57 protein-coding genes and 1 pseudogene (2 of these 58 only partly in view) are annotated in these 56412 nt (G+C 70.8%); 28 read left to right on the top strand and 30 right to left on the bottom strand.

The window, feature by feature from the left end:
• Positions 1-44, top strand: partial view of an AMP-binding protein gene (locus tag AC067Z_RS18410; protein ID WP_478790572.1) — the 3' portion only. The gene continues 1567 nt to the left of window position 1, outside the view; 44 of the gene's 1611 nt are visible here — the last part of the coding sequence; its start codon lies off the left edge, out of view; it ends in the stop codon at positions 42-44.
• A gap of 113 nt (positions 45-157) precedes the next feature.
• On the top strand, positions 158-514 hold the full coding sequence (locus AC067Z_RS18405) for a DUF805 domain-containing protein (RefSeq protein ID WP_478790571.1): 357 nt from the start codon (positions 158-160) through the stop codon (positions 512-514).
• Between the two features lie 121 nt (positions 515-635).
• Here the strand turns inward: AC067Z_RS18405 and AC067Z_RS18400 are convergent, their stop codons facing one another.
• Together AC067Z_RS18400 and AC067Z_RS18395 are read right to left on the bottom strand one after the other, a co-directional pair.
• Complete coding sequence (locus tag AC067Z_RS18400; RefSeq protein WP_478790570.1) at positions 636-1433, bottom strand: TIGR04222 domain-containing membrane protein; 798 nt, start codon at positions 1431-1433, stop codon at positions 636-638.
• 178 nt (positions 1434-1611) lie between these two features.
• Positions 1612-2352, bottom strand: a complete 741-nt coding sequence (locus AC067Z_RS18395; RefSeq protein WP_478790652.1) for a hypothetical protein — start codon at positions 2350-2352, stop codon at positions 1612-1614.
• A gap of 269 nt (positions 2353-2621) precedes the next feature.
• Between AC067Z_RS18395 and gcl the strand changes: the two genes are divergently transcribed.
• From gcl to AC067Z_RS18380, 3 genes are all read left to right on the top strand, one after another.
• Positions 2622-4409: a glyoxylate carboligase gene (gcl, locus tag AC067Z_RS18390; protein ID WP_478790569.1), complete on the top strand. Its 1788-nt coding sequence runs from the start codon at positions 2622-2624 to the stop codon at positions 4407-4409.
• Positions 4410-4611: 202 nt separating this feature from the next.
• The gene (locus AC067Z_RS18385) at positions 4612-5190 is read left to right on the top strand and encodes a YdeI/OmpD-associated family protein (RefSeq protein WP_478790568.1); all 579 of its coding nucleotides are present in this window, start codon (positions 4612-4614) and stop codon (positions 5188-5190) included.
• 101 nt (positions 5191-5291) lie between these two features.
• The gene (locus AC067Z_RS18380) at positions 5292-5498 is read left to right on the top strand and encodes a hypothetical protein (RefSeq protein ID WP_478790567.1); all 207 of its coding nucleotides are present in this window, start codon (positions 5292-5294) and stop codon (positions 5496-5498) included.
• A 406-nt stretch (positions 5499-5904) separates the two neighbouring features.
• Here the strand turns inward: AC067Z_RS18380 and AC067Z_RS18375 are convergent, their stop codons facing one another.
• From AC067Z_RS18375 to AC067Z_RS18300, 16 genes are all read right to left on the bottom strand, one after another.
• Positions 5905-7362, bottom strand: coding sequence for a catalase (locus AC067Z_RS18375; protein ID WP_478790566.1), 1458 nt, complete (start codon positions 7360-7362; stop codon positions 5905-5907).
• Between the two features lie 194 nt (positions 7363-7556).
• Positions 7557-8447 (bottom strand): 2-hydroxy-3-oxopropionate reductase, encoded by an 891-nt coding sequence (locus tag AC067Z_RS18370; RefSeq protein WP_478790565.1) that lies wholly within the window; start codon positions 8445-8447, stop codon positions 7557-7559.
• A 116-nt stretch (positions 8448-8563) separates the two neighbouring features.
• A complete protein-coding gene (locus tag AC067Z_RS18365) occupies positions 8564-9403 on the bottom strand; it encodes a TIM barrel protein (RefSeq protein ID WP_478790564.1) in 840 nt (279 codons plus the stop codon).
• Between the two features lie 275 nt (positions 9404-9678).
• On the bottom strand, positions 9679-10461 hold the full coding sequence (locus tag AC067Z_RS18360) for a hypothetical protein (RefSeq protein ID WP_478790563.1): 783 nt from the start codon (positions 10459-10461) through the stop codon (positions 9679-9681).
• 53 nt (positions 10462-10514) lie between these two features.
• Positions 10515-11147, bottom strand: coding sequence for a hypothetical protein (locus AC067Z_RS18355; protein ID WP_478790562.1), 633 nt, complete (start codon positions 11145-11147; stop codon positions 10515-10517).
• On the bottom strand, positions 11144-12418 hold the full coding sequence (locus AC067Z_RS18350; RefSeq protein WP_478790561.1) for an MCE family protein: 1275 nt from the start codon (positions 12416-12418) through the stop codon (positions 11144-11146). Before AC067Z_RS18350 ends, AC067Z_RS18355 begins: the two co-directional genes overlap by 4 nt.
• Positions 12415-13692, bottom strand: coding sequence for an MCE family protein (locus AC067Z_RS18345; RefSeq protein WP_478790560.1), 1278 nt, complete (start codon positions 13690-13692; stop codon positions 12415-12417). The genes AC067Z_RS18350 and AC067Z_RS18345 overlap by 4 nt, the downstream gene beginning before the upstream one ends.
• Positions 13689-14840 carry an MCE family protein gene (locus AC067Z_RS18340; protein ID WP_478790559.1) on the bottom strand — a complete coding sequence of 384 codons (1152 nt, stop codon included), beginning with the start codon at positions 14838-14840 and terminating at the stop codon, positions 13689-13691. Before AC067Z_RS18340 ends, AC067Z_RS18345 begins: the two co-directional genes overlap by 4 nt.
• Entirely contained in the window at positions 14837-15838 is a 1002-nt protein-coding gene (locus tag AC067Z_RS18335) for an MCE family protein (RefSeq protein ID WP_478790558.1), read from the bottom strand. The genes AC067Z_RS18340 and AC067Z_RS18335 overlap by 4 nt, the downstream gene beginning before the upstream one ends.
• Positions 15835-16887, bottom strand: coding sequence for an MCE family protein (locus AC067Z_RS18330; protein ID WP_478790557.1), 1053 nt, complete (start codon positions 16885-16887; stop codon positions 15835-15837). The genes AC067Z_RS18335 and AC067Z_RS18330 overlap by 4 nt, the downstream gene beginning before the upstream one ends.
• Entirely contained in the window at positions 16884-18149 is a 1266-nt protein-coding gene (locus AC067Z_RS18325; protein ID WP_478790556.1) for an MCE family protein, read from the bottom strand. The genes AC067Z_RS18330 and AC067Z_RS18325 overlap by 4 nt, the downstream gene beginning before the upstream one ends.
• Before the next feature lie 4 nt (positions 18150-18153).
• Complete coding sequence (locus tag AC067Z_RS18320; protein WP_478790555.1) at positions 18154-18972, bottom strand: MlaE family ABC transporter permease; 819 nt, start codon at positions 18970-18972, stop codon at positions 18154-18156.
• 3 nt (positions 18973-18975) lie between these two features.
• Complete coding sequence (locus AC067Z_RS18315) at positions 18976-19746, bottom strand: MlaE family ABC transporter permease (protein WP_478790554.1); 771 nt, start codon at positions 19744-19746, stop codon at positions 18976-18978.
• Positions 19743-20702 carry an ABC transporter ATP-binding protein gene (locus tag AC067Z_RS18310; protein WP_478790553.1) on the bottom strand — a complete coding sequence of 320 codons (960 nt, stop codon included), beginning with the start codon at positions 20700-20702 and terminating at the stop codon, positions 19743-19745. The genes AC067Z_RS18315 and AC067Z_RS18310 overlap by 4 nt, the downstream gene beginning before the upstream one ends.
• 782 nt (positions 20703-21484) lie before the next feature.
• Entirely contained in the window at positions 21485-22528 is a 1044-nt protein-coding gene (locus AC067Z_RS18305; RefSeq protein ID WP_478790552.1) for an RNA polymerase sigma factor, read from the bottom strand.
• Between the two features lie 127 nt (positions 22529-22655).
• A complete protein-coding gene (locus tag AC067Z_RS18300; protein WP_478790551.1) occupies positions 22656-23726 on the bottom strand; it encodes a lytic transglycosylase domain-containing protein in 1071 nt (356 codons plus the stop codon).
• 195 nt (positions 23727-23921) lie between these two features.
• Here AC067Z_RS18300 and AC067Z_RS18295 point away from each other — a divergent pair, with 195 nt between their 5' ends.
• The 8 genes and pseudogenes from AC067Z_RS18295 to AC067Z_RS18260 all read left to right on the top strand — a co-directional run bounded on the left by AC067Z_RS18295 (position 23922) and on the right by AC067Z_RS18260 (position 30201).
• Positions 23922-24170, top strand: coding sequence for a YkoF family thiamine-binding protein (locus AC067Z_RS18295; protein WP_478790651.1), 249 nt, complete (start codon positions 23922-23924; stop codon positions 24168-24170).
• Complete coding sequence (locus tag AC067Z_RS18290; RefSeq protein WP_478790550.1) at positions 24167-24547, top strand: helix-turn-helix domain-containing protein; 381 nt, start codon at positions 24167-24169, stop codon at positions 24545-24547. Before AC067Z_RS18295 ends, AC067Z_RS18290 begins: the two co-directional genes overlap by 4 nt.
• Positions 24548-24697: 150 nt before the next feature.
• Complete coding sequence (gene uraD / locus AC067Z_RS18285; RefSeq protein WP_478790549.1) at positions 24698-25219, top strand: 2-oxo-4-hydroxy-4-carboxy-5-ureidoimidazoline decarboxylase; 522 nt, start codon at positions 24698-24700, stop codon at positions 25217-25219.
• Positions 25216-25623: a hydroxyisourate hydrolase gene (gene uraH / locus AC067Z_RS18280; RefSeq protein WP_478790548.1), complete on the top strand. Its 408-nt coding sequence runs from the start codon at positions 25216-25218 to the stop codon at positions 25621-25623. The genes uraD and uraH overlap by 4 nt, the downstream gene beginning before the upstream one ends.
• Positions 25624-25630: 7 nt before the next feature.
• A complete protein-coding gene (gene pucL, locus AC067Z_RS18275; RefSeq protein WP_478790547.1) occupies positions 25631-26554 on the top strand; it encodes a factor-independent urate hydroxylase in 924 nt (307 codons plus the stop codon).
• Between the two features lie 335 nt (positions 26555-26889).
• A pseudogene (locus tag AC067Z_RS18270) lies at positions 26890-27067 on the top strand (purine permease); the annotation flags it as partial.
• Between the two features lie 71 nt (positions 27068-27138).
• The gene (locus AC067Z_RS18265; protein ID WP_478790546.1) at positions 27139-28539 is read left to right on the top strand and encodes an 8-oxoguanine deaminase; all 1401 of its coding nucleotides are present in this window, start codon (positions 27139-27141) and stop codon (positions 28537-28539) included.
• 261 nt (positions 28540-28800) lie between these two features.
• The gene (locus AC067Z_RS18260) at positions 28801-30201 is read left to right on the top strand and encodes a nucleobase:cation symporter-2 family protein (RefSeq protein WP_478790545.1); all 1401 of its coding nucleotides are present in this window, start codon (positions 28801-28803) and stop codon (positions 30199-30201) included.
• A 94-nt stretch (positions 30202-30295) separates the two neighbouring features.
• On the opposite strand, the gene AC067Z_RS18255 is transcribed toward AC067Z_RS18260, so the two are convergent.
• Both AC067Z_RS18255 and AC067Z_RS18250 read right to left on the bottom strand, forming a co-directional pair.
• The gene (locus AC067Z_RS18255; RefSeq protein ID WP_478790650.1) at positions 30296-31066 is read right to left on the bottom strand and encodes a chitosanase; all 771 of its coding nucleotides are present in this window, start codon (positions 31064-31066) and stop codon (positions 30296-30298) included.
• A gap of 246 nt (positions 31067-31312) precedes the next feature.
• Positions 31313-32794 carry an MFS transporter gene (locus tag AC067Z_RS18250; protein ID WP_478790544.1) on the bottom strand — a complete coding sequence of 494 codons (1482 nt, stop codon included), beginning with the start codon at positions 32792-32794 and terminating at the stop codon, positions 31313-31315.
• Positions 32795-32876: 82 nt separating this feature from the next.
• Here AC067Z_RS18250 and AC067Z_RS18245 point away from each other — a divergent pair, with 82 nt between their 5' ends.
• Positions 32877-33269 carry a winged helix-turn-helix transcriptional regulator gene (locus AC067Z_RS18245; protein ID WP_478790543.1) on the top strand — a complete coding sequence of 131 codons (393 nt, stop codon included), beginning with the start codon at positions 32877-32879 and terminating at the stop codon, positions 33267-33269.
• 13 nt (positions 33270-33282) lie between these two features.
• Here AC067Z_RS18245 and AC067Z_RS18240 read toward each other — a convergent pair whose 3' ends face one another.
• Positions 33283-33894: a 3'-5' exonuclease gene (locus AC067Z_RS18240; RefSeq protein ID WP_478790542.1), complete on the bottom strand. Its 612-nt coding sequence runs from the start codon at positions 33892-33894 to the stop codon at positions 33283-33285.
• 105 nt (positions 33895-33999) lie between these two features.
• A complete protein-coding gene (locus AC067Z_RS18235; protein WP_478790541.1) occupies positions 34000-34608 on the bottom strand; it encodes a TIGR03086 family metal-binding protein in 609 nt (202 codons plus the stop codon).
• A 149-nt stretch (positions 34609-34757) separates the two neighbouring features.
• Between AC067Z_RS18235 and AC067Z_RS18230 the strand changes: the two genes are divergently transcribed.
• From AC067Z_RS18230 to AC067Z_RS18205, 6 genes are all read left to right on the top strand, one after another.
• Entirely contained in the window at positions 34758-36944 is a 2187-nt protein-coding gene (locus AC067Z_RS18230) for a hypothetical protein (protein WP_478790540.1), read from the top strand.
• Between the two features lie 42 nt (positions 36945-36986).
• Complete coding sequence (locus AC067Z_RS18225; protein WP_478790539.1) at positions 36987-37520, top strand: hypothetical protein; 534 nt, start codon at positions 36987-36989, stop codon at positions 37518-37520.
• Between the two features lie 76 nt (positions 37521-37596).
• Positions 37597-37740 carry a hypothetical protein gene (locus tag AC067Z_RS18220; protein ID WP_478790538.1) on the top strand — a complete coding sequence of 48 codons (144 nt, stop codon included), beginning with the start codon at positions 37597-37599 and terminating at the stop codon, positions 37738-37740.
• A 15-nt stretch (positions 37741-37755) separates the two neighbouring features.
• Entirely contained in the window at positions 37756-38154 is a 399-nt protein-coding gene (locus AC067Z_RS18215; protein WP_478790537.1) for a hypothetical protein, read from the top strand.
• 53 nt (positions 38155-38207) lie between these two features.
• Complete coding sequence (locus AC067Z_RS18210; RefSeq protein ID WP_478790536.1) at positions 38208-38897, top strand: response regulator transcription factor; 690 nt, start codon at positions 38208-38210, stop codon at positions 38895-38897.
• Positions 38894-40198 carry a sensor histidine kinase gene (locus AC067Z_RS18205; protein ID WP_478790535.1) on the top strand — a complete coding sequence of 435 codons (1305 nt, stop codon included), beginning with the start codon at positions 38894-38896 and terminating at the stop codon, positions 40196-40198. The genes AC067Z_RS18210 and AC067Z_RS18205 overlap by 4 nt, the downstream gene beginning before the upstream one ends.
• Positions 40199-40237: 39 nt before the next feature.
• On the opposite strand, the gene AC067Z_RS18200 is transcribed toward AC067Z_RS18205, so the two are convergent.
• Positions 40238-41053 carry a CAP domain-containing protein gene (locus AC067Z_RS18200; RefSeq protein WP_478790534.1) on the bottom strand — a complete coding sequence of 272 codons (816 nt, stop codon included), beginning with the start codon at positions 41051-41053 and terminating at the stop codon, positions 40238-40240.
• A 287-nt stretch (positions 41054-41340) separates the two neighbouring features.
• Here AC067Z_RS18200 and AC067Z_RS18195 point away from each other — a divergent pair, with 287 nt between their 5' ends.
• From AC067Z_RS18195 to AC067Z_RS18180, 4 genes are all read left to right on the top strand, one after another.
• Entirely contained in the window at positions 41341-42297 is a 957-nt protein-coding gene (locus tag AC067Z_RS18195) for a fibronectin type III domain-containing protein (RefSeq protein WP_478790533.1), read from the top strand.
• Positions 42298-42352: 55 nt separating this feature from the next.
• Positions 42353-43219, top strand: coding sequence for a PhzF family phenazine biosynthesis protein (locus tag AC067Z_RS18190; protein WP_478790532.1), 867 nt, complete (start codon positions 42353-42355; stop codon positions 43217-43219).
• A gap of 291 nt (positions 43220-43510) precedes the next feature.
• Positions 43511-43972: a hypothetical protein gene (locus AC067Z_RS18185; RefSeq protein WP_478790531.1), complete on the top strand. Its 462-nt coding sequence runs from the start codon at positions 43511-43513 to the stop codon at positions 43970-43972.
• Positions 43973-44274: 302 nt separating this feature from the next.
• A complete protein-coding gene (locus AC067Z_RS18180; protein WP_478790530.1) occupies positions 44275-44853 on the top strand; it encodes a suppressor of fused domain protein in 579 nt (192 codons plus the stop codon).
• A 30-nt stretch (positions 44854-44883) separates the two neighbouring features.
• Here the strand turns inward: AC067Z_RS18180 and AC067Z_RS18175 are convergent, their stop codons facing one another.
• From AC067Z_RS18175 to AC067Z_RS18160, 4 genes are all read right to left on the bottom strand, one after another.
• Positions 44884-45336: a hypothetical protein gene (locus tag AC067Z_RS18175; RefSeq protein WP_478790529.1), complete on the bottom strand. Its 453-nt coding sequence runs from the start codon at positions 45334-45336 to the stop codon at positions 44884-44886.
• Positions 45333-46085: a class I SAM-dependent DNA methyltransferase gene (locus tag AC067Z_RS18170; protein ID WP_478790528.1), complete on the bottom strand. Its 753-nt coding sequence runs from the start codon at positions 46083-46085 to the stop codon at positions 45333-45335. The genes AC067Z_RS18175 and AC067Z_RS18170 overlap by 4 nt, the downstream gene beginning before the upstream one ends.
• Positions 46086-46208: 123 nt before the next feature.
• A complete protein-coding gene (locus AC067Z_RS18165; protein ID WP_478790527.1) occupies positions 46209-48560 on the bottom strand; it encodes a beta-N-acetylglucosaminidase domain-containing protein in 2352 nt (783 codons plus the stop codon).
• Positions 48561-49141: 581 nt separating this feature from the next.
• Positions 49142-49513 carry a winged helix-turn-helix transcriptional regulator gene (locus AC067Z_RS18160; protein WP_478790526.1) on the bottom strand — a complete coding sequence of 124 codons (372 nt, stop codon included), beginning with the start codon at positions 49511-49513 and terminating at the stop codon, positions 49142-49144.
• An 85-nt stretch (positions 49514-49598) separates the two neighbouring features.
• On the opposite strand from AC067Z_RS18160, the gene AC067Z_RS18155 reads away from it, so the two are divergent.
• The 3 genes from AC067Z_RS18155 (at position 49599) to AC067Z_RS18145 (ending at position 53618) form a co-directional block, all read left to right on the top strand.
• A complete protein-coding gene (locus AC067Z_RS18155; RefSeq protein WP_478790525.1) occupies positions 49599-50507 on the top strand; it encodes an NAD(P)-dependent oxidoreductase in 909 nt (302 codons plus the stop codon).
• A 606-nt stretch (positions 50508-51113) separates the two neighbouring features.
• On the top strand, positions 51114-52787 hold the full coding sequence (locus tag AC067Z_RS18150; protein WP_478790524.1) for a DUF262 domain-containing protein: 1674 nt from the start codon (positions 51114-51116) through the stop codon (positions 52785-52787).
• Between the two features lie 126 nt (positions 52788-52913).
• Complete coding sequence (locus AC067Z_RS18145) at positions 52914-53618, top strand: hypothetical protein (RefSeq protein ID WP_478790523.1); 705 nt, start codon at positions 52914-52916, stop codon at positions 53616-53618.
• Between the two features lie 27 nt (positions 53619-53645).
• Here the strand turns inward: AC067Z_RS18145 and AC067Z_RS18140 are convergent, their stop codons facing one another.
• The 3 genes from AC067Z_RS18140 to AC067Z_RS18130 all read right to left on the bottom strand — a co-directional run bounded on the left by AC067Z_RS18140 (position 53646) and on the right by AC067Z_RS18130 (position 55671).
• On the bottom strand, positions 53646-54137 hold the full coding sequence (locus AC067Z_RS18140) for an ATP-binding protein (RefSeq protein ID WP_478790522.1): 492 nt from the start codon (positions 54135-54137) through the stop codon (positions 53646-53648).
• Between the two features lie 156 nt (positions 54138-54293).
• Positions 54294-54911 (bottom strand): hypothetical protein, encoded by a 618-nt coding sequence (locus AC067Z_RS18135; RefSeq protein ID WP_478790521.1) that lies wholly within the window; start codon positions 54909-54911, stop codon positions 54294-54296.
• 412 nt (positions 54912-55323) lie between these two features.
• Positions 55324-55671 (bottom strand): hypothetical protein, encoded by a 348-nt coding sequence (locus AC067Z_RS18130; RefSeq protein WP_478790520.1) that lies wholly within the window; start codon positions 55669-55671, stop codon positions 55324-55326.
• A gap of 329 nt (positions 55672-56000) precedes the next feature.
• Between AC067Z_RS18130 and AC067Z_RS18125 the strand changes: the two genes are divergently transcribed.
• Positions 56001-56412, top strand: partial view of a hypothetical protein gene (locus AC067Z_RS18125; protein WP_478790519.1) — the 5' portion only. Its footprint extends 299 nt past the window's final position; only the first 412 of its 711 coding nucleotides appear in the window; it begins with the start codon at positions 56001-56003; its stop codon lies beyond the right edge, outside the window.

Here is a 56412-nt window from a genome sequence, read left to right as displayed (position 1 = left end):
TGAAAAAAGTGGAAATCCGGCGTCGTTTCGGTGGTGCAAGGTAACGGTTTGACCAGCGCACATCAATGGCTCTACTTTTTGCCACCGGTCGACACTTCCGGCCGGTGGCCCGCTCCACAAGGACGAGCCCCTGTCAGCGATCCTTTGGGGGGACGCAATGAACTGGTACCTGGATGTACTGAAGAAGTATGCGGTGTTCAGCGGGCGCGCGCGGCGCAAGGAATACTGGATGTTCTTCCTCATCAACCTTGTCATCGCCATCGCGCTGTCGATTGTCGACAGCGTCGCCGGCACCGCCCCGATCATCTACGCCGTGTACGTCGTCGCGACGTTCCTGCCGAACCTGGGTGTGACCATCCGCCGTCTGCACGACACGGACCGGTCCGGCTGGTGGATCCTCATCGGTGCCATCCCGCTGGTGGGCTTCATCATCCTGCTGGTCTTCCTCGCGAGCGAGGGCAAGCCGGGCGAGAACAAGTACGGCGTGAACCCGAAGTTCGTCCAGGCTGTCTGACGAACCGGTAGAGCGGGCTCGTAGCGCCGCGGCCGACAGGACCCCTGTCGGCCGCGGCGCTTTGCCGTGCGGCCCTGACGTACCGAGGCCCTGACGTGCCAGGCCCTACGTGCCAAGGCCCTCACATGCCGCAGGACGCGCCCTCCGTGCCCGAGGACGGCTCGGCGGTGGAGAAGCCCGCCTGCCTCCCACCGTGGCCCAGGAGACCTCCGTCCCGCGCGAAGTGCGGGACGTGCAGCGTCAGTGCCGGATCGCCGTACAGCGCCACCGACATCAGCACCTGCGGGACCGCGGCACTGCCCCGAAGCGCCCGGGCCGGCATCGGGTGGGCGGCGCGCAGTCGCTCCAGCAGGTGCCGTGCCGCGCGGGTCCGCCGCGGTACGCACCACAGGGCCGCCGCCGCGGCCACGGGCACGGCCGAGACCGCCACCTGGACGGGGGTGTTGGGTGCGGTCATCGGCGTGACCAGCAGGCCCGTCACCACGGTGACCGGCACGGCGCACAGCAGAAGTCGTGCCGCGCGCCACCGCGCGCCGGCCCGCAGCAGCCCCTGTGCCGCGCACCCTTCGCGCAGCGCGTCGAGCGCCCGCTGCACGCGCGGCACCGTCACGAGCACGCGTACGCCCTGCGGTCTGCGCAACGAGGTGTGCACGGCCAGCTGCAGGGGATCGCGGACCGCAGCGGCCCAGCCGTCGGTCCGGACCGTCCCCTGCCTGCCGTTGGTGACGACACCCCGCTGCTGCAGCGCGACGAGGGCCACGGTCACCGCCGCGCGGCGTCCGCCGCGGAGCAGTCCGACGGACTGCGGACCCGGAGTGTCCCCGGCGGCGCCGGCGGCCACGGACGCCCGCAGGAGCAGCGCCGCGCCCGCGAGCAGCGAGCACGCCGCTCCGATGAACCACCACATGTGAACGGGCATCACGCCCACCTCCCCCGAGAGGCCGTGTCTGCGGCTGTAGGGGATATCTGCCCGCACGGGGCCGGATCCGAAGCCCGAAACGGGCGATTCTGAGCTGTTCTTGAGCTTCGGTGGGATTCCTGACGCTTCCGGTGCATGCGTACTCATGCCGGTCGTACGAAGCGTCCCCGGCCGGTGGCTACTGCCCGGTGGTGATCAACTCGTCCGCGGGGGCGTTCACCGGCTGCGGACAGCCCGTCAGGTCCATGATGAACAGCGGGATCCCCAGCCGGTCGGCGCGCGCCCTGGCGTCGTCCGCGTAGCCCGCGAGGGAGAAGAAGACGCTCTGCGCCGAGACGCTGAGCCCGTTGAGCCACAGGCATTCGATGTCGCGCAGTGCGGCGGGGCGGGTGGACGGGTCGACCTGGGCGACGACTCCGGAGCCGCGCAGGTCTATGCCGGACACCGGTCTCACCTCCGGCTGGACGACGTCCGTGAAGCCCAGCCACTTCAGGTACATCGCGGCCGCCGTGACCGCGTCGCGTCCCGTTCGTATCGTGACCGGCCGGAACGAGGGGCGGGCGGTCATGGCCGTGCGCGGCAGCGGTATGTGCGCGGGGCGGCGATCGTCCCCGGCCAGGGGCTGAGGTCCGGCTGCGGGCGGCGAGGGGATCGCGGCGGCCACCGGCCGCACCGCGATCCGCAGCACCGTGCCGCAGGGGCAGCCGAGCTCCGGCTGCGGCCACTGGTCGCGGCGGGCGCAGGCCGGACAGCGGACGGTCACCCAGTCGTCGGTCCAGGTGCGGTGGGTGATCGGCTCCGGCGGGGCGCCGCGCAGCAGCGGCGGCGCGAGGGGGGCGCCGCAGGCGCACGGGTACACGGGCGGGGCGTACAGGTGGGCGCGTCGGCAGGCCGGGCAGCGCACCGGCACGCTTTCGATCATTGCTGCACCTTCCCCTCGTGGCTGCCGTCCATCGTCCATCAACGGCGGACAGTTGGCGAGGCGCTTCCGGAACTGCGCCGCATGCGCTCCGGCGCCGCCCCCTGCAGGCCCGCTCTCTTGACGCCGGACCGGGGACGTTTTAGATTGCTTCCGTATAGCAGAACTAAACTTCCGTAATACGGAAAAGATACGGACACCGACACGGAATCGGCGCTCCCAGGTGGCGCGACGGAGTCCGATCCCCAAGGCCGGAGCAGGAGCACCCCATGCCTCGTATGACCGCCGCCCGAGCGGCAGTTGAGATCCTCAAGCGTGAAGGCGTCACCCACGCGTTCGGAGTGCCGGGCGCCGCGATCAACCCCTTCTACAAGGCCCTTCAGGCCGGCGGCGGTATCGACCACACCCTCGCCCGCCATGTCGAGGGCGCGTCGCACATGGCCGAGGGCTACACCCGCACCCACCCGGGCAACATCGGTGTCTGCATCGGTACGTCGGGCCCGGCCGGCACCGACATGATCACCGGCCTGTACTCCGCGATCGGCGACTCCATCCCGATCCTGTGCATCACCGGCCAGGCACCGACCAGCGTGATCCACAAAGAGGACTTCCAGGCCGTCGACATCGCCTCGATCGCCAAGCCGGTGACCAAGGCCGCGACGACCGTCCTGGAGGCCGCGCAGGTCCCCGGCGTCTTCCAGCAGGCGTTCCACCTGATGCGCTCCGGCCGCCCCGGCCCGGTCCTCATCGACCTGCCCATCGACGTCCAGCTCACCGAGATCGACTTCGACCCGGAAACGTACGAGCCGCTGCCGGTCTACAAGCCGTCGGCGACCCGCGCCCAGATCAAGAAGGCGATCTCCTTCCTGCTGGAGTCCGAGCGGCCGCTGATCGTCGCAGGCGGCGGCATCATCAACGCCGACGCCTCCGACCTGCTCGTCGAGTTCGCCGAGCTGACCGGCACCCCGGTCATCCCCACGCTGATGGGCTGGGGCACCATCCCGGACGACCACGAGCTCAACGCCGGCATGGTCGGCCTGCAGACCTCGCACCGCTACGGCAACGCGAACTTCCTGGAGTCCGACTTCGTCCTCGGCATCGGCAACCGCTGGGCCAACCGCCACACCGGCTACAAGCTCGACGTCTACACCAAGGGCCGGAAGTTCGTCCACGTCGACATCGAGCCCACCCAGATCGGCAAGATCTTCGCGCCCGACTACGGCATCGCCTCCGACGCCAAGGCCGCGCTGGAGCTCTTCGTCGAGGTCGCGCGCGAGCTCAAGGCCGCGGGCCGGCTGCCCGACCGCTCCGCGTGGGTCGCCTCCACCAACGAGCGCAGGGCGACGCTGCAGCGCCGCACGCACTTCGACAACGTGCCGCTCAAGCCGCAGCGCGTCTACGAGGAGATGAACCGCGCCTTCGGCCCCGAGACGCGCTACGTCACCACCATCGGCCTGTCCCAGATCGCGGGCGCGCAGATGCTGCACGTCTACCGGCCCCGCCACTGGATCAACTGCGGCCAGGCCGGCCCGCTCGGCTGGACCATCCCGGCCGCCCTCGGCGTCGCCAAGGCGGACCCGGAGGCCCAGGTCGTCGCCCTGTCCGGCGACTACGACTTCCAGTTCATGCTGGAGGAACTGGCCGTCGGCGCCCAGCACCGCATCCCGTACGTCCATGTCCTCGTCAACAACTCCTATCTGGGGCTGATCCGTCAGGCCCAGATCGGCCTGGACATCAACTTCCAGGTCAACCTGGAGTTCGAGAACATCAACTCCCCGGAGCTCGGCGTCTACGGTGTCGACCACGTCAAGGTCGTCGAGGGCCTGGGCTGCAAGGCGATCCGCGTCACTGAGCCGGACCAGCTGCTGCCGGCCTTCGAGGAGGCGAAGAAGCTCGCCGCCGAGTACCGCGTCCCGGTCGTGGTCGAGGCGATCCTGGAGCGCGTCACCAACATCTCGATGAGCAAGACCGCGGACATCAGCGATGTCACGGAGTTCGAGGAGATCGCCACGGAGCCGGGCCACGCCCCGACGGCGATCACGCCGCTCAAGGTCTGACCACCGCCGCCCGACGGCCCAGGGCCCGGTCCGCACCCGCGGACCGGGCCCTTCGGCGTGTCTGCTCGCCGCCGTCCTGGAGGTCGGTGCGTACGTCAGGGACGGCCGCCTCGTCCGCTGCCGCGGGATCTTCGGCGCACCTTGAACGAGCGCCGGGCGTGCGGCGGCCGGGTGCTCTAGCGTGACACCGCAGGAGGTGCCGATGGACACGCTGGACGGACTGCCGCTGCTCGCCTTCGCCGATGTGCGAGAGCTCGAAACGTGGCTGGACGAGCATCAAGGGACCGTGGCCGGCGTCTGGCTCAAGCTGGCGAAGAAGGGCTCCGGCGTCCCCTCGCCGACCGCCGCCGAGGCCAACGACGCGGCACTCTGCTTCGGCTGGATCACCGGCCTGCGGCGCTCGTACGACGAGGTGCACTACCTCCAGAAGATCACGCGCCGCCGGCCGCGGAGCACCTGGTCGCAGGTGAACATCAAGAGGGTCGAGGTCCTGACGGCCGAAGGCCGGATGCGGGAGTCCGGTCTCGCGGAGGTGGCGGCCGCCGAGGCGGACGGCCGCTGGGAGGCCGCCTACGCGTCGCAGCGCGACGCCACCGTGCCGGCAGACCTGGCCGCCGCGCTCCAGGCGGACACGGCGGCGGGGAAGACGTTCGAGAGCCTCGGCAGGTCGGAGCAGTACCTCGTGATCCTGAACCTGCTGAAGGCGACGACCCCCAGGACGCGGGCGGCCCGCCTGGAACGGATGATCGCGACGCTGGCGGCCGGCGAGAAGGTGCGCTGAGCCGGACGCCGCGGCCGAACGGGCCGCGGCCGAGGCGGATTCCACCCGGTCCGCCCCGCGGATGTCCCACCAGCGGAGGGCATCGACGGGGGAGGACGTCCATGGCGGGATTCCGGCCGAAGTGGCGGCCGTTGGTGATCGCGGTGCCGCCGGCCGGCGCCGGGCTGTGGCTGTGGACGACGCGGGTGGAGGGCATGGGCGGCCGGGAGGCTGCCACGACCACCGCGGTGGTCATGGCGTGCCTGTGCGCGTTCTCCGTCGCGGAGGACGCGTGGGAGCACTGGCGGGCGCCCCGCCGGGACGGGTGACCTGACCCCGGACGCGGACCAGGACCCGGCCTCTGTGCGAAGGCCGGGCCCTGGTCGTCGAGCGCGGGGTGCGGGACCGTACCGACTCCGCGCTCCGTCTGTGGGGTGGTGACCGCCCGACGGTGCGAGGCTGGCGCGACAGGACGTTCGCGCCGCCGGGCGGGGTCTGGGTTGGGGTCGTCGCCTGGTGGGACGGGCTGGGACCGCGGCGGGGCGATTGGCCTCCCGGCGGCCGTTCTTCAGGTCAGAACGGTCTCCGGGATCCTTCACCACCGCACTGGCATCGCACGGCCACCGCGGTCTCAGCCCCTGCCGTCCGTACCGGCGGCCACCCCTCATCCGGGCCACCGGTACGGACCACGTACCGGGCGCGACGTGTCGTCAGGTCCGGTACGCAGACGGGGGATCAGTCCTCGCGCAGGGCGCGGACCGCCTCCTCCACGCGCTTGCCGTAGTCGGCGTCGGCGGCGTGGAAGTGGGCCAGGTTCTTCTCGATCACGTCGTCGCGGGAGACCTGGGACAGACCGCCGGCGATGTTCGCGACGAGACGGCCCTTCTCCTCTTCCGACATGAGGCGGTACAGCTCGCCCGCCTGGAAGAAGTCGTCGTCCTTCACGTGCGCGGGGGCCGTGTGGGTACCGATCCAGCCCTGGACCGCCAGCGGCGCGGACAGCGCCGCGTCGGTCTGGGCCGGGCCCGCGTACGAGTTGGGCTCGTAGTTCTTGTCGTGGCGTGAGCCGTTGCGCGTGGCCATCAGGCCGTCACGGCCGTAGTTGTCCGCGACGGCGGCCTTCGGCGCGTTCACCGGCAGCTGGGTGTGGTTCACACCCAGGCGGTAGCGGTGCGCGTCGGCGTAGGCGAACAGGCGGCCCTGGAGCATCTTGTCCGGCGAAGGGCCGATGCCCGGAACGAAGTTGTTCGGGGAGAAGGCGGCCTGCTCGACCTCGGCGAAGACGTTGTCCGGGTTGCGGTCGAGGACCAGGCGGCCCACCCGCTGCAGCGGGTAGTCGGCGTGCGGCCACACCTTGGTCAGGTCGAACGGGTTGAAGCGGTAGTCCGCCGCCTCCGCCGCGGGCATGATCTGGACGTACAGGGTCCACGACGGGTTCACACCGCGCTCGATGGCCTGCAGCAGGTCCGTCTGGTGCGAGTTGGCGTCCTTGCCGACCAGCTCGGCGGCCTGCTCGGCCGACAGGGAGCGCACACCCTGGTTGGTCTTGAAGTGGTACTTCACGAAGAAGGCCTCGCCCGCCTCGTTGGTCCACTGGTAGGTGTGCGAGCCGTAGCCGTTCATGTGGCGGTACGAGGCGGGGATGCCGCGGTCGCCCATCAGCCAGGTCACCTGGTGCGTCGCCTCGGGGGCGTGTGCCCAGAAGTCCCAGACGTTGTCCGGCTCCTGCTTGCCCGTGAACGGGTCGCGCTTCTGGGAGTGGATGAAGTCGGGGAACTTGATCGGGTCCTTGATGAAGAACACCGGGGTGTTGTTGCCGACGAGGTCGTAATTGCCCTCCTCGGTGTAGAACTTCAGCGCGAAACCGCGCGGGTCGCGGACCGCGTCCGCGCCGCCGAGCGAGTCCGCCACGGTCGAGAAGCGCAGGAACGTCTCGGTGCGCCTGCCCACCTCGGAGAGGAAGTCGGCCTTGGTGAAGCCGGTGACGTCGTCGGTGACCTCGAAGTACCCGTACGCGCCGGAGCCGCGGGCGTGCACCACCCGCTCCGGGATGCGCTCACGGTTGAAGCGCGCGAGCTTCTCCAGCAGGTGCTGGTCCTGCAGGAGGATGGGGCCACCGACGCCGGCGGTGGCGGAGTTCTGGTTGTCGGCGACGGGGGCGCCGGACTCGGTCGTAAGCACGCGCTTCGACATCGTGACCTTCCGTACGGGAGCTGCACTGGGTGACGGTCCGAGGAGCGTAGATATGCCTCGAGGAAAACGTCAACAGTTTGTTGAAAGTGGAGAGGGGTGTTCCGGCCGGCGCCGACGCCTGGGCGCGACAGGACAGGTGTCAGCGCCGACGCCGGCCGGAGTATGTGGGGTCGACCCGGGAGGGGTCGCAGGCGTCAGACCTGGGAACCCGACAGGCGCTCGACGGAGCGCAGCAGGGCCGAGTGGTCCAGGCCGCCGTCGCCCTGGGCGCGCAGGGAGGCGACCAGCTGGGCGACGACCGAGCCGACGGGGAGCGCGGCACCGACATTGCGGGCGGCGTCGGTGACGATGCCCATGTCCTTGTGGTGCAGGTCGATCCGGAAGCCGGGCTTGAAGTCCCGGTTCAGGAAGTTGTCCTTCTTGCGGGTCAGCACGGTCGAACCGGCCAGTCCGCCGTTGAGGACGTCCAGCGCGGCCTGCAGGTTCACACCCGACTTCTCCAGGAAGACGACGGCCTCGGCGCACGCCTGGATGTTGACCGCCACGATCAGCTGGTTGGCGGCCTTCACCGTCTGGCCGGAGCCGTGCGGGCCGCACAGCACGATGGTCTTGCCGAGTGCGTCGAGAATCGGCTTGGCGGTGTCGAAGTCCGCCTGCTCGCCACCGACCATGATCGAGAGCACGGCCTCGATCGCGCCGGCCTCGCCGCCCGAGACGGGCGCGTCCAGGACACGGATGCCCTTGGCCGCCGCGTTCTTCGCCAGGTCGACCGAGGTCTGCGGGGTGATCGAGGACATGTCGATCAGGAGGGCGCCTTGCTTCGCGTTCTCCAGGATGCCGTCGGCGCCGTAGGAGATGGCCTCGACCTGGGGGGACGCGGGCACCATCGTGATCACGACATCGGCGTCCTGCACCGCTTCTGCGATCGAGGAGGCCGCGGTGCCGCCGGCCGCGGTGAGGCGGTCCAGCTTGTCCTGCTCCAGGGTGAAGCCGGTGACCGAGTAGCCCGCCTTCAGCAGGTTCTCGGACATGGGGGAGCCCATGATGCCGAGACCGATCCAGGCGATCTTGGGGAGGGTGCTCATTGGGGTACCTCTCTGCGGGTTGTGCGTGGTGGGGGCGGATGCCGCGCCGGGTGCCGTGCCCTGAGGGGGCGGGCCTGCGGCCGGGGCCGCGGGGGCGAACTCCGGTGCGGCGCGCGTCAGCGCGCTCCGCGGGCCGAGGCCGGCAGCCAGCCGAACGACTCCGCGGACGGGCGCTCGCCGGCCTTGTACTCCAGGCCGACCCAGCCCTCGTATCCGGCCTTCGTCAGCTCGTCGAGGAGCTGCTCCAGCGGGAGCGAGCCGGTGCCCGGCGCGCCGCGGCCCGGGTTGTCCGCGATCTGGACGTGGCCGGTCCTGTCGGCGTACTGCGCGATGACCTGGCTGACGTCCTCGCCGTTCATCGACAGGTGGTAGATGTCGAGCAGGAACTTGGCATTGCCCAGTCCCGTCGCCGCGTTGACCTTGTCGATGACCTCGATCGCGGCCGGGGCGCTCACCAGCGGGTAGAGCGGTGACTCCGGCTTGTTCAGGGTCTCGACGAGGAGGATCGCGCCGACGCGGTCGGCGGCGCGGGCCGCGAGCACCAGGTTCTCCAGGGCGAGGGTGTCCTGGACCTGCGGGTCGACGCCGTCGACCCGGTTGCCGTAGAGGGCGTTGAGTGCCGTGCAGCCGACCGAGGCGGCGAAGTCGGCGGCCACCTCGATGTTGGCTCGGAAGCGGTCGGACTCCTCGCCGGGCACGGAGAGCGCGCCGCGATCGGGTCCGGGCAGCTGCCCGGCGTAGAAGTTCAGGCCCACCAGCCGGGTGCCGGCCTCGTCGAGCGCCTTCTTGAGGGCGTCGAGTTCCGCCTGGTCGGGCGTGGGGGTCTCGATCCAGGGCCACCACAGCTCGACCGCTCGGAAGCCCGCGGCAGCGGCGGCCGCCGGGCGCTCCAGGAGCGGGAGTTCCGTGAAGAGGATCGAGAGGTTCACATCGAAGCGCTGGTCGCTGTATCCCATGAGGAGTGCGCGCTCCTTCCGTATTGCGGAAGTTTCTTTCTGCTTAATGGAATTCTGTCGAGCGTGGGGGAGAGCTGTCAAGACGCGTCGGCAAAAAAGGCGCCCCCGAGCTGGGACGGCAGCGGCCGCTGAGGGCTTCTGCCGGCCCGGCCCGGGGGCGCGGGAGGGAAGGGGACGGGCCCGTCGGACACGGGCGGGGGAGGGAAGGGGACGGGCCCGTCGGACACGGGCGGGGAGGGGGAACTGTGCCCGTGTCCGACGGGGGTGCGGAGGGCCTAGAGCGCGTCGACGGCACTCACCTTCCAGCCGTCGTCCGTGCGCGACATCGTCATACGCACCCGGTTGAGATCCACCCGCGAACCCGTGACCTGGGTGCTGGTGGTGACCTGGTTGACGAACAGCAGGACCACGACCTCGTCCCGCGACGCCGACACCACCGACGCCGCCGGGGAGCCGCCGCCCGGCGGACGCACCACCGACGCCTCGACCCTGCCGCGGTACTTCTTCGCCGTCGGTGCCACCACGGCCTTCGTCGTCCTGCCGTACTCGTCGCGGAACGCGCCGGTCAGCCGCGCCCGCGCCGCCGCGAAGTCCTTGTCCAGCCTGCGGTGGTCGTACGACAGCACCACCGGGGCCGCGCTGCGTGCCGCCGCCAGTGCCGCGGTCCGGGCCTCCTGTGTGCTCCGGCCCTGTGCGTACTGCCACCCCAGCACGCCGGCCGCCACCAGCGCCGCCGCCACCAGCGCCGCGAGCACCGCGCAGAGCCGGGCGCGCAGCCGGCCCCCGGATCCGCGGCCCGCCGCCCGCTCCTCGGCGGCCAGCACCCGTCCGGCGTGCACCTCCTCGGGCCTGCGCGCCTGCGAGACGTCGTCCGGAGCCTCCACCGGCACCTTCACGAGCGGCACCGCGCGCGCCGCGACGCCCTTGAGGTCCGCGGCCGGAACGCTTCCTCCGGTCCCGACCCGTTCCGTGCGCTTGGCCGCCGCCCGTGCGGCAGCCGCCATCGAGCGGTGCCCCGCCGACGCGGTGCCGCGCCCGCGCGTGGTCGGATTCGCCATGGTCCTGCTCCTCACTGCTGGTGGTACGGGTGGAACCGTGCTGCTGCGGGTCTTCAGCCGACGAACTCGACATTCGAGGTCAGCCAGCGGCCGTCCTCGAGCACCAGGTCCAGCTGCAGCCGGTAGGTGCGTGCCTGGCCCTCGGGCGACGCCTTGTTCGTCACCTTGCTGTCGGCCACAACCAGGACGCGGGCCGAACGCTCGTCCGCCCGCGCGATGCCCGCATCGAGCACCTGGCCCTGCGACACCGACCTGTTCGCGGCGACCAGCTTCGTCAACTCGGTCGTCTGTGCGGCGAACTGCTCCTTGAACTCGCCGGTCGCTCCCTTCAGCACATTGGCGCTGTCGCGCCGATAGTGCCGGTGGTCGAGCGAGGTGAAGTTCAGCGCGGACTGGCGGGCCGCGGCCAGGATGCTCCGGTGCCGCTGCGCCTCGGCGCGCTGCTCGTACACCTGGACGCACAACCAGCCGCTGAGCGCCGTCGTCACGACCGTTGCCGCGACGAGTCCGGCAGGCATCAGGCGGCTGCGCACCGCCCTGCCCACGAACAAACGCACCGGCTCGGGCAGGGGCAGCCGTCCGCGGGCGTCCGCCGCGTCGTCGTCCGTCGCCGGAGCGGCGGGGCCGGCGACGGGTGCCGCATCGTCCGTCGCCGCAGAGATGTCCGCGGTGGCGTCCCCGCTCATGCCATCGGTCCCACGAGCAGCCATTGCCACGAGTCCTTTCCGAACATGGTGCGTTCTCCGCCCGTCGAGCCGATCTCGACGAGCGCTCCGTCCGGCCCCTGGGCCGTACCGGTCTCCGGGTCGTACGGGGAGACGAATCCGGCGTGCCGCGCACCGCCCGAACTCCCCGCCGGGCCGGGCGCGTTCTGCGCGCCCCGCACCGAGGTGTCACTGCCGCGCGGGGCGGTGCAGCGCGCCCCGGTGTTCGCCTGCCGCTCCGAGGTGTCCGAGGGGTCGCGGCGCCGGGTGTCGTAACCCTGACGGCACGGCGGCGGTTCGCCCGCGCCGACGACCAGCCCGAAGTGGGTCGTGCCGTCGCCGGGGATCACCGTGTGGCTGCCGGCCACGACCACCGGGAAGGTGACCAGAGCCTGCTCCACGCCCGGCAGCCGGGCCACGGTCACCTGACCGCCGCTGATCAGATTGCCGAGCAGCACCCGCAGGTGCGTGTCGTTCGCCTTCAGCAGCGCGTTCACCTCCTGCGCGGCCGGTGCGCCGGAGCCGACGAGGCGGCGCAGATCGCCGTCCCGGGCCTTCAGCTCGGCCGTCAGGGAGGCCAGATCGCGGGAGAACGACCTGATGGCCGACCCCTTGTCCGCCTGCGTGCGCAGCACCGTGCGCGAGTCCTCGATCAGCGACACCGTCTCCGGCAGCGACGCGGACGCCGTTTCGACCAGCTGGTTCCCGGAGTCCACCAGACGGCTCAGATGCGGGCCCGTGCCGGCGAACGCCCTGCCGAGCTCGTCGACCGTGATCCGCAGGTCGTCCTTGCCGACCGAGTTCACCAGCCGGTCCAGGCTGCGGATCAGTTCGGTGGTGTGCAGCGGCACCCGGGTGTCCGCGCGGGCGATCGTGCTTCCGTCACGCAGATACGGACCGCCGGTGTCCCGCGGCTGCAGGTCCACGTACTGCTCGCCGACCGCGGACCGGTTCGCGACGACGGCGAGCGTGTCCAGGGGAATGCGCGCTCCGTCCTCGATGTCCAGGGCCACCGACACCCCGTCCGCGCCGGACAGCCGCAGCTCGCCGACCCGGCCCACGGGCACGCCGCGGTAGGTGACCTCGGCGCCGTCGAAAATGCCGCCCGAGTCGGCGAACTCGGCCCGCACGGTGTAGCCGCGGTCGAGCACGGCGTCGACCAGGCCCGTGTAGCGGGCGCCGACGTAGGACACCCCGACGGCGGTGACCGCGGCGAAGGCGAGGAGCTGAACCCTGACAGTGCGTGTGATCACGGCTGCATTCCCTTCAGCATCAGCTCGGCAAGAGCGATGTCGACGCCGGCGGGGAAGCGGCCCGGCGCCCCCGAGCCGTAAGCGGCGTAACTCGTGCCGCACACCGGGGGACAGAGCGGACCGTCGCCGTCCGACGAGGGAGGGTTCGGGGCCGGGAGCAAAGGCGCGGACGTGGGCAGCGGCACCCCGGGGACGTCCGGCAGGTCCGGGACCTCTGGCGGCTCGGGCACCTCCGGGAGGTCGGGGCCGCCCGGCAGGTCCGGATCCGCGGGCCGGTCGTCGAGATTGCCGTAGATGCCCGCCAGGTCCAGATCGGCGGTGATCCTGAGGTTCACGTAGTCGCCCTTGATCGCGTCCGTGGCGTTGCGCGGGAACGGGTAGGTCGTCATCAGCTCCAGCGCGTTCGGCAGATCGCTGCCCGCCTTGTTCAACTGCCGCAGAATGGGCCGCAGATGGCGCAGATTGGCGACCGCGTCGGCCCGTGAGGCGTTGACGACCCGGGTTCCCGTCCTCCCGAGCTCGGACAGTGCGGTGAGCATCCGGGTGAGGTTGCGGCGCTGGTCGGCCAGCACCTTCAATGCGGGCGGCATCGTGTCCACGGCCTGCGCGACGGTCTTCTTCTCCGCGCCGAGCCGCCCCGCCAGCCGGTCGAGAGCCTTGAGCGCGCGAACGATGTCCTTGCGCTGCGCGTCCAGACCGCCGATGAACGTGTCCAGCTCGCCGAGCAGGGACTTCACCCGGTTCTCCCGGCCCTCCAGGGCCTTGTTCAGCTCCACGGTGATCGTCTTCAGCTGGGCCACGCCACCGCCGTTCAGCAGGGCCGACAGGGCGGAGAGCACCTCCTCGATCTCCGGATTGCGCCCGGTGCGGGCCAGCGGGATCCGGTCGCCGTCCGTGAGCCTGCCGCGCGGCGCGCCCTCGGTGGGCGCGGCCAGGGCCACGTACTTCTCGCCGAGCATGCTGGTCTGGCGCAGCTCGGCGATCGCGTTGCCGGGCAGTTTCACCGAGTCCGCGACCCGCAGCCTCACCTGGGCGTGCCAGCCCTTCAGCTCCACCCTCTCGACCGAACCCACCGTGACGTTGTCGACCTTCACCGCCGACTGCGGCACGAGATCGAGCACGTCACGGAACTCGACGGTGACCCGGTAGGCGTGGCCGTCGGCGGCCGCCCCGCCCGGCAGCGTCACGTCGTACAGACCGTTGAACTCGCAGCCGGTGAGCAGCACCGAGCCGACGGCCGTCCACAGCGCCAGGGAACGTCGCCGCGCGCTCATGCCCCCGCCTCCAGGATTCCGCCGAGCGTCCGGTCGGCCGGTGCCGTGCCCGACACGGGCGCGGCATGCGGCAGTTCGGGCAGCGAGTCGAACAGCTTGTCCAGCTCCGCGCAGTCCGGGTTCCTGCCGCCCGCGTCCCCGGTGGTGCGCAGCACAGAGCACAGCAACGCAGCCGGGTCCTGCGGCCCGTCGGGGTTGTTGCGGGTGTCGAGCGTGCCGGAGGACGGGTTGTACGCGTTCTGCAGATTGGACAGACCGGCGGGCGCCACCTCCAGCAGTTCGGCCAGCGCCCTGCGCTGGGTGACGAGTACGCGGGTGACCTTGCTCAGCCCCTTCACATCGGCCGTCAGCGACTTCTTGTTGTCCCGCACGAACGCGGACACGTCGCGGAGCGCGACGCCCAGATGCCGCAGCGCCGCCGCCAGGTCCTTGCGCTCCCCGGCGAGCTGGTCGGCGACCTTGGCGAGGCTGTCGTTGAACGACCGCACGCTCTTGTCGTCGGCCGCGAGTGCCGCCGTGAACACCTGGAGGTTGCGCACGGTGCCGAACGCGTCCTTGCGGCCGTCCGCCAGGGTGGTCACCGCCGACGACAGGTCCTCGACGGTCCGGTGCAGCTGCCCGCCCTGCCCCTGAAGGTTGTCGGCGCTCACCCCCAGCAGACGGGCCAGGGAGCCCTCCTTGTTGGCGCCGCGCGGGCCGAGCGCCTCCGACGTGGTGTGCAGACTGTCGAAGACACGGTCCAGCTCGACCGGCACCGCGGTCCGGCTCTCGGGAATGACCGCGCCCTCGGCGAGCACCGGTCCGCCCCGGTACACGGGCAGCAGCTGCACGTAACGGTCGCTGACGACCGACGAGTTGATGATCGCCGCCCGCGCGTCCGCGGGGATCTTCCGTCCCTCGTCGAACTCCAGGTCCACCCGCACCCGCCTGCCCTCGGGCACGATCTCGGTGACCTCGCCCACGCGGACACCGAGCACCCGCACGTCCGAGCCCGGGTAGATGCCGACCGTGCGGGGGAACCAGGCGGTCACCCGCACCGGTTCCGGGCTCGGCCACAGCATGACGGCCGCCCCTGCGACCAGTGCCAGTGCGAGCACCGACGCCACCAGCCGGGTCCTCGTCCCGCCGGGAAGCCTTCTGATCCTCATCGCGAATCCCCCGTCCTCGGCACCACCGGGGCGGCGACCATGTTCTGGATGTAGCTGTCGAACCAGCGCCCGTTGCCGAGGGTGTTGGTGAACACCCGCACGTAGGGGGCGAGCAGGGCGACGCTGCGGTCGAGGGACGCCTGGTTGCGTTCGAGCATCCGCACCACCTGACCCAGGCCCTTGAGCGCGGGGCCGATCTCCTTCCTGTTGTCCGCGACGAGACCGGACAGCTGGATGCCGAGCGCCGCCGAGCTCTTGAGCAGCGTGTGGATGGCCGCCCTGCGCCGGGAGATCTCCAGGAAGAGCTTGTCGCCGTCCTTGACCAGGGTGGTGAGCTCACCGGAGCGGTCCTTCAGGACCCCGCTCACCGAGCGGGCGTTCTTCAGCAGCTCCCGCAGCTCCTTGTCCCGCGACGCCACCGTCTTCGAGATCTTCGACAGACCCTTGACGGCCGCACGCACCTCGGCGGGTGAGTCCTCGAACGTCGTCGAGATGGTGTCCAGCGCCTTCGCGAGCTGCGCGGTGTCCACCTTCTCGGTGGTCGTCGTCAGATCGCTGAACGCCGCCACGACGTCGTACGCGGGGGTGGTACGCGCCAGTGGTATCTCGCTGCCGGGCCTCAGCTGCCCGGACCCCTTCGGCTGCAGCGCCAGGTACTTGGAGCCCAGAATCGTCTTGACCCGGATGGCCGCGCCGGTCCTGGTGCCGAAACGCGGATCGCCCTTGATCCGGAAGGTGACCTGGACGTGGTCCCCGTCGAGATCCACCTCGTCGACCTTGCCGACCTTCACGCCCGCGATACGCACCTCGTCGCCCGGCTTGAGACCGCCGGCCTCGGAGAACGCCGCGCGGTAGGTCTCGCCGTTGCCGATCAGCGGCAGGCTGTCGGCGTTGAACGCGGCGGTGGCCAGCAGCGCCAGCGTGGTGAGGCCGACGGCGCCGATCACCACGGGATTCTGCTCCCGGAACGGGGTGAGGCGGGGAAACAGCCGTGTCATCCTCCGCACCTCGCCCTCGCCACATGCAGCTCGGGAGTGATGACCTTCTGGGTCTTCGGCAGCACGATCCGGCCGTCGAAGTCGCACAGGTAGAAGTTGAACCAGGAGCCGTACGACGCGGTCCCGGTCAGCTTGTTCAGTTTGCCGGGCAGCCGCTGCAGGACGCCCTCCACGGTTTTCTCGTTGTCGTTCAGCGTGCCTGTCAGTTCCGTGAGTTCGGCCAGGTCGTCGCGCAGCGGCGGACGGGCGTCCGCCAGCAGCCCGGAGGTGGCCTCGGTCAGGGAGCCGATGTTCTCCAGGGACGCGCCGATCGGCTTGCGGTCGGCGGACAGTCCGGAGATCACCCGCTGCAGCTGCTTCAGCAGGCCCGAGAAGCGGGCGCCGCGCTTGTCCAGCGTCCCCAGTACGGTGTTGAGGTTGTCGATCACCGACCCGATCAGCTTGTCCCGGTCGGCGAGCGTCGTCGTCAGCGAAGCCGTGTGGGCGAGCAGGCTGTTCACGGTGCCGCCCTCGCCCTGGAGCGTCCTGACGATCTCCGTCGCCAGCTGGTTGACGTCCTTCGGGCTGAGCGCGGCGAACAGCGGCTTGAAGCCGCCCAGCAGCGCGTTCAGGTCCAGCGCCGGCTGGGTGCGGGCCAGCGGGATCGTCCCGCCCGGCCGCAGCCGGGTGCCGTCCCCCGCGCCCTCGGTGAGGGCGATGTAGCGCTGCCCGACCAGACTCCGGTAGCGGATCGCCGCGCCGGTGCTCGTCAGCAGGGGCCTGTCCTCGGAGACGGTGAACGTCACCTCGGCCAGCGTCTGTTCCTCGACCCTCTCGCCCTTGATCCGGATGTCGGCCACCTCGCCGACCCGGACCCCGGCCACCCGGATGTCGTCGCCCTCCTCCAGGCTCGTCACATCGCTGAACACCGCCCGGTAGGTGTGCTCGGACTTCAGCGAGAAGGTGACGATCGTCCCCGCGAGCAGCGCCGTCGCCGCCACCGTCACCACCGCGAACAGCAGGAACTTCACCAGCGGCGCCGCGGTCGCGGTCGCACCGTGGACCCTCATGCCACGCTCACCGCCGTCCCGCGTGCCATCGGACCGAACAGCAGCGTCGCGACCGGGGGAACCCGGTCGGCCTCCACCCCGAGCACCGGGGCGACCAGCGTGCCGACGGCGCGCTGTTCGGCGGCGGTGGCGGAGACACCGGCAGGTCCGCCGCCCGCCCCCGCCTTCGCGGTGCCGTCGTCGAGGTGGGTGTCGGGAGCGGGAACATGGGGGCCGGGCAGGCCCCTGCAATTCGGGCCCGAGCGCTCTGCATAGCGCGGTTCCTCACCGGGTCGGTAGCCGGGGCGTGGACGGACGATCTCGAGAGTGATCCGCATCTCGCCGCCCCTGAACGCCTCTTCGGACCGCTTCCCCTGCTGGACCAGCCCGTCGAGCAGGCACGGGTACTCGGGGGAGTAGCGGTCGAACAGCGCCAGAGTCGGGCGCGAGACACGGCCGAGCGTGATCAGCCGGTCGCCGTTGTCGTCGAAGAAGCCGCGGGCGGTGCCCGCGACCGTGGCGGTCGAGGTCAGCGAGGCGGCGAGCCGGTCGCGCTGCTCGACCAGGGTGCGGCTGGTGGTCACCGAGTTGCGCAGGATCCGCAACAGGTCCGGAGCCGCGTCCCCGTACACCGTCGCCACGTCGGCGAAGCGGGAGATGTCCTCCTGGAGGGAGGGCATATGGGGGTTGAGCTCGCGCAGATAGCGCTCCAGCCGGGTCAGATTCCCGCCGATCCGGTCACCGCGGCCCTCCAGAGCGGTGTCGAACGCGGACAGCGTGGCGTTCAGTTCCGCCGGCCGGACAGTGCGCAGCAGCGGCAGCAGGTCGTTCATCAGCCGCTGCACCTCCATGCCGACGGTGGTGCGGTCCTGGGTGATGACGTCACCGGCCCGGATGGCACGGCCCGGCGCGCCGCTCGGCGGCACCAGATCGACGAATTTCTCGCCGAACAACGTCTTGGGCAGCAGCCGGGCATGCACCGCGGCCGGGATGCGCGCCACGTGCTCCGGCCGGAGCGCGATGTCCAGCGTCGCCTTCGAGCCGTCCGCCCGCACCGCGCGGACCTCGCCGACCAGCAGCCCGCGCAGTTTTACGTCCGCCCGCGGATCGAGCTGGTTGCCCAGCTCGTCGGCCTCCAGCGTGATCCGCACCACCGGGGTGAAGACCTGCTGGTACACGGCGACGGACAGGCCCAGCAGCAGCGCGATGACCGCGAGGAAGACGATCCCGTACAGCCGGAGCCGACCCGCGCGCCCGGCACTTGCTCCTCCTGTGACAACCACCGCGCTACCCCGCTATCCGTACGGTCGTGTTGGCGCCCCAGATCGCGAGACTGAGGAAGAAGTCGAGAATGTTGATCGCCACGATCGAGGTGCGCACCGCACGTCCCACGGCGACACCGACCCCGGCGGGACCGCCGCTCGCGTAGTAGCCGTAGTAGCAGTGCACCAGAATGATCACGACGGCGAAGACGATCACCTTGCCGAAGGACCACAGCACGTCGACCGGCGGCAGATACTGCGCGAAGTAGTGGTCGTACGTGCCGGCCGACTGCCCGTAGTAGCCGGTGGTGATCGTGCGGGCTGCGAAGTACGAGGACAGCAGCCCGACCACGTACAGCGGGATCACCGCCACGAACCCGGCGATCATCCGTGTCGTCACCAGGAACGGCAGCGACGGGACGCCCATCACCTCCAGCGCGTCGGTCTCCTCGCTGATCCGCATCGCGCCCAGCTGCGCGGTGAACCCGGCGCCGACCGTCGCGGACAGCGCGAGCCCCGCCACCAGGGGCGCGATCTCACGGGTGTTGAAGTACGCCGAGAGGAACGCGACGAAGTTCGACGTGCCGAGCTGGTTCAGCGCCGCGTAGCCCTGCAGGCCCACCTCGGTACCTGTGAAGAACGACAGGAACGCGATCACCCCGACGGTTCCACCGACGACGGCAAGCGCACCCCGCCCGAAGCTCACCTCCGCCAGCAGGCGCAGGGTCTCCTTCTTGTAGCGCCGCAGGGTGCGCCCGGTCCATGCGAGGGACCGACCGTAGAACGACAGCTGGGTGCCGAGCTCCTCGAGCCGGTCCAGCAGCAGACGGTTCATCAGCGCCATGACTCAGCCCCTCTGCGGAACGATCTGGAAGTACACCGCGGTCAGGACGAAGTTCGTGACGAACAGCAGCATGAACGTGATCACCACCGACTGGTTCACCGCATCCCCGACGCCCTTCGGCCCGCCCTTCGCCGTCAGCCCCTTGTACGAGGCGACGATCGCCGCGATCGCCCCGAAGACCAGTGCCTTCAGCTCGGCGGCCCACAGGTCGGAGAGTTGGGCGAGAGTCGTGAAGGAGGCGAGATACGCGCCTGGAGTGCCGTTCTGCAGCACGACGTTGAAGAAGTAGCCGCCGGCGACGCCGACCACCGACACGAGTCCGTTCAGCAGTACCGCGACCAGCATGGTCGCCAGCACCCTGGGCACGACGAGACGGTGGATCGGATCGATGCCGAGCACCTGCATCGCATCGATCTCCTCCCGGATCTTCCGTGCCCCGAGATCCGCGCAGATCGCCGTACCGCCCGCACCCGCGATCAGCAGCGCCGTGACGATCGGCGACGCCTCCCGCAGCACCGCCAGCACCGACGCCGCACCGGAGAACGACTGGGCACCGAGCTGTCGGGTGAGGCTGCCGATCTGCAACGCGATCACCGCACCGAACGGGATCGACACCAGCGCGGTCGGCAGGATCGTCACACTCGCGACGAACCACGCCTGCTGAATGAACTCCCGTGCCTGAAAAGGCCGTTTGGGGATCGTCCGCAGGACGTCCAGGCCCATGGCGAAAAGGCTGCCCGAATGACGCAGGGCACCTGTGGGGGACGGACTCATGCGCTCCCCGTCCTTCCCCGTACGGCCGCCCGCACCTGGCGCAGCGCCTCGCGCTCGGCGATCGCCTCCCAGCGGGGCGGCCGGTCGACACCGTCGGTGGGCAGCAGCCGGGGTGTCAGCTCGGGTATGCCGTTCCTCGGTCCGTCGGCCTCCGCGCCCAGCTCCGCGAGCTCCTGCTCGACCTGGGCGGCGTCCTTCTCCTCCGCCATCCCGATGGGCCCCTGCATCCGCCCGTTCAGGAACTGCCGCACCACCGGCTCGTCGCTGGTCAGCAGCTGCTCCCTGGGCCCGAACATCACCAGCTCGCGCCGGAACAGCAGCCCGATGTTGTCCGGCACCTGCCGGGCGGAGGCTATGTCGTGGGTGACGATCAGGAACGTCGCGTCGATCTGCGCGTTGAGATCCACGATCAGCTGGTTGAGATACGCGACGCGGACGGGATCTAGGCCGGAGTCCGGCTCGTCGAACAGAATGATCTCCGGATCGAGCACGAGGGCGCGGGCGAGACCGGCACGTTTGCGCATACCGCCGGAGATCTCGCCGGGCAGTTTGTCCTCGGCGCCGATGAGGCCGACCATGTCCATCTTCTCGAGCACGATCCGGCGGATCTCGCTCTCCGGCTTGCGGGTGTGCTCGCGCAGCGGGAAGGCGATGTTGTCGTAGAGATTCATCGACCCGAACAGCGCGCCGTCCTGGAAGAGGACACCGAAGAGCTTCCGGACCTCGTAGAGGTCGTGCTCGCGCAGCGCGGTGATGTCCGTGCCGGCGATCCGGATCGACCCGCGCTCGGGTTTCAGCAGCCCTACGAGCGTCTTGAGGAAGACGGACTTGCCGGTGCCGGAGGGCCCGAGCATGACGGACACCTCGCCGGCGGGCAGGGTCAGCGAGACGTCCTGCCAGATGACCTGGCGCCCGAAGGACTTGGTGAGCCCTTCCACGCAGATCTCGACACCCATCCGGTTTCACCCTTCGCCGTGGAGCGGTCCGACACCTGCTCTACGGGGAGGACGGGGGTGTCCGTCGCGGGGGGCCGAAGTTCTTTCGGAACGAGTACGTTTCCCCTCCCCGCCCTTTCCCGTACCGGGCTCCGCCCGGGCCCGACACGGGGGCTTGGCCTGGGCCCCTGCCGGGCTCTGCCCGTACCCGTTACGCGCTGCGCGCGGACCTGCCGGGGGGTTGGTCTGGGCTCCCACGGGGCCTCGGCCCGGACTGGCTGCACGCTCGGCCCGGGCCCGCTTCGGGTCCGTCCGGGCCCGCCGCGGAGGCTTGGGCCCGTACCCGTTACGCGCTGCGCGCGGACCTGCCGGGGGGTTGGTCTGGGCTCCCACGGGGCCTCGGCCCGGACTGGCTGCACGCTCGGCCCGGGCCCGCTTCGGGTCCGTCCGGGCCCGCCGCGGGGCTCCGCCGGGACCGACACAGGGCTTGGCTCGGTCCCGTTACGCGCTGCGTGCGGACCTGCCGGGGGCTTTGTCTGGCTCCTGCGGGGCTCGGCCCGGGCGCCGCCGGGCGATCCCGGACCAGGTACCGCGCTTCGCGCGGTGTCCTCAAACGCCGGACGGGCTGGAATTGCGCTGTGTGGCAATTCCAGCCCGTCCGGCGGGGGAACATCTGGACTCGCTGGGGGCACCTCCCACGGCCGTCAGGCCGTAGGGGGAGAGGACACCGCGCGGAGCGCGGTACGGGTCCGGGCAGCGCCCGGTTGTGGGAAGGGGCGGGGAGGGGAATGGTCACGCCCGCCTCAGGGCGCCGTCGGCACAACCCCCGTTACCGAGACCGAAGGCGTCACCACATCCGGCGCCGACGGCGCCGTGGGCACCGACGGCGCCCCCGCCGCCTCCCGCGGCAGGTCCGGCGGCGACGGCAGGTCGGGGACCTCCGGGACCGGGACCTCCGGGACGGCCGGCACTCCCGCCGTCTCCAGCGGCAGCTCCGGCAGCGGCACCTCCGGCAGCGGGGGGACCGGCAGGCCGGCGTCCGACGGTGACGACGGACGCGCGCCGCCGTCCGACGGGCCCGCGCCGAGCGGCGACGGCGCAGCAGTGGGGCCGCGGTCGGGCGAAGGGGCGGCCGCCTTCTCGGACGACACCGCAGGCGAGGCCGGACGCGGCGTGCCCGACGGGCCCTCCGGTACGTGCGGCAGGACCAGCACCGCCGCCGCCAGCGTCACCGCCGTCGAGGCCACCGCTACCGCCTGCGTGTTCGTGCCGGTACGCGGCCGGGCCCGGCCACACAGCCACAGCACCACCCCGAGCGTCGCGGCCAGCGAGTTGCGCAGGCTCCGCCGTGCCCTGGCCAGCAGGGACTCGACGGTCCGGTAGCTGAGGCCCATCTTCACGGCCACCTCGCCGACGTCCAGGTCCTCCGACTTCAGCCACAGGGCCTCGGCCTGCCGCGCGGGCAGTTCCCCGCTGCGTACGGCCAGCCAGCGGGCCTCCGCCCGGTCGCAGACCGCTTCGTCGACCGGGACGGGCGCCGGTGGGTGCAGCCTGGGGCGGGTGTGGACCTCCGCCTCCCGGCCGACCTGCCGGTGCCGGTCCACGCACAGCCGTATCGTCACGGTCGTCAGCCAGGCGCCGAGCCGCTCGTGATCGAGGTGCGGCTGCTCGGCAGCGCGCAGCATCGCCTCGTGCACGGCGTCCTCTGCGTCCTCCATGCTCACGGACCTGCGGCGGGCCACCTTCAGGAGGTGCTCCCGGTGGCTCCAGGCCCGCTGCCAACGCTCGTCCGGTGGTGGCCCGGCGTCCGGAACACCGGACTGCCCGGGCTGCGTCTCTGTCGCCATGAGGGCCCCTTCGCTCTCACCGCCGGCCTCGTGCCTGCCCGGCGGGGGGCGACATTACCGCCGGGTATCGGCGATGTGGAGGGGGTGGCGCTCATCGATTCCTTTCTGTTGCCGACCTGACCCCGGCTCAGTCTTCGCTGGTCAGCGCACCGGGCACGGGAAGGGCGCCGTCCGTGGGGAGCCCGCCGTCCCCGCCGGGGGCCGGGACGGGCAGCGGGACGGCGGGCAGCGGCGGCACGTCCCCGCCGGAGGCCCTGGTCCGCGACGGCGACGGCGAAGGGGCCGGGGACGGCTCGGCCGGCCGGGCGGCGGAAGGCTCCTCGGCAGTCGGAGCGGGACGGGGCGAACGTCCCCGGGACTCGGCTTCGGCGGCGGTCGGGCGGGGTTCCGGCGAGGGCCCCGCGGCCCCCCGGACGGGGGAGCCCCCGCGGTCGGGCACCACGGCGTGCCCGCCGAGGTAGTAGGTGAACCAGGAGCGCACCGTCAGCAGGTACGCGCTGGAGTGGTTGTAGCCGAGGACCGCCCGGTCCAGGTCGCCCGGGTCGTTCAGATCCCGGCCGCCCGCGCACAGGTAGCGCCCGGCGGCGAGCGCCGCGTCGAAGACGTTGCCCGGATCGCTGCGTCCGTCGCCGTTGCCGTCGGCGCCCCAGTCCGCCCACGTGGAAGGGATGAACTGCAGGGGCCCGACGGCACGGTCGTACGAGGTGTCCCCGTCGTACCGGCCGCCGTCGCTGTCCCTGATCAGTGCGAAGCCGTCGCCGTCCAGACGCGGGCCGAGGATCGGCGCGAGCGTCGTGCCGTCGCCGCCCACCCGGCCGCCGCGCGCATGACCGGACTCCACCTGCCCGATCGCGGCGAGCAGTTGCCAGCGCAGTCCGCAGCCCGGTGTGCTCCCCGCGAGCTCGGCCGCGGCGTCCCGGTACGCGGCCAGCACCGTGACCGGCAGCCCGCCGATCGTTCCCGCGGCCGCCGGCCGCACGGCCTGCCCGTCGTCGGCGGCGTCCGTCCCAGGGACCCGCAACGGCGGCAGCTGGGTGCGGTACGCATCGTCGCCGAGGACGTTCGGCTCCCCGGACCGCTGCGGGTGCCCGCTCCCTGACAGGCCGGAAGCCCCGGGGCCCTGCGAGGCGGTCAGTGCCGCCATCGCGGCGGTGGCGACCGCCGTCGCCCTGACTCTTCTGCGTGCGCGCCCTGTCATCCGTGGACCCCTCCCTGTGTCGCCGCCCGACTGTGCCGGCGCGGCTCTCTCACCTGCTCTACGCGCGGACAACCCGGGTCCGTCGCACGGGACGCACGGAGTGCCCGCGGCGCACAGGAGGCACGGGAGCGCGGCCGTGGAGAGGCGCCACCACCCGGCCCCCACCCCGCGGCCCGCCGCTACCGTGGGGACATGGTGCGACTGAGAGTGGAGTTCACGACCGAACCCTTCGACCTGGACGAACCGCCCGCGCACGCGCTGGCGGTCCGAGAGGTCGTCCAGGGCGCGGGGCTGGACAAGGTGGATGTCGGCCCCTTCGGCAACACCGCCGAGGGCGGGACCGACGAGGTGCTGGGTGCCGTCGACGCGCTGCTGCGCAAGGCGCTGCAGACCGGTGCCACCCGGGTTTCCCTGCAGGTCAACGTGGTCGAGGAGGAGGGATGACCGGGCCCGCCGACCACGCGCTCGCGCAGGCGGTCAAGCCGCTCGTCGACGCCATGGGCGGGGTGGTGATCGCGCCGGGCGAGGCCCGGGAGGACGACGTCATACTGAGCTGGGAGGGCGAGGAGGTCCTCGCCGTGCGGCTGCCGCAGCTGGCCGACTCCCTGGACCACATCCTCGCTGCGCTGGAGCGGCAGCACGGCCGGCCGCTGGCCGAACTCGACCGCAGGACCAAGCAGTCGGTCGTCAGGACGCTGGAGGCGCGGGGTGCGTTCTCCGTGCGGCACGGTGTGGAGACGGTGGCGGGTGCGCTGGGTGTCAGCCGTTTCACCGTCTACAACTACTTGAACAGGGAGAACGCCGCCGCCAAGGGCGAATGAGCGGGCCTGCCGACAGCCGCCGCCCGGTCCGCCGGCGGCGGCTTTCGTGAACGCGAGTTTTCAACAAAGTGTTGACGTCGTGGTTGCGGAGGGCGTTAGCTATCCGCAGCCCGTCCAACGCACCGCGATGAACAAGCCACGGAGGCTCCCGTGACTTCCCTTCCGAATCCGGGTCTCGCCCGGTTCAACGCCTCCGAGGACAGTGCGGCCCTGGCCGCCCTGCACGAGGTGTGCGCCAGCTCGGCCTGGGGGAGCAAGCTGCTCGCCCAGAGGCCGTACGCCGGCGCCGACGCCCTCTTCGAGGCCAGTGACGCCGCCATGGCCGAACTGACCGCCGACGATCTGGCCGAGGCCATGGCCGGCCACCCGCCGATCGGCCGCCCGAAGCCCGGGGACCCGACCTCCTCCCGCGAACAGAGCGGGATGGCCGGCGCCTCCGAATCGCTCAAGGCCGAGATGCTCGAACTCAACCTGGCCTACCAGGACAGGTTCGGTCATGTCTTCCTGATCTGCGCCACCGGCCGCACCGGCGAGCAGATGAGGGACGCCGTCCGCGAGCGCATCGGGAACTCGCCCGAGCAGGAGCGGGAGATCGTCCGCACCGAACTGGGCAAGATCAACCGTATCCGGCTGACCCGCCTCGTAGAGTCCGCAGAGGAAACACGCGCATGAGCACGGAAACCACCGCATCGGTGTCCACGCACATCCTGGACACCAGCGTCGGACGCCCCGCCGAGGGCGTCGCCGTCTCGCTGTCGGCCCGAAGCGGCGCCGGCGCCGGATGGTCGGCGCTCGGCGGATCCGCCACCGACGCGGACGGGCGCTGCAAGGACCTGCCGGCCCTGCCGGAGGGAACGACCCATGTGCGTCTCGACTTCGAGACCGAGGCGTACTTCACGCGTTCGAACACCACAGGAAAGCAAGCCGCCGAGGCGCAGCAGGACGCCCCCCGCGTAAGGGACAGCGGTGCGTTCTTCCCGGAGGTGGCGATCACATTCGCCGTCGTGCCGGGCGAGCACTACCACGTACCGCTGCTGCTCAACCCGTTCGGCTACTCCGTTTACCGAGGGAGCTAGCAGACACATGCCCACGATTCTCGGCCAGAACCAGTACGGCAAAGCAGAGAACCGCGTCGTCAAGATCACGCGGGACGGCGACACCCACCACATCAAGGACCTGAACGTCTCCGTCGCCCTCTCCGGCGACATGGACGACGTCCACTACTCCGGCTCCAACGCCAGCGTCCTGCCGACCGACACCACCAAGAACACGGTGTACGCGTTCGCCAAGGAGTACGGCATCGAGTCCGCCGAGCAGTTCGGCATCCACCTCGCCCGCCACTTCGTGACGAGCCAGGAGCCGATCCACCGGGCTCGCATCCGGATCGAGGAGTACGCCTGGGAGCGCATCGAGACCTCCGACGGCAACTCCAAGTTCATCGGCGCCGACGAGGTCAAGCACTCCTTCGTCCGCAAGGGCCAGGAGACCCGCACCACCGAGATCACCTTCGACGGTTCGACGTGGCAGGTCATCTCCGGGCTGAAGGACCTGGTCGTGATGAACTCGACCAACTCCGAGTTCTGGGGCTACGTCAAGGACAAGTACACGACCCTGCAGGAGGCGTACGACCGCATCCTCGCCACCCAGGTCGCCGCCCAGTGGCGTTACAACTGGACCTCGGACGAGGACCGGATGCCCAACTGGGAGAAGTCCTACGCGCAGGCGAAGAAGCACATGCTCCAGGCCTTCGCCGAGACGTACTCGCTGTCGCTGCAGCAGACCCTGTACCAAATGGGTTCACGCATCATCAACAGCCGCAGCGAGATCGACGAGATCCGTTTCTCGCTCCCGAACAAGCACCACTTCCTGGTGGACCTCGAGCCGTTCGGACTCAAGAACGACAACGAGGTCTACTTCGCGGCGGACCGTCCCTACGGCCTCATCGAGGCCACCGTCCTGCGGGACGGCATCGAGCCGCAGATCCCGGTCGACATGACCAACCTCTGACGCCAGGCCGCTGACGCTCCGCCCGCCCGAAGCCGGGCGGGGCGGCACCGGACCGGAGGGAAGACCATGGCACAGCCTGCAGTGGGGCCGGCGAAAGCAGCGACAGGCCCGTGTACCGCTCCGCCGGTCCGTCCGGTGGACGAAAAGCTTCCCCTTTCGCGGCTCGTTCCCGCCGCGCTCCAGCACATCGCCGCCGTGTACGCGGGAGTTGCCACCCCTGCGCTTCGGGCGGCTGCTGCGGTTTCGCGCGAGGCGCCCGTCGGCGTGGTGTCCCCGGCCCGGGTCCGCGGCGGCTGTGTCGCCGCCGCCGCGCGCTGCGCCTGCCCGCCCTCCGCGGCGCCGGCATCATCCCGCTCGCCGCGCCCGCCTTCTCCGCGGATTCTTCCGGCCCGGCCGCGGCCCGTCCCCGGCTCCGCGATCAGCGCGGGAGCCCTGACCGCGGTCCCGCTCAACCTGCTTCCCCACCACCTCGGCACCCGCAGCCGCCCGGCTGTGGCACTCAAATCCTCCTAGGGTCCTGCCGTGCCCTCCCCCAGGAATCCATCCGGGGGGAACCCCCGCCGCTCACAGAAGAAGGAAGCACCATGGCACCTTCGGCAGCCCACGACGGCGCGATCGAGCGCATCGTCATCGAGAACTGCGCAATCGCCACGGTCGACGCCGACGACAGCGAGTACGCCTCCGGCCATGTCGTCGTCGCCGGCAACCGGATCGAGTCCGTGGGCGCCGGCAAGGCCCCCGAGGGCCTCGCCGACGTCGTACGCCGTATCGACGGCACCGGTCACCTCGTCACCCCGGGCCTGGTCAACACCCACCACCACTTCTACCAGTGGATCACCCGTGGTCTGGCCACCGACCACAACCTCTTCAACTGGCTGGTCGCGCTCTACCCCACCTGGGCGCGCATCGACGAGCCGATGGCCCGCGCCGCCGCGCAGGGCTCGCTCGCGATGATGGCCCGCGGCGGCGTCACCACCGCCATGGACCACCACTACGTCTACCCGCAGGGCTCCGGCGACCTGTCCGGCGCGATCATCGGTGCCGCCCGTGACATGGGCGTACGGTTCACCCTCGCCCGCGGCTCCATGGACCGCGGCAAGTCGGACGGCGGCCTGCCGCCGGACTTCGCCGTCGAGTCCCTGGAGGGCGCGCTCGCCGCCACCGAGGCGACCATCGACAAGCACCACGACGCCTCCTTCGACGCGATGACGCAGGTCGCCGTCGCACCCTGCTCCCCGTTCTCCGTCTCCACCGAACTGATGCGTCAGGGCGCCGAACTGGCCCGCCGCAAGGGCGTGCGGCTGCACACCCACGGCTCGGAGACGGTCGAGGAGGAGGAGTTCTGCAAGGAGCTCTTCGGGATGGGCCCGACCGAGTACTTCGAATCGACGGGCTGGCTCGGCTCCGACGTGTGGATGGCGCACTGCGTCCACATGAACGACTCCGACATCGCGGCCTTCGCCCGTACCGGCACCGGTGTCGCGCACTGCCCCTCGTCCAACGCGCGTCTCGCCGCGGGCATCGCCCGCGTCCCCGACATGCTGAAGGCCGGCGTCCCCGTCGGCCTCGGTGTGGACGGCACCGCGTCCAACGAGTCCGGCGAACTGCACACCGAACTGCGCAACGCCCTGCTGATCAACCGGCTCGGCGCACACCGCGAGGCCGCCCTCAACGCACGGCAGGCGCTGCGGCTGGGCACCTACGGCGGAGCGCAGGTCCTCGGCCGTGCCGGTCAGATCGGCTCCCTGGAGCCCGGCAAGCTCGCCGACCTCGTGCTGTGGAAGCTGGACACCCTTGCCCACTCCTCCATCGCCGACCCGGTCGTCGCGCTCGTCTTCGGCGCCGCCGCTCCCGTCACGCTCTCCCTCGTCGACGGAAAGCCGGTCGTCGAGGGCAACCACCTGATCACGGTGGACGAGGACGCCATCGCCCGCTCCACGCGGGACGAGGCACAGCGCCTCGCGCGGATCGCCGCGCAGGCCTGACCCGGAAGTCCGGCCGGGGGGGACGGCCCCCAGCCGGCTTGCCGTGGACCCGAGCGGGGTTCACGGCAGCCGTCGCCGGGCGGTGCGCACGACCAGAGTGCGCGCCGCCCGGAGACGGTGACCCGTGCCCGCGCGGTACGGGATACCCCACAGCACCACCGGTTCGGGCGACCCGGTACGTGCACCAGAGCACCACCCGCACCACCTCCTTGACACCACACGCCGTCGCCGACGGCATGTAACCCGACCGGAGGCACCGCCGTGGCCGCGCACACCCCGACCGCCGATGCAGCAGACCGGAAGCATCCGGTCGACGAAACACTGCCCCCCTTCAAGATGTTCACCAGTGGCCTGCAGCATGTGGCCGCCATGTACGCGGGCGTGGTGGCCCCGCCGATGATCGTCGGGCCCGCCGTGGGCCTCGACGCCAAGGACACCGCGTTCCTGATGGGCGCGAGCCTGTTCACCGCCGGAATAGCGACGCTGCTCCAGACCCTCGGCTTCTGGCGCGTCGGCGCCCGGCTGCCGTTCGTCAACGGCGTCTCGTTCGCCGGAGTGACCCCGATGGTCGCCATCGGCAGGGACCGCGGCTACGACGGCATCGCCGTCATCTTCGGCGCGATCATCGTCGCCAGCGTGCTGGGCTTCGTGCTCACGCCGTACTTCTCCAAGCTGGTCCGGTTCTTCCCGCCCGTCGTCACCGGCACCGTGATCACGCTGATCGGTGTCTCCCTGCTGCCCGTCGCCTTCAACTGGTCCCAAGGTGGCAACTCCGCGGCGGACGACTACGGTTCGATGAAGAACATCGGCATGGCCGCCCTCACGTTCCTGATCGTGCTCGCCCTGCGCAAACTGCTGCGCGGGTTCCTCCAGCAGATCGCGATCCTGCTCGGTCTGGTCGTCGGCACGATCGTCGCGCTGCCCCTCGGGATGACGAACCTCGACGCCATCAAGGACGCCGGGCTCGTCGGCTTCCCGACGCCGTTCCACTTCGGCGCACCGCAGTTCGAGATCGCCGCGATCGTGTCGATGTGCATCGTGATGCTGGTCTGCATGACCGAGTCCACCGCCGACATGCTCGCCCTCGGCAGGATCGTCGACCGCCCGGCGGACGAGCGCACCATCGAGGGCGGCCTGCGCGCCGACACTCTCGGCTCGGCCCTCAGCCCCCTCTTCAACGGCTTCATGTGCAGCGCCTTCGCCCAGAACATCGGGCTGGTCGCGATGACGAAGGTCCGCAGCCGCTTCGTCGTCGCTGCGGGCGGTGGCATCCTGATCCTCCTCGGCCTGTGCCCGGTCGCCGCCTCCGTGATCGCGCTGGTGCCGCTGCCGGTGCTCGGCGGCGCGGGCATCGTCCTCTTCGGCTCGGTCGCCGCGAGCGGTATCCAGACGCTTGCCACCGCGGCGCTGGAGAAGGGCGAGAACGCGCTGATCGTGGCCGCCGCCGTCGGTGTCGGGCTGATCCCGATCGCGGCGCCGGAGTTCTACCACGCCTTCCCCGAGGACCTGCTCGTCGTCCTCGACTCGGGCATCTCGACGGGCTGCATCGTCGCGATCCTGCTGAACCTCGCCTTCAACCACCTCGGCGGCAAGAGTGCTCCGGTGGACGAGGAGCACCAGGAGACGGGGAAGGTGCCGGCCCAGCCGGCGTCCGTCCACTGACCGTACGAGCACGGGAACGGCGTACAGCAGCCGGAGGGCCGCGGTGCCCGGGGGAGCCTGCCCGGACACCGCGGCCCTCGCGTGTGCGCCCGGATCAGTCGATGTGGAACGGGTCCCCGTAGACCTTCCAGTCCAGCGGCGTGTTCAGGTTCAGGTTCCCCTTGTTGAGGAAGACCCGCTGCGCGGTGTCCACACGGCTGGTGTCCTCGTGCGCCTCCTCCTGCTTCATCGCCCAGACACGGGCGTCGAGGAAGGCATGGAGGTACGCCTTCTCGTCGCCGCCCTGTGCGGGCGGCCTGGCGTTCGCCAGTGCCTTCCTGCGGATGCTGCCGAAGCTGGTGCTGTCGCCGCCGTCGCCGTGCATGACGATGGCGTCGTAGTAGATGAACTGTCCGAGGACCCCGATGCCGTCCTGCTTGCCCTGCTCGACGGCCGGGTCGAAGTAGACGCGGTCGCGCTCGTCGTCCTGCGCCTTCTTGAACGCCGGGTCCTGGGCGGCGCGCTCCCAGTCGCGGGTGAAGCCCGGGTCGAGACCCTCGTGCGAGTCGGTGCCGTCGACCTCGCGCAGCGCGGGCAGGTACGTGGCCAGCACGTTGCCGGGCTTGCGCTCGGTGTAGAGCTCGACGAGGTCGAGCATGTCCCCGGTGCCGGAGCAGAATCCGATGATGCCCGCGGTGTAGCCGCGGCCGTCTCCGATGTCCTCGATGTACTTGTACTGCGCCTTCCAGTCCAGCGAGGAGTTCTCCGCGCTGGAGACGATCTGCATGGCGATGTCCTTCTTCACCGGGTCATCCAACCCGACGGCGGCGGGCGCCGCGGCCCGGTTCACGTCCGGGAAGGGTTCCGCCGCGCCGGCGGTGACCACGCTCACGGGCAGGGCTATCAGGACCGTTCCGAGGACGAGGTGGGGGAGGAACCTGAACCGACGAGGGGTGCGCTTGTGGGGGGTGGGCACCTTGCCTCCATGGGGGAGTGCGTCTGTGTGCTCTGTTAGGAAACTTTCCTACCAGACTGTTCGACCGCCGTACACCCCTTGCTCGTACGAGAGTTGCGGCAGCCGGGCCCAAGCCGCCCTGACCGGCGACCAGGCGCGCGTCCTGCCTCCGTGGCCTCAGGCACGGGTCGCCCCGGACCTCTCGTCACCCTCGGCGGGCTGCTCCGGCGCGACCACCCCCGCCGCCGGTCTCCGTCGGCGCAGCAGGACGACTGCCAGGGTCAGCGCCACCGCAGCCACCGCCGCGGCCGTACCGAACGCCAGCCGGTAGCCGCCGTGCAGGGCAACGACGGCCTCGTCGCCCGCGCGCGTCAGCGCCTCGGTTCGGCCCGCGGCGAGCGTCGACAGCACAGCGAGCCCGAGCGCCCCGCCCATCACCTGCGTCGTGTTGAACAGCCCCGACGTCACGCCCGAGTCCGCCGGTTGCACGTCCGACATCGCGAGATCCGTCAGCGCCGGCATCGCCAGACCGAACCCCACACCCAGCAGCAGCATCACCGGAAGCACGGCGGTGGCGTACGAACCGTGGACCGGAGCACGGACGAACAGGGCAAGGCCGGCGACGATCAGCGCCAGTCCCGAACACAGCACCGCGCGCGGACCGAAGCGCGCGCCGAGCCGGGCGGAGAAGCCGAGCATCAGCACCCCGATCACGACGGGCGCGGGGAGGAAGGCCACGCCGGTCACCAACTCGTCGTACCCGAGCACCCGTTGCAGGTACAGCGCGCCGATGTACTGGAAGGCGAACATCCCCGCGATCATCAGGATCTGCACCAGATTCGCGCCGGAGACCGTACGGGAACGCAGCAGTCTCAGCCGCAACAGAGGCTTCGCCGCCCGGGACTGACGTACGGCGAACGCCGCCAGCAGCAGCACGGACAGCCCGCCGAGCCCCAGGGTGCGGACGGAGCCCCAACCGTGATCGGCGGCCTGGACGATGGTGTAGACGCCGAGCATCAGTGCCGCCGTCACCAGCAGGGCGCCGATGTAGTCCGCGCCCTTCCCGAGGCCCTCGCCCCGGTCGTCCTCCAGAACGCGCACCGCCGCGATCAGCGCCACCACACCGATCGGCAGATTGATCAGGAAGATCCAGTGCCAGTTGAGCGCCGCGGTCAGCGCGCCGCCGAGAAAGGTACCGAGCGCGCCGCCGGCCGCACCCACCGCGCTGAACGCCGCGATCGCCTTCGCCCGCTCACGGCCCTCGGGGAACAGGGTGACAAGCATTCCCAGCACCACCGCCGACGTCATCGCGCCGCCGACGCCCTGCAGAAAACGGGCCGCGATCAGCGTGCCCGGGGTGGTCGCCGTCCCGCACAGCAGCGAGGCCGCGGTGAACACGGCGAGCCCGGCGGTGAACATCCGCTTGCGGCCGATGAGATCGCCCAGCCGGCCGGCGAGCAGCAGCAGTCCGGCGAACGCGATGAGATAGGCGTTGACGACCCAGGCGAGCGAGGCCGGTGTGAAACCGAGGTCGGACTGGATGGCCGGCATGGCGACGGTAACGATGTTGCCGTCGAGAACGGTCATCAGGATTCCCGCGCACAGCACCATCAGTGCCGTCCAGCGCGAGTACTGTGGCGTGGAATCGCTCGGGGACATGGCCTCGGACCTCCAAAGGTGCACGATGTGTAACGGAGGAGATCGTGCGTGACCATGGAGCCCGCCGTAAGGAGGCACTTTCATGTCCCAGGGGAACACGCGTGTTACCTCGCAGGTCGTGAATGCGGAGGCCTGCCCCATCCGCGAAGTTATTGACAGGGTCGTCGGGAAGTGGAGCGTCCCGATCCTGGTGGCGGCGGGCCACGGGCCGATCCGCTTCACCGAACTGGAGCGCAGCATCGAGGGCATCAGCCGCCGGATGCTCACGCTCACCCTGCGCAACCTCGAGCGCGACGGACTGCTCGTACGGACCGTGTACCCCACCGTGCCGCCCAAGGTCGAGTACGAACTGACCCCGGTGGCCCGCGAGTTGCACCGAACGCTGCTCAGTCTCACCTCATGGGCGGACCGGCACCGGGTCGGCATCGCCGAGTCGCGGGCGGCGTGGGACGAGAAGCACGGCACCGCCGCCTGAGCGGACGTCGACCTCAGCCGGCGGCCTCCGGATCCCAGGCCATCAGGTTGCTGAACAGTTCGGCCTGTTCGATCGCGTCGTCCAGGGCGTGATGGGTGTGCCGCCGTCCGGGCAGCAGGGAGGGCGGCATCGAGCCCTTCGCCACCGCCCGCAGCGGCACCCGGGCCTTCGTGGCGTAGAGGGTCTTCATGTCGAGGCATCCCGAGTGCCCGAAAGGGCTCTCGCCGGTGAACCGGATCAGGTACCAGTAGAGGAACATCCAGTCGTACGGTGCCGGATAGCCGCACATCACCGGCTGCGCGCCGGCCTCCTCGGCTGCCGCACGCACCCACCCGGCGAACTCCGCCATGGCGGCGGCCGGTTCACTGCCCTCCCGCAGCAGCCGGGCCCGGTCGAGGCCGCTGACGGCGAGTGCTTCGGGGACGAAGTCGTCGCTGATGGGGCGCAGTTCGCGGTAGAAGGTACGGGCCTCGGGATCGGCAGCGGTGTAACCGTCGCCGTGCTGAACCCCGGCGACGGCGGCACCGAAACTGATCATCGAGTAGGGGCCCGGGACGGGACCGTCGGCCTCGACGTCCACGGAGATGCACAGACCGGGCCTGGGTTTCGAACGTCGTCGTGACATGGCGGGAGCATGGCAGGTGGGAGGGGACGGTTCCGCTCCATTTCCCCGCACCGCGGCCTCCCGGCCGGGGCGCCGCCGTTGCGAGGTGGCCCCTCCACGGACAGGTCAGCGCGCGGTCGGCGGCGTCCAGTCCGGGCGGCGGCCGCTCAGGCCCACCACGCGGTCCAGCATCGGCGCGCCGTCCGGAACCGGGACCACCGGGCCGAAAATGCCGCCGCGGAGCGTGTCCTGGTCGTCCGGCGTCACGATCTCCCGCGACACGGCCAGGCTCGCCTCGTCGGGCGCGTACGGCTGCCCCGTGGCACGGGCCAGGTCCCAGCCGTGGATCACCAGCTCGTTCAGCGCGACCCGTCCCGCGATCGCGCCGGGCAGCGACACGCCGCCCGCCTGTGTCATGCCCTCCCAGGCGTCCGGGCTGCGCCAGGCCTCCGCAAGCTCGTCGAGGCGTTGCGGCAGCGCCGTGCGCCAGTCGTCCGGCAGGACGGGCAGCGCCTCGGTCGGGCTGGTCCCGGTCGTCGGGCCGAGATCCTTGCGGGCGGCGTCCCTGAAGGCGGTGGCCAGCCCGATGAGGTGGGCCAGCATCTCGCGTACGGCGTAGTCGGGGCACGGGGTCGGGTCGTCGAGGCGGTCGTCGCCCATCCCGGGGATCAGCTTCGCGACGTTGTCGGCGGGCGACCGGAGGTCGGGCACGGGTGTGATGTCGGAGGTAGCCATACAGGGCAGACCGCCCGCGCCGCCGAAACTCATCGCTGTCCCGCCGTTCCACCCGGTCCTGAGCGATCGAGCGTCGCTCGCTCGCTCGAACGGGCTACCCGGGCGCCGCGTGGACCCCCACAGGCCGCCGGGTTTCATACGCTCCCCGAGTGACCCGAGCGACGCGTACCACTGCCCTCCACACCGGACTCGACGACTTCCTCACCCGGGCGGCCCCGGAGTCGGCCGCCGCGCTGCCCGCCCGTGCCGCCGACGCGGTGCTGACCCTGCTGGCGCTGCGCGGCGCGGACCGCAGGTCGGGCGTGCCCGAACCGACACCGCAGCTGGTCGCGCAGGTGCTCCACGAGGATCTGCCGGAGCTGTTGTGGGCGTCGGACGACGAGCTGGCCGCCGTACCGGATGTGCTCAAGGCGCTCGCGGGCCGGGTCCGCGCCGAGGGACGGCTCAACGCCAAGCGCCATGCCCGCCTGCTCACCGCCATCGATGAGGCGGTTCCCCGGTTCCGCCGGGCCATGGCCGACCCGGCGCGGCTGACCTGGCCCCGCTGGTACGCGTCGCTCCTGCGGGCCGCGGGCACCGACCCGGACGACCCCGAGGCGGTACGCGCCTGGCTCGAAGGGCACGCGCGTACCCCGCACACCGACCGGCCCGCGCTCCCCGCGCCGCTGCATCGCTTCGAGGTGTCCGGCCGGACCTTCGCGGCGCGGGCCCGGCTGGCGGAGGAGTTGCTCGCCGCGTTCGCCCGCGACATGGCAGCGGTCTCCCCGATGGGCCCGTTGCTGCCCGCGCCGCCGCTCGACGACGACCGGCCGGACGAAGCGCTCGGAACCGAACTGGACCGCATCGCGGGAGCGTTGAGCGACCGATGGACCGCGGCCGGCCTCAGCGAAGCGCTGGCCGGGCCGTACGCGGGGCTGGCCCCGGGGCCCGAGTCGCTCCCGCACGCGGCGCTCGCGGACCGTCTGCTCGACGAGCATCTCGACTACTACGGAGCTTCCTCGATCCCGCTGCCGCCACCGGCCCGGATGCCCGCACCGGACGACATCAGGCCCCTGCTGCACGCGGCACCGCTGCCCGCGGCCCTCGCCGCCGGGACGCACGGTGACGGCGGCACGGACGAAGAGGCCGCCGAACTGCGTGAACTCGCCGAACGCTGCGGATTCCCCGGCCCCGCCACGGAGGTCTGGAACGACGGCACCCCGCAGGAACTTGTCGAACTGGCCGCGGACATCCTGGCCGCCCAGGTCGAGCGGCTGCCCACGGTGGCCGGCCCGCAGGACACCTACTCACTGGATGCCGCTCACATCCTCTACTCCCTGTACGAGCGCGGCAGCACACCCGACTCCGTGGCGCGCAAGGTCTCCGACACCGACGACGCGGAACTCGCGCCCGAGCTGGAGGACGCACCGGCGCTGCTGCCCCCGATCGCGACGGCGGCGTACGCGACGCCGTCACCCGAGGAACTGTCCGCCCTGCTCGGTACCCCCGGCCTGTCCGAGGCCGACCGGGCCGAACTCGACGCCCCCGCACGCTCCCTCGCCGCGCTCGTCGACCGGCTGGCGGTGACCGGGTGCCTGTTCAGGCGTGGCGACACCTACGGGCTGACCCCGCTCGGCAGCGCCGTCATGCGTCATGTGATCACCGCTGCCCAGGTCGCCGCGCCCGACAGGGAGACCGTGGAGTCCTGGGACGCGACGCAGACCGTCGCGGCGGCCGGGAACTGGCCCCCGCAGATCGCGGCCGCGAGCCTGGCGGGCTGGGCCGCACGCCACGACAGCACCGACGAGGCCTGGGGCACCCTGCTGACGGCCGTCTCCACGGCGAAGGCCGGCGAGCCGTACGGCACTCGGCTCGCCGAGCACTTCGCCCGGCTCGACCGTGCCCATGTCCCCTCCTCCGCCCTGCGCACGGCGCTCACCGACCCGGTGACCGGTGCCCAGGCCCGCCGACTGCTCCTCGCCCGCGGCGAGGACGTGTCCGAGGACGCCGTACCGTCCAGCGCCCGCGCGACCCTGCTCGCCGAGGAACTGGACCGGCTGTGGATGCGGGACATGCGCGCCCATGTGACGGAGCGCCATGACACGGGGGACGCGGGGGTGCCCGGCCGGGACGACATCCCGCCGACGGAGCTCCTGCCCGCCTTCGACACGGAGGCGGCCCGGTGGCCGGGCGGCGCACAGGCGTGCGTCGCGGCCCTGGCCGCCGCCGACCCCGTCACCTCGCTCCGCGTACTCGACGCCCTGCGCGCGCACCACCCCGACAAGCGGGTGGCCGATGCCGCCGCACACGAACTGAAGGCGGTCCGGCAGGCGTTGACCCCCGGGCATCGGCGCTGACCGGAGGCGGACCGGCCGCCGCGGAGTGGATACCGTGACGCCATGACCGAGTTCATACAACAGCTTCCGGCCCTGTTCGGCGTCGTGGTCGGAGCCGTCGGCTCCTACGTGGCGATCACGCGCGGCGACCGGGCCCGCTTCCGGCGCGAACAGTCCGCTCGCTGGGAGGAGCGGCGTCTCACGGTCTACTCCGAGTACGCGCGGGCGCTGAAGAAGACGGTCACTCTGACGTACCGGGTCGCGGCCCATCTGGGCAACGACCCGCATCCGCATCCCCTGACGCCCGAGGAGGCCGCACCCCACTTCGCCGCGGCGAGTGACGCGCGGGACCCGTCGGGCGAGGCGCTGCTGCTGCTCGGCTCACGCGACGTGGTGCACCATGCGAGGGAATGGGTGGTCGTGGTCCTGGAGATGGAACGCTTCCTGCGGGAGGCCAGGCACGCGCCGGACGCCTGGTCGGACCTGCTGGAGAAGCAGCGCACGGCCCGCGAGCACTACTACGCGGCAGTGCGTTCCGACATGGAACTCGCCCCGGGCCACTCCGGCCAGTGGCGCAGCCTGCCGCCGTCGGGCTGACGCCGCGGGCAGGGCGGCGGCCGGCGGTCCGGAGACCGCCGCCGTCGCTCCCGCCGCACCGTCTGTCCCGGGCCGGGTGGGTCAGAACGAGGTCTCGCGCACGCTCGCCCGGGCCGAGGGCTCCGTCGTCGCCGTGATCTCCGAACGGTGGCGGCTCGCCGCGAACGTCACCGTCAGCGTCTCGACCGCGCTCTGCGTCGTGCTGGCCGTGAAGCCCTGACTGGGGACCGCCGAGATGAGGCACACCCCGCCGCTGCCGAAACGCACCGTCGCCTTCCCGCCCTCGGACGAGATCGTCTGGACCCCCGCGCCGCCCTCCTCACAGCCCGGCCCCGGATCCACAGGCTCTTCGGCGGCAGGGGGAGGGGTGGTGCGGGCAGCCGGGGTCGGCGTCGCCGGGCTGGGCTTCTGCGTCGTCTTCGTCGGGGTCGGGGAGGGCGGACGCGTACTCGGCGTCGGCTTGGGCTTCGGCGACGGGCGGGCGCCGGACGATGCCGACGGAGAAGCCGAGAAACCGTCCTGCGCCGAGCGCGCGACCGGCGCCGTCGGTCTGGTCGAGCCCACCACGAAGTGGACCGTGATCATGACGGCCGTCACACTGGCTGCCGTGCACGACAGCCAGATCAGCAGGTAACGCGGAAGGCGGGACACGACACCATAGTGACGGACCGGCTAACGTGCCTGCCCATGGCCTCCGTACTTGTCGTCGAGGACGACCCCGTCATCCGTGCCGCGCTGATCGAGGTGCTCACGGGGCACGGGTACGCGGTCAGGACGGCCCACCAGGGGTTCGAGGCGCTGCGCGAGGTCACGCAGTCCCTGCCCGACATCGTGGTGCTCGATCTCGGACTGCCGGATCTGGACGGTCTCGACGTGCTGCGCATGATCCGGGGCATATCCCGTGTTCCCGTCCTTGTCGCCACGGCCCGCGACGACGACACGGAGATCATCCGCCTGCTGAACGCGGGCGCGGACGACTACATGGTCAAGCCGTTCTCCGGCGGCCAGCTGGCAGCCCGGCTCGCCGCCGTGCTGCGCCGGTCGGTGCCGGCCGCGGACGACCGCGACCGCCGCCAGGTCGTCCAGGTGGCGGAGCTGAGGATCGACCCCCTGGCCCGCACCGCACACCTCGGGGACCGTGAGCTCGCCCTGACCCGCCGGGAGTTCGACCTCCTCGTCTACCTCGCGGAGAATGCCGACCAGGTCATCTCCCGGCAGCGCATACTGGCCGAGGTGTGGCAGCAGCCGTACCTGGAGGACCAGACGGTGGATGTCCACCTCTCCGCACTGCGCAGGAAACTGGGCGAAAAAGCAACAGATCCGCGCTTTCTGCACACTGTGCGCGGAATCGGGATCAAAATGGTCACCACGCCATGAGACGTGCGCTCGCCGGAATCGCTCTCGCCGTGACCTCGATGGTCGCGCTGTCCTTCCTCATCCCGCTCGCCCTCCTCGTGCGCGAACAGGCACGTGACCGCGTCACCACCGCCGCCGAGCAGCGCGCGGGCGCCCTGTCGCCCGTCCTGGCCCTCACCACACGCCGTGCCGACGTCCAGCAGGCGGTGGCCGAGCTCGGCTCCCGGGACCAGCTGGCCGTGCGCCTCCCGGACGGCGAGTCCGTCGGCACCTCGCACGCCCCGCGCGACGCGCTGGACCGAGCCGTGGGCAAGCGGGAGACGCTCGCCATGGACACTCCCGACGGGTGGGTCTACCTCCAGCCGGTCGTCCTGCCCGGCGACCGGGTCGCGGTCGTCGAGGCATACGTCCCCGGTGCCGACCTGACCCGAGGCGTTTGGGCCTCCTGGGGCGTCATGTCACTGCTCGCGCTGGGTCTTGTGGGTGGTTCCGTACTCGTCGCCGACCGTCTGGGCGCCCGGGTGGTCCGCTCCTCCCGCGGCCTGAAGAGCGCCTCGCTCGCCCTCGGATCGGGGGACCTCGACGTGCGGGTGGAACCGGACGGGCCGCCGGAGCTGCAGGAGGCCGGGGCCGCGTTCAACACCATGGCCGACCGTGTCGTCGAGCTGCTGGCGATCGAAAGGGAGATGGTCGCGGACCTCTCGCACCGGCTGCGGACCCCGCTCACGGCGCTGTATCTGGAGGCGGACCTGATGAGCGGCACCGCCGGCGCCCGGCGCATCACCGCGGCGGTCGCCCAGCTCGAGAGCGAACTGGACTCGATCATCACGGCCGCCCGCACCCCGCTGGCCGCGGGACCGGCCGCGGGGGCGGCATCGGCGCGGCCCAGTGAGCTGTCCGACGTGGTCGCCATGCGCCTCGACTTCTGGTCGGTGCTCGCCAAACAGCAGGAGCGGATCTGCGAGCGCTCCTTCACACCGCGCCCGACCCCGGTCCGTTTCCTCGAGGACGACCTCGCCGCCGTCGTCGACGCGCTGATCGGCAACGTCTTCCGGCACACCCCGCAGGGCACCGCGTTCGCCGTACGGGTGGAGCGCACCGACCGCCACGTCGTGCTGACGGTGGACGACGCGGGCCCCGGTGTGGCCGACCCCGAGGCCGCGCTCACGCGCGGTGTCAGCGTCGGCGGATCGACCGGTCTGGGCCTCGACATCGTGGCGCGCGCCGCCCGTGCGGCGGACGGCGAACTGCAGATCACCCGCGCCCCCATGGGCGGGGCGCGGGTGCGGGTGGCATTCGCCCTCGCGGGCGACGAGCGGTAGCGGACGGACCGTCCGGGGGGTCTGCCCTGCTGGGGCGTCCTAGCGGCCGGCTCCGAAGTTCTGGGTCCACCACGGGCCGCCGTCGCCGAAGTGCACGCCGACGCCCAGTTCCTTGAACGAGCAGTTGAGTATGTTGGCGCGGTGGCCGGGGCTGTTCATCCAGGCGTTCATGACCGCCGCCGCGTCCGCCTGGCCCTGGGCTATGTTCTCGCCGAGCGTGGACCAGAGGTATCCGGCTGCCTCCACGCGGGTCGTCATCGTGGAACCGTCGGGGCCCGTGTGCGACATGACGCCGGCGGCGGCCATCACGTCGCTGTAGTCGTCCGCGGCCCGGGTGAGCTTGGCGTTCTCGGTCACCGGTGAGCAGCCGGCGGACGCCCGCTCCTTGTTGACGAGGGCGAGGACCTGGGCCTCGGTGCCGCCGGACGTCGAGCCGCCCGATCCGGAGCCACCACCGGTCGCCGGGGTCGAACGCCCCGAGCCGCTCGTGTTCTGCGTCTTCTTCGGCGCGGTCTTCGCCCTGACCGTGGGGCTCGCGGACTTCTTCGGCTTCGCCGGCTTCGTGGCGCTCGGGCTGGGCGATGCGGACACGCTCGGGCTCGGGCTCGCCGAAGGCGAAGCGAGAGGGGAGGCGCCGCCCGCGGCCTGGTCGTCGGCCGCCTCGCCCGCCGCATCGGCCGCGTTCGCGGTGACCCGGTCCGCAGGTCCCTCGTCCCCGTTCGCGACGACGGTCACGCCGACACCCGCCGCGATGGTGATCACACCCAGTGCCAGCGCGGTGTTGCGCCCCCGGAACACGCCCTTGGGGCGGGCGTGGGAGCGGGACCGGGGTCGATCGGCTCTGCGGGGACTCATGCGTACGGCACCTCGGATGGTCGGTCGGAACTCCGGATCCCGGTGGACGCAACCGCGCCCACCGGGATTCGTGGGGGGTTGACGAGAGCGTAAGGGCGGGCGGACCGCTGAGCGCGCCCGGAAGGGCATCTTCAAGAAGCCATAAGAAAGCCATGAGGCTGAGGCAAGGTATGCGCCGCCCGCCCGGCGCCTCCCGGGCGGTGTCGCGGCTCTTGAAGTCGTTCCGTCACTGTGCCATACAGGTCTGGACCAATGCCTGTCAGCCCGTCGCCCGCGGAGGCCCGACCGTGCAACGTCCCCCCACCATGGCCGTGTCGGCCTGTGCAGCCGTCTTCCTCCTCGCCGCGTGCGGGGGCGGGGACACCAAGGACACCGAACGCCCCTCCACCCCCGCAGGGGTGACCGCGCAGGCGGGCAGCGCCACCTCCGTCCACGTCATGTGGGACCGGTCGTCCGACAACAAGGCGGTGACCGGCTACGAGGTCTACGAAAAGGGCACCAAGGTCAAGACCCTGCCCGCGGCCAAGCACATGACCGACATCGACCGGCTGACGCCGAGGACCGCGTACAGCTTCACCGTGCGGGCCCGCGACGCCGCGGGCAACCTCTCCGGGCCGAGCGCGGCGATAGCCGTGACGACCCCCGAGCCCGCCCCGGACGACCGCAGGCCGCCCTCCCAACCCGCCGCACTGCGCGGCACCGTGGACGGCAGCAGGGCCGTGACCCTCACCTGGCGGCGGTCGACGGACGACACCGGAGTCACCGCGTACGACATCTACCAGGAGGACTCCCGCATCCACAGTGTGTCCGGCAGGGAGACGACCGCCCGCATCGCCAACCTGCGCCCCGGCACCGTCTACACCTTCACCGTCCGCGCCCGGGACGCCGCGGAGAAGTCGTCCCCCGACAGTCGGGCCGTGGACCTCACGACCGCATCGGCACCGGGCGCAGCCCCCGGCACGGCGCCCACCGATCTCCGCGCCACGGCCCGCAAGGGCTTCATCGACCTCTCCTGGACCTCGCCGGACACGGGCGCCCCCGTCAAGGAGCATCAGCTGTATCTGAACGGGGCGTTGGCGACGACGATCGTGTGGGGAGCACAGCCCGCGAACGGTGAGGCGACGTACACGATGACCGTCACGGACAAGCCCGGCACCCGCTACAGCATCAAGCTCCGCACCAAACTGCCGGACGGTAAGTGGGGCGACTTCTCGGCACAGCGGACGGTGGTGGTGAGCGGGTAGACAGCGGCCGGGCGCCCCGGGGAACAAACCTGTCCGGCCCGTGGTTCCGCCGTTCATGACGACCACGCACGAAGTCCTTCGCTACACCGCCTTCTCCGACGACCCGAAGGGCGGCAACCCCGCCGGGGTCGTCCTCGACGCGTCAGGGCTGGACGACGCGGACATGCTCGCCATCGCAGCCGAACTCGGCTACAGCGAGTCCGCGTTCCTGACCTCCCCGCCCGAGGGGCTCGGCGGGGAGCCCGGACGCGGCTTCACCATCCGGTACTTCAGCCCCAAGGCCGAAGTGCCGTTCTGCGGACACGCCACGGTCGCCACCGCGATCGCCCTCGGCGAGCGCATCGGCGCCGGTGACCTCCTGTTCGCGACGCGCGCCGGGACGGTGCCGGTGACCGTCGCGCAGGAGAGCGGGGCCCTGCGGGCCACCCTCACCACCGTCGAAGCGCACACCGAGGATGTCGCGGACGCCGACCTCACCGAGGCGCTGGCCGCCCTGGACTGGCCCGCCACCGACCTGGACCCGGCGCTGCCGCCCCGCATCGGCTTCGCAGGCGCCCGGCATCTCGTCCTCGCGGCCGCAACCCGTGAGCGACTGGCGGACCTGGCATACGACTTCGCACGTCTCGAAGCCCTGATGCTCCGGCTCGACCTGACCACGGTGCAGCTGGTGTGGCGGGAGTCGGAGACCGTCTTCCACGTCCGCGACCCGTTCCCGGTGGGCGGCGTGGTCGAGGACCCGGCGACGGGCGCGGCGGCCGGCGCCTTCGGCGCATACGCCCGCGAGCTGCGCCTGGTCCCCGAGGCGGCGGTCCTCACCCTCCACCAGGGCGAGGACATGGGCCGCCCGGGGGTGCTGACGGTCGAACTCCGCGAAGGCGACGGGCGGGTGCGGGTCAGCGGGATGGGCACGCGGATCGCCTGACGGCGGGGACCGTACGGGCAGTTTCCTGTACGGGGATTCCGGTCGGATCGGAATCCCCGTACGCGATCGTGGGGACAATCGGCATCAGGCCGCCGGGCGCGACGCCGACCCTGCCGAGCGACGTGAGTACCAGGTGCTGTAGGCAATACCGCGGAATCGCTCAGGCGGTGCAGATCCGCCGACCCCAGGGCGGCCCAGCGACCAGTCCGTACCGTCCGCCAACCGCCAGCTCCTGCCGTCAGGTTGGGGAATCACGGCGTCCACTGGCTGGCCTCTGACCAGGAGGGTTCTGTGGCCGAGTTACTGCGGCAGGAACGGTTGGATATCGAGGTCGCCTTCCGGGGATTCGGGTTTCAGGAGTCCGACGACGGCGCCGTGCCTGTGCCGTTCGGGGACGCATACGAATGGGGGGTGTTCCTGAACCAGCATGTGCGCCGGTTCGATCTCTTCAGCGCCGGCCACACCCATACGGCCGCAGTGACCGTTCGGATCTGGGATGGCGAGCCCGAGGCGGAGAAGGTCGACTGGGACGAACAGGGAGAGGTCGACTTCGAGTCGACCACCGGTGACGTCGCCGTGTGGACCACGACTCTGGGTCGCTCGGAGCAGTTGATCCGGCTGGGTTCGGCGGGAATGTGGCGGGTGCATGTGGGGTGTGCCGGCCGCGCTGAAGTCGAGAGAGTGACGCACACGGAGGGCGACGCGTACGGGGTGGAGCAGTACATGATCGACTTCTGGCCGAAGGCCGCCTGAGGAAGCCGCAGGTGCGGGACGCGAGAAGAGGGGACGCCCACGACGTCCCCCGGCCGGCCCGGGCCTGGCATCCTGCTCCGAGGCGATGTCGAACAGGCCGAAGGCGACGAGACGTTCGCCCTGTACCCGCTCCGCCAGGACGACTCGCGCGTGCGCCTGCCGGCCGCGGCCGACATGGTGAGCGCGCTCGCGCCTGCGTGACCGGCCTCGGCCGCAGTGGGACCGACATCATGCCTCGGGGGCCGGTACATCGATGCACCCTCGCCCCGCCGGCACGCCCACGCCTGGATAGGGTCGCACGCATGTCCGCCCCTTCCGTACTCCGTGACGTCTTCCGTTCTCTGCGCGCCGAGCTGGGCGACGAGGACACCGGAATCACCTTCGAGAACGGTCCCGGCCCGCTCGACCGGATCGACGTCATGGTCTACGGCCCGGCCGGTCCGACCGACGCCACCGTCTTCGCGACGATCGGAATGTCGGTGGAGCCGATGCCGCCGCGCGACGGCCGGGCCGGTGGCCGCGCCGAACTCCGGCTGCTCCGCCACGGCGTGGTGGACCCCGGTGACCAGGGACTTGTCGCCAGGCAGCTGGCCAACCTGGCGACGTACCCGTGGACGGTCGGCTCGCCGCTCGGCTGGGGCGAGGTGGTGAGTTTCCACGACGACGTTCCGACGTTCCCCGGCTGCCGCAGCGTCTTCCTGGCCGGACCCTGGGACGGGCGCGCAGGCTCGATCGACACCGGGACGGACCCGGTGCGGGTGATCCACGTGGTGCCGATCAGCGACGCGGAACGGACTCGTGCGCTGTCGGCCCCGCCCGAGGTGTTCTTCGGCGACCTGCTCACTGCACGCGACGTATCCGCACCGCCTGCGGCGCAGTGAGGCCGGTGCCGGTGCCGGTGCCGCCGTCCGTCACGTGGTTCCCGGCGGTGCCGGCCCCTTTTCGACCGCCGTCGCATCGACCTCGGACGCCCGTAGCCTGCGGGCGAGCAACTCCACATCGGGGAGGGTTCCCGAGTAGCCACCGGCCAGGACCTGGCGCAGCGTTGACCTGACGTCCGCCAGGCCGATGCCGAGTTCCGCCCGTAGCACCCGCATGATCGTGGTGCCCTTCGCCGGGGGCCGTACCTGCAGCCACACCCGCCCGTGCTCACGGAGCAGCCGTTCCCGCAAGGCATCGGGCAGGCGGCCACCGCATGTGCTCAGGGCAGCCCCGCAGTCCGTGCACGTGGACTCGACATCCCACCGCAACGAGGCGCCCACGAGTGCCTGGACGCCCCACGACTCACCGTCCGCGCCGCAGTCCCGGCACACGGTGGTGTACCTGAGGGAGGCGACAACCGGATCCTCCGGAGCTTCGTTCACGGCCGGTCTGCCGGCTTCTCCCAGACCGAGACGTGCTGCCTGCTCTCGCTCGTGAACGCCTCGCGCGTCCATCCGTCCCACCGGTCGCGCAGTCGCAGCTCCGCGAGTTGAGCCATCAGGTCGAGTTCCGCCGGCCAGACGTACCGGAAGGGGATGGAACGGTACTCGCCGCGTCCGTCGACGACCTCGATGTAGTTCGAACTCATCGACTGGGTCGCCACGTCGTAGGTGTCGAACGCCCACCGGGTGGGGCTCACATGGAACGGGACGGCGTTCTGCCCGGGCGGAAGCCGTCTCAGATCGGGGACCCCGACCTCGATGACGAAGCAGCCACCCGGTTCGAGATGAGCCGCGACATTGCGGAAGCAGGCCACCTGCGCATCCTGTGTCGTCAGGTTCATGATGGTGTTGAAGACCAGATACGCGACGGAGAAGCTCCCGTCCACCCTTGTTGTCGCGAAGTCCCCGATGGCCACATCGATCGCCTCGCCGCCCGGCTTGTCGCGCATGCGGGCCACCATCGCCCGTGACATGTCGATGCCGTGGACCGGGACTCCACGCCGGGCCAGCGGCAGCGCGATGCGTCCCGTGCCGATGCCCAGTTCGAGGGCCCGGCCGTGGCCGGCGAGTTCTGCGAGGACATCGACCGTCGCGTCGACGACGGCCGGCTCGGACATGTCCGCCGTCGACTCGTCGTAGCGGGCCGCGACACGCGCCCCGAAGTAGCCGTCCTCGTCGTCATCGTCCATGGCCCGCACCGTACTGCGGAGGGCGACCGCCTTGCGCGCGCATTTCCCGGCCGTGTGCTGTCACGCAGCGCGGGGCGCCCTCCCCGAGGAGGGCGCCCCACGGCGCGTCCACCGGCCGCCCGGTCAGGAGACGGGTGCTCCGTACACGCCCATCTCGTGGATCGAGTAGCCCCAGGTCGTTTTCCGTTCGACCCCCTGCATACGGACGTGGCTCACGAGCTCGTCCGCCGTCAGCCGGACCACGTCGGTGCCGCAGTCGTCGGGCCGCTGCGTGGAGACGGTCTTCCAGTTCGCGCCGTCCGTGGACGTCTGGATCGCGTACTCCGTCGCGCAGGCCCCCTCCCACGCGAGCGTCACCGCCGCCACCCTCGCCGGTGCGGCGAGCTCGATCTGCACCCATGCGTCGTCGGTGTAACCGGAGGCCCAACGGGTGCCCATCAGGCCGTCGTTGACATACTGGGCCGCCAGGCGATCGAGATCCTGCTCGACACTGGAGGCGGTGGCCGTTCCCTTCGGCGCCAGGTTCTCCCCGCCGCCGGAGACGTCCCACAGCTCCAGGCGGACACCGGCCTGGACGAGGAACACGTCGAGCACGCCGTCACCGACCCTGGGCTGCGCCGCGCCCCACGTGTTGCGCGGCGGGTCCACCCGTACGGCCGCGGCCTGCTGCTGCAGTTCGTTCGACTCGGCCAGCAACTCGTCTGCCTTGTCCGGCTTTCCGGACTGCCGGGCTTCGAGTGCGTCGAGCATCCTCACCATCGCCTTGCCCCACAGGGCGGTGGCATCGAGCCAGGGTGCCGCGTCCACGGTGAATCCCTTTTCCACGGATCCACCGCGAATGATCGCCGGCGCGTACTGGATGGCGAAGGCGTACCTGCGCAGGTCCTTCACCGCCTCCTTGCGGTGGCCCGCGTCCCAGGCGGTCCAGAACTCGGCGACCCGGCGGGCGAGTTCGGGGGCCTGCTCCTGCCAGGGAGTGGCGCCGAAGGTGGGTGCCATGTGTTCGAGGTCGCCGAGGACGAGCAGCGCCTCGGTCGCCCCGCGGTCGCCGCCCGCAAGGTAGGCCATGGTGCGTCGCCAGTTGGCGCGTGCGTCGTACGCCGTGTCGTTCCAGGTGAAGTCGGCCGTGCCGAAGACGGCGACCTTGCTGGCGTAGGGCTGGTTCATCGGGTTGGCGACGATGCCCGTGAGGTGGTCGGAGAGTCCCGCCTCACGCTTGTCGTACGGCGCGAGGAGCAGTCTGCCGCGGGTGTTGCCGAAGTCGTTGACCGGGTAGTTGTCCCAGACGAACACCTTGCGCCCGAACAGTTTCGCGGCCCCTTCCGCCTGCTGGTTGGTGATGCTCGGCGGCACGACGTCGGTGCCGGTCCACATCACCTCGACCGCCGGGTCCAGTGAGGCCCGCATCGTCTGCTTGTATGCCGTGTCGGTGAGGTCGCCGTATTCGGTGGGCACCATCTGCAGGGGCTGCGCGCCGTCATGGGTGGCGATGAAGGTGCGCTGGACGTCGTTGAGCAGGTCGACCTGAGCCTTCGCGGCCGCCTCGCGCCCCGGTTCGCCGAACGCCGCCTTGTCGCCCTCGCAATTCCAGCGGGTGTAGCTGATGTCGTCCAGCGGGATGGAGAAGGCGCGGGTGCCCAGGTCGTACATCGACTGGAGCTTGGCCTTCAGGTCCTTGCGGTGGGCGGGGTCGGAGTAGCAGATCGACTCGCCGGGGGAGACGGCGAAGGTGAAGCGCACATGGTTGGCGGTGGCGCGCCGCACCAGTTCGCCCAGCTCGGCCAGCTTGTCGGCGGGGTAGGGCTCCCGCCACTTGCTGCGGTGGTAGGGGTCGTCCTTGGGCGCGTAGATGTAGGTGTTGGCCTTCACATCGCCGTAGAAGTCCATTTGGTCGAGGCGTTCGGCGTGGGTCCAGGGCTGCCCGTAGAAGCCCTCGATGGTGCCGCGCAACGGCATGGAGGGGAAGTCGGCCGCCTTGGCGCCCGCCACTTTCCACCCGTCGTCGCGGCCCGCTCGCTCCCGCACGAACAGCTGGCGCAGCGTCTGCACGGCGTAGAACTGGCCGGCGGCGTCCGTACCGCCGAGCGCTATCGCCGGGCCCGTCCGGCCGGCCGAGACCCGCAGGGCGTAGCCCTCGGCGTGGTCGGGCACGGCCGTGCCGCCGAGCGCGGAGGAGATGTCCGGGCGGGTTGCCGGCCCCAGTCGTACGGTGAGCAGCCCGGCGGCGGCGCGGGGCTCGCTGCCGGGGGTGACGACGTCCACCCGCCGCGCGCCGTGGGCCTTCAGTTCGCCGACGAGCCGGTCGAGCGCGGCGGCGTCCGTGCGGTCGTCGGCGACGACGAGCACCCGGCCGGTGACGGTGGCGTCGGGTCCGGAGCGGCTGATCGACTGGGGTGTGGGGGAGACGGGGGGAAGCGAGGCGGGGGCGGCCTCGGCCTCGGCCTGCGGGGCGTAGGACAGGACGCTCAGCGTCATGGCGCTTGCTGCGGCGAGGGACAGGCCAACGGTTCTTCCGTGCCTTCTCACAGGACCTCCAGAGTGGTCTAGACCACGAACTGCCCCACAACGTACCGGCGATACGCCGGTGCCTGTCCATGGATGCATCTGCGGGGGACTTGGACTTTGCGTCACAGGAGGTGGGTGCCGGCGGGGGTGCTGAACCGGGCCGCGCCCCTCTCGCGGGATGCTTCTCCGTGCGCTTGTCGGTGCCATCCGCCAGGAGGCTCACCGGCGTTGCGGCGAGCCGTGGAGGGAAGTCCCGCCACCCGCCCCGCCCCGCCCCGCCCCGTCACGTGACCGTGGCGCACGGCATCGGCCACCGACTCCGCCGCGACCGGTGTCAGGATTTCGTTCGCGGCCCAGTCGTACGGATGCCCCACTCGTGCAGCCGGTGCGACACCAGCCGCCGCGTTGGCCGTGCCTCGGCGGGGCGTCGAGGTGAATTGCATCCCCCGTCCCACGGGGACGACTCCGCCTGGACGCCGCTGATTACCCCCAACACCCGTCAGTTGGGCGGTTGTTGTGGCATGCCGCCTCTGGCCGGTAGGGCCGGAGGGTCAGCGGCGCGAGGTCTCGGCCCGGTCGACCACTTCGGAGGCTTCGCGGCGGATCCGCTCGGTCCCCCAGGCGCCGAGCGGCCCGAGCGCCTGATTGAGAGTGCGGCCGTGCTCCGTCAGGGAGTACTCCACCCGCGGCGGCACCTCGGCATAGACCTTCCGGTGCACGAGACAGTCTTCCTCCATCTCACGCAGATGCTGAGTCAGCATCTTCTCGCTCACGCCCGGTAGACCGCGACGGAGCTCCGCGAAGCGGCGCACGCGATGGGTTTCGAGTTCCCAGAGGATCAGCCCCTTCCACTTGCCGCTCACCACGTCGAGCGCGGCGTCGACGCCGCAGATGTAGGGCCCGCGCCTCGGTGCTCTGGCCATCACTGATCGCCCCTTACGAAAAGGTAAGTACCGCAGTAAATAGTGGGTACTACCGAGAATAGTGGCACTCTCCGAGCATGGAGGAGTGAACGAACAACAGAACCGCGACACCACACAACGCAGCGCTGTCACCCTGATCGGGCTCGGTCCGATGGGACAGGCCATGACCCGGACCCTTCTCAGCGGTGGCCACCCGGTCACCGTCTGGAACCGCACCGCCGGCCGGGCCGACGGCGTCGTCACGGACGGGGCGAAGCTCGCGGCGACACCGCGCGAGGCGGTCGAAGCGAGCGACCTGGTCATCCTCAGCCTCACCGACTACCAGGCGATGTACGACATCCTCGACGGTGCAGCCGGATCGCTCGCCGGGCGCACGCTCGTCAACTTGAGCTCGGACACTCCCGACCGCAGCCGCGAGGCAGCGGCCTGGGCGGCCGGCCACGACGCCGCCTTCCTCACCGGCGGCGTCATGGCGCCGGCACCCACGGTCGGCACGGAGGCGGCCTACGTCTACTACAGCGGCCCCGAGGAGGTCATGGATCGCCATCGGGCGGCGTTGACGCTGCTCGGCGCACCGAAATACCTCGGCGAGGATCCAGGCCTCGCCCAGTTGATGTACCAAGCCCAACTCGCGGTGTTCCTCACCACCCTGTCCGGACTGATGCAGGCAACCGCGATGCTGGGCAGCGCTGGGATGAAGGCCCAGGACGTACTGTCGGAGCTGCTCGACGGCGCCGACTCGATCGGCGACATCCTGAGGGCGGGCGAGGCGACTCCGGGGGCCGCACTGGATGCCGGAGAGCACCCCGGCGACCTCAGCACGGTCACCATGATGGGCGCGACGTCCGACCACATCGTCGAAACCAGCACTTCCCTCGGTCTCGACCTCGCCCTCCCCTTGGCCGTCCAGGCCCACTATCGGCGCGCGATCGAGGACGGAAACGGCGGCGACAACTGGACCCGCATCATCGACGGTATCCGAGCACCACGCTGACCCGACGGCGGCGACACCCGGGGGTTGGCGCCGTAACAGGCCGCACGCTGCCCGACGTTGAGCATCGGGCCCATCCGGCAGCTGTCTGGTTCGTCGGAGGCGTACTGACCGCTGTGCAGCTGCCGGTGGTGCTCACCGCCCTCTTCGCCGGCGGGACGACTGTTCGGGGGAGCCTCCCGCACTGGGGGCCGCATTGGGGCTGGGGGCGCTCGTGGGAGCCGCGAGCTGCACGGCATCGGGGCACGTCTCAGGAAGGCAGTAGCGGCTCCAGGAACTGGCTCGGCTTGCCGTGCCAGAAGATGTCGAGACTGTCCCGGGCCCGCGTCGCCGCGACGAACAGCAGTGATCGGGCCCGCTGCATGTCGCGACGGTGACGCAAGGCGTCCACGGCCCACGCCCGGTTCGTCGTGCAGGTCCGGCGACACGACGGCAGCCAGCGCCTGTGGGTCGTCCACCGAGTCCAGCACATTGCCGAAAGGTGGACCATCGGCCGCCGGGGCCGCACGAGAAGTGGGGGCGCTCCGTGGGCTTGGACGCCGTCGATTCGGCAACTCAACTGTGGGCATTCGCCCACGGCCCGGCGCTCCGCCTCGCCATCATGAGGACATGCAAAAGCTCGAGGCCCACGAGATGCCCTTGCACAAGGTGTTCAGCAGCGACTACGACTTCCACATCCCGGACTACCAGCGCCCTTACGCCTGGGAGGCGGAGCAGGCGGTCCAACTGCTGACAGACCTCGTGGAAGCTCTGGACCGCGGAACGGAGGAGCCGTACTTCCTCGGCTCCGTCGTGCTGGTCAAGAACAGCGGGTCGTCGCGTGCCGAGGTCATCGACGGCCAGCAGAGGCTCACCACCTTGACCATCCTGCTCTCCGTGCTGCGTGACGTCGCAGAAGACGCGGAGATCCGGGACGACCTGGACAAGCTCGTGAGTGAGCCGGGGGACAAGATCCAGGGGCTCGCCAAGCAGCCGCGCCTCGCCTTGCGTGAGCGTGACAAGCACTTCTTCGAGCGATACGTGCAGAACAAGGAAGCCGTACCGCATTTGCTCACGCTCGTGCCGGAGAAGCTCGACACCGATGCCCAGAGGGCAATTCTCCGCAACGCACGGGCGCTGCACGACAGAGTGGCCACCTGGTCGGAGAGGCGTCGACTGGAACTGCTTCGGATGCTCGTCGGGCGGACCTATCTGGTCGTCGTCAGCACCCCGGACCTGGACAGCGCGCACCGCATCTTCAGCGTCATGAACTCGCGCGGACTCGACCTCTCGCCCACTGACATTTTCAAGGCGCGGATCATCGGAGACCTTCCCGAGCCGACCGCCGGTCAGTGCGCCACAGCGTGGGAGGACGCGGAGGAAGCCCTTGGCCGTGACGACTTCGCCGACCTCTTCCTCCACCTGCGCATGATCTACGCCAAGAAGCGGGCAGAGCAGGAACTGCTCAAAGAGTTCCCGGAGCAGGTGCTCAGCCGGTACCTCCCCGGCGAGGGAGAGGTGTTCGTCAACGACGTGCTCCGCCCTTACGCCGACGCCTACGTCCAGGTCCGCGACGCCGTCTACGAAGCCCCCTCCGGAGCCGAGAAGGTCAACACCTGGTTCCGCAGGCTCCAGCAGGTCGACAACAACGACTGGCGCCCCGCAGCGCTCTGGGCGCTGCGCCACCACGAGAACGACCCCGTGTGGCTCGACCGGTTCCTGGGGGCACTGGAACGGCTCTCCAGCAGCATGTTCATCCGGCGCGTCTACACCACTCCCCGTGTCACCCGGTACGCGGAGTTGCTGCGCCAGCTCGATCAGGGCGCCGGACTCGACGCCGAGGCACTGGAGCTGTCGGACCCGGAACGTGCCGAGACGCGGGCGAAGCTGGACGGCGACCTCTACCTCGTTGGCAGGATCCGCAAGTACGTGCTCCTGAGGGTCGACGAGGTGCTTGCACGCGGCCAGGGGGCCACGTACGACCACCCAATCATCACGGTCGAGCACGTCCTGCCGCAGAACCCGAAGCCGGACTCCGAGTGGACCCGTCTCTTCGACGAGGAGCAGCGCCTTGCCTGGACCCACCGGCTGGGAAACCTGGTCCTTCTCAACCGGGTCAAGAACTCGGCAGCCCAGAACCACGAGTTCGCCGTGAAGAAGGTCACCTACTTCGCCGGCCGGAACGGGGTGGTGCCCTTCGCGCTGACGACCCAGGTGCTCCAGCACACCGAGTGGAACCCCGCACTCGTCGGCTCACGGCAGAAGCAACTGGTCGGCCTGCTCGCCGAGGAATGGCGGCTCTAGACGTCCCGCATGGTCGGACGCGAAGGAGTCGGCCGCCTGAGCGGCCTGCACCGGCTCGTGAACGTCCGCCCGGTCGGCCGGGCTGGAGATGCAGTCGATACACACAACGATGCGAGGAGTCAGGACATGGCAACAGAGGCCATCGACGATCCGGAGCCGGCGGAAGACGGACGCGAGCACAAGGTCCTCGCCGTTCTGGACAAGGCGATAGCCGCCCAGAGCCCGCTGGTGCGCAAGAACATCGCCCGAGCCCGTCAGCGCAACCCGGAGGCGACACCGGCCGAGGTGCTCCGCACTCTGGAGCGGATGTACGTCAGCGCCTTGACCGGGACGGGCGCGGCGGTGGGAGGAGCAGCGGCCGCACCCGGCGTCGGCACGGGAGTCGCGCTGGCACTGTCGGCGGGCGAGGCGCTCTCCTCGCTCGAGCTCAGCGCCCTGTTCGCGCTCTCGGTAGCCGAAGTCCACGGAGTCTCCATCGACGAGATCGAGCGCCGCCGGACCATCGTGATGGGGGTCATGCTCGGCGGGTCGGGTTCGGCCACCATCACCAAGGTCGCCGAGCGTACGGGGCAGCACTGGGGACGTCAGGTCGTGGCCAAGGTGCCTGTGGAGACGTTGCGCCAGATCAACAAGATCCTGGGGAAGAACTTCGTCACCAAGTACGGGACCAAGCAGGGGATCATCGTGCTCGGCCGAGTGGCACCGTTCGGCATCGGCGCCGTGATCGGCGGTGGTGCCAACGCCGCCCTCGCCACGCTGACGGTGCGGGCCGGCCGCCGTGCGTTCGGCCCACCGCCGGAGTCGTGGCCGGAGCCGACGCAAGGTCCCTGACGGCACCCTTGTCCGCGAACACGCACCTCATGCGTCCTGACGGACCGTCGACCGCCGGGTGCCGGTCGGACCGGTACCCGGCTCCGAGAGCAGGACGACAGCCCACACGGCCTCGCCCGGCGCCGCCGACCTGGGAGTGACGCCCCAGTCGGCAGCAAGTGCCTCGACGAGGAGCAGCCCACGGCCCGACTCACCCTCCGGGACCTGCGGTCGTGGCCCGGCTGCCGGCTGACGTTCGGCGCGTGTGTCGGTGACCTCGACGCACGCCGCATCGGGTGTGGCCGTGAGCCGCAGGTGAAAGTCCCGCCCGGGGACATGCCCGTGCGTCACGGCGTTGGCGACCAGTTCGGCCGCCACCAGGGTCACGGCCTCGTTGCCGAGTCCCTCGTAGGGGTACCCCCACTCGTGCATCCGGTGCGACACGAGACGCCGGGCGAGGCGCGCCCCGCGCGGGGTGGACGTGAACTGCATGGCGAACTCCCGGACGGGCGCCGAAGTCTGTGTGATCGGTCGGGTCATGCCCTCACCCTGAGGGCGGGCTGACCCCTGTGACCAGGGAGGACGCGCGCACGGCGTTCCGCTGTACGCGGAGGTACGCTCTGCGTACGCGCAGCCTTCACGGCACGGTTGTTCATGATCGTCACGCCCGTCGGGACGGCGCCAGGCCCTCCGGTGTCACCCCGCAGGAACGAACACGGTCAGCCGAAGCACCGCTGCGAGAGCGAACGGCCCGGGGAAGACGTACCACCTCGTGCGCAGCCATGCCGTTTTGACGAAGAGAAGCGTCAACGAAGCGCTGAGTGCGGTCAGCACCAGGGCGACACCGGCGGACAGGGCGGTGTAGTTGTCCGCTTCGTGGTCCCACGGTCCTTCCGGTTCGATCGCGAAGGCGAGGAACACCCAGTACGCCGTGCCCAGGTGCAGCGCCCCCACCAGAGCAGCGCACACCTCGGTCCCGAGACGACTCGGCGGCGCCGGTGCCGCTTCATGTCGTCGACGCCAGAAGACGTCGAAAGTCTCGATGTGCCGCCGGATCTCCGCCAGGATCACGTTGCTGCCACCTGTTGCCGGGAGGACCCAGGGTGTCTCCTCGCCGTTGGCCATGGCGAGACTGCTGATGAAGCGCACCAGATCCGGGGCAGGTACGAAGGAGTCCCGCAGCCATGTGGCGAAGACTGCCGCTTCGTCGACGGTGACATTTCTGAGCGTGATGAAGGCGTAGTCGGGCTCTTCCATGGACGAGGTGCCGTCCATCCAGACATCGGGAGCCAGCGCGATCTCGAAGGAGAGCACCTGCTGGCGTGCGTCGCCGAGGTCCGGTACTCGACGACGGGGTGGGCGAACGCTGGCCGTAGAGCCTCTTCCAGTTCCGGGAGGCTGGACCGCCATGCGCCGCCGTCCTCCCGGGGAGGGTAGAAGCCGATGTTCGTCCGGTAATTGCGTTCGGTTGCCACTCTGTCTGTTCCTCTGGTCCGTATCTCGCTCACGGCACGTAGCGTGTCGACCCGGGTGTCCCCGTCATCGCCATCGTGGATTGCCAGTACGCCGCGCTGTCCTTGCCAACTCACTCAGCGCGTCTGCATGAATATCGGTCGCATGTGTGACCAGCGCGATCGGCGCGTTGGAGCACGACCACCTGGCCCAGGCCTGAATTGGGCAACGCCACGCGTCGGACAGGGCCGGCCGGGGGCGGCAGCGGCGACCACTATTCGGAGTCGGGGTGCATCTGTACCCACCGGCCGTCGATGTACTTCATCTCCACGCCGTAGTACGGCTGTGGCGGGGCGACCGGCCGCTGGTCGCGGCGTTGCGCTGTCGGAGGCTTGGGGCGGCGGCCGGGCTGTGCCTTCTTGGCGCCCTGCTTCGTCCTGGTGTCGCGCTTGCGCAATGCTGCGATTCGCTTGAGGAGCTCGGCGCGGCTGATGTCCTTCGGTGCCCGACTCGGACCGGCCGTCGCCGCTGCACGGACCGGCGAGCGGTCCGGGGCCGACGACTGGCAGGCCCGGTGCACCGGCTGTCCGCCTGCGATGAGGACGAGCTTCTTCCTCGCCACTGGTTGACGGCATACGACACAACGCTTGGGCGCAGGCTCGGACTTGAACGCGTCAGACACGATCCCCCCGGATGGCGAGTCCTGATGGGGCAGAACGATAGGCGTTTGGCGGGCAGTTCGGGAGAGTTCAGGCGAAATCAGTTGTCTCTCCGAGAAGGCGTGGTGCCCAGTGCGCGGCGGCGGGATTGTGCAGTGCCTTTGCGATCGGGCCCAAATCCGTTGGCGCCGACGTTGCCGCGGCATGGCGAAGCGGGAGTCATCAGTGGGGGACGGGCACGCCCTTCGCTCGTGCCACCAGAGCGAGTGAGCCGCCGCTGATACCTGTAGCGGTGCGTGACGAGGAGATGGCGTGGTTCTCCGGCCGGTTGCGGGACGGCCGGTGGCACAATCCCGGCATGGACCAGGGGGAGGCGGCTATTTGGGCCGCGGGCATCGGTGTCGGAGCAACGCTCGTCATGGCGCTTGTGGCCGTGGAGACGGGTCGCCGCGCGAACAAGGCTGCACTCGACGCCGCGCGGGAGGCGGGGAGGGCTCAGGTCGAAGCGGCGTTGGCCGGTGTGCGGCTCCAGTTGGACGGGCTTCGCGAGGACGCGCTCTGGCAGGCCCGGCGGGATGCGTACGCGCAGTTCCTGAACGGCGTCGAGAACGTGCGCATGGCGCTCGTCCACCTGGCGGTGGCCGGGCCTCGGTACTTCGAGGAGGGAATGGGGCGCGGGAGCGCGGTGGGGGAGGGCCTGACCC

This window comes from Streptomyces sp. NPDC043812, assembly GCF_056436245.1.
The sequence above is the reverse complement of the archived record's forward strand: the minus strand, read 5'-3'. Positions and strand labels throughout refer to the sequence as shown.

Coding starts and splice junctions, on each gene's coding strand:
- AC067Z_RS18170 (WP_478790528.1), bottom strand. CDS start 46,085: ATGGACGATGACGACGAGGACGGCTACTTCGGGGCGCGTGTCGCGGCC.
- AC067Z_RS18305 (WP_478790552.1), bottom strand. CDS start 22,528: ATGGCGACAGAGACGCAGCCCGGGCAGTCCGGTGTTCCGGACGCCGGG.
- AC067Z_RS18360 (WP_478790563.1), bottom strand. CDS start 10,461: ATGGCGAATCCGACCACGCGCGGGCGCGGCACCGCGTCGGCGGGGCAC.
- AC067Z_RS18405 (WP_478790571.1), top strand. CDS start 158: ATGAACTGGTACCTGGATGTACTGAAGAAGTATGCGGTGTTCAGCGGG.
- AC067Z_RS18205 (WP_478790535.1), top strand. CDS start 38,894: ATGAGACGTGCGCTCGCCGGAATCGCTCTCGCCGTGACCTCGATGGTC.
- pucL (WP_478790547.1), top strand. CDS start 25,631: ATGCCCACGATTCTCGGCCAGAACCAGTACGGCAAAGCAGAGAACCGC.
- AC067Z_RS18355 (WP_478790562.1), bottom strand. CDS start 11,147: ATGAGCGGGGACGCCACCGCGGACATCTCTGCGGCGACGGACGATGCG.
- AC067Z_RS18160 (WP_478790526.1), bottom strand. CDS start 49,513: ATGGCCAGAGCACCGAGGCGCGGGCCCTACATCTGCGGCGTCGACGCC.
- AC067Z_RS18240 (WP_478790542.1), bottom strand. CDS start 33,894: ATGTCACGACGACGTTCGAAACCCAGGCCCGGTCTGTGCATCTCCGTG.
- AC067Z_RS18375 (WP_478790566.1), bottom strand. CDS start 7,362: ATGTCGAAGCGCGTGCTTACGACCGAGTCCGGCGCCCCCGTCGCCGAC.
- AC067Z_RS18145 (WP_478790523.1), top strand. CDS start 52,914: ATGGCAACAGAGGCCATCGACGATCCGGAGCCGGCGGAAGACGGACGC.
- AC067Z_RS18225 (WP_478790539.1), top strand. CDS start 36,987: ATGACCGAGTTCATACAACAGCTTCCGGCCCTGTTCGGCGTCGTGGTC.
- AC067Z_RS18250 (WP_478790544.1), bottom strand. CDS start 32,794: ATGTCCCCGAGCGATTCCACGCCACAGTACTCGCGCTGGACGGCACTG.
- AC067Z_RS18370 (WP_478790565.1), bottom strand. CDS start 8,447: ATGAGCACCCTCCCCAAGATCGCCTGGATCGGTCTCGGCATCATGGGC.
- AC067Z_RS18215 (WP_478790537.1), top strand. CDS start 37,756: ATGAGGCACACCCCGCCGCTGCCGAAACGCACCGTCGCCTTCCCGCCC.
- AC067Z_RS18335 (WP_478790558.1), bottom strand. CDS start 15,838: ATGACACGGCTGTTTCCCCGCCTCACCCCGTTCCGGGAGCAGAATCCC.
- AC067Z_RS18330 (WP_478790557.1), bottom strand. CDS start 16,887: ATGAGGGTCCACGGTGCGACCGCGACCGCGGCGCCGCTGGTGAAGTTC.
- AC067Z_RS18150 (WP_478790524.1), top strand. CDS start 51,114: ATGCAAAAGCTCGAGGCCCACGAGATGCCCTTGCACAAGGTGTTCAGC.
- AC067Z_RS18380 (WP_478790567.1), top strand. CDS start 5,292: ATGGCGGGATTCCGGCCGAAGTGGCGGCCGTTGGTGATCGCGGTGCCG.
- AC067Z_RS18345 (WP_478790560.1), bottom strand. CDS start 13,692: ATGAGCGCGCGGCGACGTTCCCTGGCGCTGTGGACGGCCGTCGGCTCG.
- AC067Z_RS18180 (WP_478790530.1), top strand. CDS start 44,275: ATGTCCGCCCCTTCCGTACTCCGTGACGTCTTCCGTTCTCTGCGCGCC.
- AC067Z_RS18400 (WP_478790570.1), bottom strand. CDS start 1,433: ATGCCCGTTCACATGTGGTGGTTCATCGGAGCGGCGTGCTCGCTGCTC.
- AC067Z_RS18165 (WP_478790527.1), bottom strand. CDS start 48,560: ATGACGCTGAGCGTCCTGTCCTACGCCCCGCAGGCCGAGGCCGAGGCC.
- AC067Z_RS18200 (WP_478790534.1), bottom strand. CDS start 41,053: ATGAGTCCCCGCAGAGCCGATCGACCCCGGTCCCGCTCCCACGCCCGC.
- AC067Z_RS18140 (WP_478790522.1), bottom strand. CDS start 54,137: ATGACCCGACCGATCACACAGACTTCGGCGCCCGTCCGGGAGTTCGCC.
- AC067Z_RS18210 (WP_478790536.1), top strand. CDS start 38,208: ATGGCCTCCGTACTTGTCGTCGAGGACGACCCCGTCATCCGTGCCGCG.
- AC067Z_RS18340 (WP_478790559.1), bottom strand. CDS start 14,840: ATGAGGATCAGAAGGCTTCCCGGCGGGACGAGGACCCGGCTGGTGGCG.
- AC067Z_RS18320 (WP_478790555.1), bottom strand. CDS start 18,972: ATGGCGCTGATGAACCGTCTGCTGCTGGACCGGCTCGAGGAGCTCGGC.
- gcl (WP_478790569.1), top strand. CDS start 2,622: ATGCCTCGTATGACCGCCGCCCGAGCGGCAGTTGAGATCCTCAAGCGT.
- AC067Z_RS18300 (WP_478790551.1), bottom strand. CDS start 23,726: ATGACAGGGCGCGCACGCAGAAGAGTCAGGGCGACGGCGGTCGCCACC.
- AC067Z_RS18365 (WP_478790564.1), bottom strand. CDS start 9,403: ATGGGATACAGCGACCAGCGCTTCGATGTGAACCTCTCGATCCTCTTC.
- AC067Z_RS18265 (WP_478790546.1), top strand. CDS start 27,139: ATGGCACCTTCGGCAGCCCACGACGGCGCGATCGAGCGCATCGTCATC.
- AC067Z_RS18385 (WP_478790568.1), top strand. CDS start 4,612: ATGGACACGCTGGACGGACTGCCGCTGCTCGCCTTCGCCGATGTGCGA.
- AC067Z_RS18190 (WP_478790532.1), top strand. CDS start 42,353: ATGACGACCACGCACGAAGTCCTTCGCTACACCGCCTTCTCCGACGAC.
- AC067Z_RS18245 (WP_478790543.1), top strand. CDS start 32,877: ATGTCCCAGGGGAACACGCGTGTTACCTCGCAGGTCGTGAATGCGGAG.
- AC067Z_RS18315 (WP_478790554.1), bottom strand. CDS start 19,746: ATGAGTCCGTCCCCCACAGGTGCCCTGCGTCATTCGGGCAGCCTTTTC.
- AC067Z_RS18235 (WP_478790541.1), bottom strand. CDS start 34,608: ATGGCTACCTCCGACATCACACCCGTGCCCGACCTCCGGTCGCCCGCC.
- AC067Z_RS18310 (WP_478790553.1), bottom strand. CDS start 20,702: ATGGGTGTCGAGATCTGCGTGGAAGGGCTCACCAAGTCCTTCGGGCGC.
- AC067Z_RS18290 (WP_478790550.1), top strand. CDS start 24,167: ATGACCGGGCCCGCCGACCACGCGCTCGCGCAGGCGGTCAAGCCGCTC.
- uraH (WP_478790548.1), top strand. CDS start 25,216: ATGAGCACGGAAACCACCGCATCGGTGTCCACGCACATCCTGGACACC.